The sequence below is a fragment of the Rhodophyticola sp. CCM32 genome, from assembly GCF_004751985.1.
Taxonomy (GTDB): domain Bacteria; phylum Pseudomonadota; class Alphaproteobacteria; order Rhodobacterales; family Rhodobacteraceae; genus Rhodophyticola.
In genome coordinates this window covers 3,186,488-3,241,171 of record NZ_CP038492.1, presented here as the reverse complement: position 1 = coordinate 3,241,171, position 54,684 = coordinate 3,186,488, and the positions used below count along the sequence as shown (strand labels likewise).

At 61.4% G+C, this 54,684-nt stretch carries 62 protein-coding genes and 2 pseudogenes (2 of these 64 only partly in view); 36 read left to right on the top strand and 28 right to left on the bottom strand.

The window, feature by feature from the left end:
• Positions 1-611, top strand: partial view of a helix-turn-helix domain-containing protein gene (locus E2K80_RS15830; protein WP_135375870.1) — the 3' portion only. Its footprint begins 301 nt before the window's first position; 611 of the gene's 912 nt are visible here — the last part of the coding sequence; its start codon lies off the left edge, out of view; the stop codon is at positions 609-611.
• Between the two features lie 294 nt (positions 612-905).
• On the opposite strand, the gene E2K80_RS15825 is transcribed toward E2K80_RS15830, so the two are convergent.
• The 3 genes from E2K80_RS15825 to E2K80_RS15815 all read right to left on the bottom strand — a co-directional run bounded on the left by E2K80_RS15825 (position 906) and on the right by E2K80_RS15815 (position 2,937).
• Positions 906-1,217 (bottom strand): P-II family nitrogen regulator, encoded by a 312-nt coding sequence (locus E2K80_RS15825; protein WP_135375869.1) that lies wholly within the window; start codon positions 1,215-1,217, stop codon positions 906-908.
• Positions 1,218-1,222: 5 nt separating this feature from the next.
• Entirely contained in the window at positions 1,223-2,206 is a 984-nt protein-coding gene (locus E2K80_RS15820) for a sodium-dependent bicarbonate transport family permease (protein WP_135375868.1), read from the bottom strand.
• An 80-nt stretch (positions 2,207-2,286) separates the two neighbouring features.
• The gene (locus E2K80_RS15815; protein ID WP_135375867.1) at positions 2,287-2,937 is read right to left on the bottom strand and encodes a carbonic anhydrase; all 651 of its coding nucleotides are present in this window, start codon (positions 2,935-2,937) and stop codon (positions 2,287-2,289) included.
• A gap of 140 nt (positions 2,938-3,077) precedes the next feature.
• Here E2K80_RS15815 and E2K80_RS15810 point away from each other — a divergent pair, with 140 nt between their 5' ends.
• The 3 genes and pseudogenes from E2K80_RS15810 (at position 3,078) to E2K80_RS15800 (ending at position 5,842) form a co-directional block, all read left to right on the top strand.
• Positions 3,078-3,461, top strand: a complete 384-nt coding sequence (locus E2K80_RS15810; protein WP_135375866.1) for a hypothetical protein — start codon at positions 3,078-3,080, stop codon at positions 3,459-3,461.
• A 160-nt stretch (positions 3,462-3,621) separates the two neighbouring features.
• Positions 3,622-5,006 (top strand): annotated as a pseudogene (locus tag E2K80_RS15805) (leucyl aminopeptidase family protein).
• Entirely contained in the window at positions 5,003-5,842 is an 840-nt protein-coding gene (locus tag E2K80_RS15800; RefSeq protein WP_135375865.1) for a C40 family peptidase, read from the top strand. Before E2K80_RS15805 ends, E2K80_RS15800 begins: the two are co-directional and overlap by 4 nt.
• 245 nt (positions 5,843-6,087) lie before the next feature.
• Here the strand turns inward: E2K80_RS15800 and E2K80_RS15795 are convergent, their stop codons facing one another.
• Complete coding sequence (locus tag E2K80_RS15795) at positions 6,088-6,429, bottom strand: DUF2794 domain-containing protein (protein WP_135375864.1); 342 nt, start codon at positions 6,427-6,429, stop codon at positions 6,088-6,090.
• A gap of 154 nt (positions 6,430-6,583) precedes the next feature.
• Here E2K80_RS15795 and E2K80_RS15790 point away from each other — a divergent pair, with 154 nt between their 5' ends.
• Together E2K80_RS15790 and E2K80_RS15785 are read left to right on the top strand one after the other, a co-directional pair.
• Complete coding sequence (locus E2K80_RS15790) at positions 6,584-6,868, top strand: hypothetical protein (RefSeq protein ID WP_135375863.1); 285 nt, start codon at positions 6,584-6,586, stop codon at positions 6,866-6,868.
• A gap of 97 nt (positions 6,869-6,965) precedes the next feature.
• Positions 6,966-7,331, top strand: a complete 366-nt coding sequence (locus E2K80_RS15785; protein WP_210405398.1) for a hypothetical protein — start codon at positions 6,966-6,968, stop codon at positions 7,329-7,331.
• Here the strand turns inward: E2K80_RS15785 and E2K80_RS15780 are convergent.
• Positions 7,328-8,197 carry a branched-chain amino acid aminotransferase gene (locus E2K80_RS15780; protein ID WP_135375862.1) on the bottom strand — a complete coding sequence of 290 codons (870 nt, stop codon included), beginning with the start codon at positions 8,195-8,197 and terminating at the stop codon, positions 7,328-7,330. The genes E2K80_RS15785 and E2K80_RS15780 overlap by 4 nt on opposite strands.
• A 190-nt stretch (positions 8,198-8,387) precedes the next feature.
• Between E2K80_RS15780 and E2K80_RS15775 the strand changes: the two genes are divergently transcribed.
• The 7 genes from E2K80_RS15775 (at position 8,388) to E2K80_RS15745 (ending at position 14,117) form a co-directional block, all read left to right on the top strand.
• A complete protein-coding gene (locus tag E2K80_RS15775) occupies positions 8,388-8,903 on the top strand; it encodes a MarR family winged helix-turn-helix transcriptional regulator (RefSeq protein WP_135375861.1) in 516 nt (171 codons plus the stop codon).
• Positions 8,900-9,613, top strand: coding sequence for a response regulator (locus E2K80_RS15770; protein ID WP_135375860.1), 714 nt, complete (start codon positions 8,900-8,902; stop codon positions 9,611-9,613). The genes E2K80_RS15775 and E2K80_RS15770 overlap by 4 nt, the downstream gene beginning before the upstream one ends.
• A complete protein-coding gene (locus tag E2K80_RS15765; protein WP_135375859.1) occupies positions 9,613-10,548 on the top strand; it encodes a histone deacetylase family protein in 936 nt (311 codons plus the stop codon). The genes E2K80_RS15770 and E2K80_RS15765 overlap by 1 nt, the downstream gene beginning before the upstream one ends.
• A complete protein-coding gene (locus E2K80_RS15760) occupies positions 10,545-10,790 on the top strand; it encodes an exodeoxyribonuclease VII small subunit (RefSeq protein ID WP_135375858.1) in 246 nt (81 codons plus the stop codon). The genes E2K80_RS15765 and E2K80_RS15760 overlap by 4 nt, the downstream gene beginning before the upstream one ends.
• A gap of 60 nt (positions 10,791-10,850) precedes the next feature.
• Positions 10,851-11,657, top strand: a complete 807-nt coding sequence (locus E2K80_RS15755) for a polyprenyl synthetase family protein (protein WP_135376652.1) — start codon at positions 10,851-10,853, stop codon at positions 11,655-11,657.
• 29 nt (positions 11,658-11,686) lie between these two features.
• The gene (gene dxs, locus E2K80_RS15750; protein WP_135375857.1) at positions 11,687-13,612 is read left to right on the top strand and encodes a 1-deoxy-D-xylulose-5-phosphate synthase; all 1,926 of its coding nucleotides are present in this window, start codon (positions 11,687-11,689) and stop codon (positions 13,610-13,612) included.
• Positions 13,613-13,718: 106 nt separating this feature from the next.
• A complete protein-coding gene (locus tag E2K80_RS15745) occupies positions 13,719-14,117 on the top strand; it encodes a VOC family protein (RefSeq protein WP_135375856.1) in 399 nt (132 codons plus the stop codon).
• A 24-nt stretch (positions 14,118-14,141) separates the two neighbouring features.
• On the opposite strand, the gene E2K80_RS15740 is transcribed toward E2K80_RS15745, so the two are convergent.
• The 7 genes from E2K80_RS15740 to hslO form a co-directional block, all read right to left on the bottom strand.
• Positions 14,142-14,930 (bottom strand): ion transporter, encoded by a 789-nt coding sequence (locus E2K80_RS15740; RefSeq protein WP_135375855.1) that lies wholly within the window; start codon positions 14,928-14,930, stop codon positions 14,142-14,144.
• Complete coding sequence (locus E2K80_RS15735) at positions 14,927-16,168, bottom strand: class I SAM-dependent RNA methyltransferase (RefSeq protein ID WP_135375854.1); 1,242 nt, start codon at positions 16,166-16,168, stop codon at positions 14,927-14,929. The genes E2K80_RS15740 and E2K80_RS15735 overlap by 4 nt, the downstream gene beginning before the upstream one ends.
• Positions 16,165-18,027, bottom strand: coding sequence for an ABC transporter ATP-binding protein (locus tag E2K80_RS15730; protein WP_135375853.1), 1,863 nt, complete (start codon positions 18,025-18,027; stop codon positions 16,165-16,167). Before E2K80_RS15730 ends, E2K80_RS15735 begins: the two co-directional genes overlap by 4 nt.
• 185 nt (positions 18,028-18,212) lie before the next feature.
• A complete protein-coding gene (locus E2K80_RS15725; protein ID WP_338014605.1) occupies positions 18,213-18,761 on the bottom strand; it encodes a LysE family translocator in 549 nt (182 codons plus the stop codon).
• Between the two features lie 47 nt (positions 18,762-18,808).
• Positions 18,809-19,966 carry a CCA tRNA nucleotidyltransferase gene (locus E2K80_RS15720; RefSeq protein ID WP_135375851.1) on the bottom strand — a complete coding sequence of 386 codons (1,158 nt, stop codon included), beginning with the start codon at positions 19,964-19,966 and terminating at the stop codon, positions 18,809-18,811.
• On the bottom strand, positions 19,963-20,565 hold the full coding sequence (locus E2K80_RS15715) for a CoA pyrophosphatase (RefSeq protein WP_135375850.1): 603 nt from the start codon (positions 20,563-20,565) through the stop codon (positions 19,963-19,965). The genes E2K80_RS15720 and E2K80_RS15715 overlap by 4 nt, the downstream gene beginning before the upstream one ends.
• Complete coding sequence (hslO, locus tag E2K80_RS15710) at positions 20,549-21,562, bottom strand: Hsp33 family molecular chaperone HslO (protein WP_135375849.1); 1,014 nt, start codon at positions 21,560-21,562, stop codon at positions 20,549-20,551. Before hslO ends, E2K80_RS15715 begins: the two co-directional genes overlap by 17 nt.
• Before the next feature lie 144 nt (positions 21,563-21,706).
• Between hslO and rfbC the strand changes: the two genes are divergently transcribed.
• The 5 genes from rfbC (at position 21,707) to E2K80_RS15685 (ending at position 26,365) form a co-directional block, all read left to right on the top strand.
• A complete protein-coding gene (rfbC, locus tag E2K80_RS15705; protein ID WP_135375848.1) occupies positions 21,707-22,279 on the top strand; it encodes a dTDP-4-dehydrorhamnose 3,5-epimerase in 573 nt (190 codons plus the stop codon).
• The gene (gene rfbB / locus E2K80_RS15700) at positions 22,276-23,316 is read left to right on the top strand and encodes a dTDP-glucose 4,6-dehydratase (protein WP_135375847.1); all 1,041 of its coding nucleotides are present in this window, start codon (positions 22,276-22,278) and stop codon (positions 23,314-23,316) included. Before rfbC ends, rfbB begins: the two co-directional genes overlap by 4 nt.
• Positions 23,313-24,161 carry a dTDP-4-dehydrorhamnose reductase gene (gene rfbD, locus E2K80_RS15695; protein ID WP_135375846.1) on the top strand — a complete coding sequence of 283 codons (849 nt, stop codon included), beginning with the start codon at positions 23,313-23,315 and terminating at the stop codon, positions 24,159-24,161. The genes rfbB and rfbD overlap by 4 nt, the downstream gene beginning before the upstream one ends.
• Before the next feature lie 2 nt (positions 24,162-24,163).
• On the top strand, positions 24,164-25,042 hold the full coding sequence (gene rfbA / locus E2K80_RS15690; protein WP_135375845.1) for a glucose-1-phosphate thymidylyltransferase RfbA: 879 nt from the start codon (positions 24,164-24,166) through the stop codon (positions 25,040-25,042).
• A gap of 72 nt (positions 25,043-25,114) precedes the next feature.
• Positions 25,115-26,365, top strand: coding sequence for a glycosyltransferase family 4 protein (locus E2K80_RS15685; protein WP_135375844.1), 1,251 nt, complete (start codon positions 25,115-25,117; stop codon positions 26,363-26,365).
• Positions 26,366-26,393: 28 nt separating this feature from the next.
• On the opposite strand, the gene E2K80_RS15680 is transcribed toward E2K80_RS15685, so the two are convergent.
• Positions 26,394-27,509 carry a polysaccharide biosynthesis/export family protein gene (locus E2K80_RS15680; protein WP_135375843.1) on the bottom strand — a complete coding sequence of 372 codons (1,116 nt, stop codon included), beginning with the start codon at positions 27,507-27,509 and terminating at the stop codon, positions 26,394-26,396.
• 102 nt (positions 27,510-27,611) lie between these two features.
• Here E2K80_RS15680 and E2K80_RS15675 point away from each other — a divergent pair, with 102 nt between their 5' ends.
• The 4 genes from E2K80_RS15675 (at position 27,612) to E2K80_RS15660 (ending at position 31,571) form a co-directional block, all read left to right on the top strand.
• Entirely contained in the window at positions 27,612-28,463 is an 852-nt protein-coding gene (locus E2K80_RS15675) for an NAD-dependent epimerase/dehydratase family protein (RefSeq protein ID WP_274379230.1), read from the top strand.
• The gene (locus tag E2K80_RS15670) at positions 28,460-29,068 is read left to right on the top strand and encodes a sugar transferase (RefSeq protein WP_238475561.1); all 609 of its coding nucleotides are present in this window, start codon (positions 28,460-28,462) and stop codon (positions 29,066-29,068) included. The genes E2K80_RS15675 and E2K80_RS15670 overlap by 4 nt, the downstream gene beginning before the upstream one ends.
• 42 nt (positions 29,069-29,110) lie before the next feature.
• Positions 29,111-30,157: a UDP-glucose 4-epimerase GalE gene (gene galE, locus E2K80_RS15665; protein ID WP_135375840.1), complete on the top strand. Its 1,047-nt coding sequence runs from the start codon at positions 29,111-29,113 to the stop codon at positions 30,155-30,157.
• Between the two features lie 385 nt (positions 30,158-30,542).
• Positions 30,543-31,571, top strand: a complete 1,029-nt coding sequence (locus tag E2K80_RS15660) for an NAD-dependent epimerase/dehydratase family protein (RefSeq protein ID WP_135375839.1) — start codon at positions 30,543-30,545, stop codon at positions 31,569-31,571.
• A gap of 119 nt (positions 31,572-31,690) precedes the next feature.
• Here E2K80_RS15660 and E2K80_RS15655 read toward each other — a convergent pair whose 3' ends face one another.
• The 4 genes and pseudogenes from E2K80_RS15655 to E2K80_RS15640 all read right to left on the bottom strand — a co-directional run bounded on the left by E2K80_RS15655 (position 31,691) and on the right by E2K80_RS15640 (position 33,987).
• Positions 31,691-32,203 (bottom strand): RES family NAD+ phosphorylase, encoded by a 513-nt coding sequence (locus tag E2K80_RS15655; RefSeq protein ID WP_168193221.1) that lies wholly within the window; start codon positions 32,201-32,203, stop codon positions 31,691-31,693.
• Positions 32,204-32,232: 29 nt separating this feature from the next.
• The gene (locus E2K80_RS15650) at positions 32,233-32,445 is read right to left on the bottom strand and encodes a hypothetical protein (protein ID WP_135375837.1); all 213 of its coding nucleotides are present in this window, start codon (positions 32,443-32,445) and stop codon (positions 32,233-32,235) included.
• Positions 32,442-32,858, bottom strand: a complete 417-nt coding sequence (locus tag E2K80_RS15645; RefSeq protein WP_135375836.1) for an antitoxin Xre-like helix-turn-helix domain-containing protein — start codon at positions 32,856-32,858, stop codon at positions 32,442-32,444. The genes E2K80_RS15650 and E2K80_RS15645 overlap by 4 nt, the downstream gene beginning before the upstream one ends.
• Before the next feature lie 152 nt (positions 32,859-33,010).
• Positions 33,011-33,987, bottom strand: a pseudogene (locus E2K80_RS15640) (KpsF/GutQ family sugar-phosphate isomerase).
• Between the two features lie 114 nt (positions 33,988-34,101).
• On the opposite strand from E2K80_RS15640, the gene E2K80_RS15635 reads away from it, so the two are divergent.
• Positions 34,102-34,554 carry an NUDIX hydrolase gene (locus E2K80_RS15635; protein WP_135375835.1) on the top strand — a complete coding sequence of 151 codons (453 nt, stop codon included), beginning with the start codon at positions 34,102-34,104 and terminating at the stop codon, positions 34,552-34,554.
• A gap of 24 nt (positions 34,555-34,578) precedes the next feature.
• Here the strand turns inward: E2K80_RS15635 and radC are convergent, their stop codons facing one another.
• From radC to sfsA, 3 genes are all read right to left on the bottom strand, one after another.
• Entirely contained in the window at positions 34,579-35,352 is a 774-nt protein-coding gene (gene radC / locus E2K80_RS15630; RefSeq protein WP_135375834.1) for a RadC family protein, read from the bottom strand.
• A gap of 36 nt (positions 35,353-35,388) precedes the next feature.
• A complete protein-coding gene (gene map, locus E2K80_RS15625) occupies positions 35,389-36,198 on the bottom strand; it encodes a type I methionyl aminopeptidase (RefSeq protein WP_135376651.1) in 810 nt (269 codons plus the stop codon).
• 69 nt (positions 36,199-36,267) lie between these two features.
• Positions 36,268-36,984, bottom strand: coding sequence for a DNA/RNA nuclease SfsA (gene sfsA, locus E2K80_RS15620; protein WP_135375833.1), 717 nt, complete (start codon positions 36,982-36,984; stop codon positions 36,268-36,270).
• Positions 36,985-37,032: 48 nt separating this feature from the next.
• Here sfsA and E2K80_RS15615 point away from each other — a divergent pair, with 48 nt between their 5' ends.
• Genes E2K80_RS15615 through E2K80_RS15600 form a run of 4 tightly spaced genes read left to right on the top strand, consistent with a single transcriptional unit; the run spans position 37,033 to position 40,062 of the window.
• Positions 37,033-37,761, top strand: a complete 729-nt coding sequence (locus tag E2K80_RS15615) for a competence/damage-inducible protein A (protein ID WP_135375832.1) — start codon at positions 37,033-37,035, stop codon at positions 37,759-37,761.
• Positions 37,758-38,504 carry a GNAT family N-acetyltransferase gene (locus tag E2K80_RS15610; protein WP_135375831.1) on the top strand — a complete coding sequence of 249 codons (747 nt, stop codon included), beginning with the start codon at positions 37,758-37,760 and terminating at the stop codon, positions 38,502-38,504. Before E2K80_RS15615 ends, E2K80_RS15610 begins: the two co-directional genes overlap by 4 nt.
• Positions 38,501-39,076 (top strand): peroxidase-related enzyme, encoded by a 576-nt coding sequence (locus E2K80_RS15605; RefSeq protein ID WP_135375830.1) that lies wholly within the window; start codon positions 38,501-38,503, stop codon positions 39,074-39,076. Before E2K80_RS15610 ends, E2K80_RS15605 begins: the two co-directional genes overlap by 4 nt.
• Complete coding sequence (locus E2K80_RS15600) at positions 39,073-40,062, top strand: OmpA family protein (protein ID WP_135375829.1); 990 nt, start codon at positions 39,073-39,075, stop codon at positions 40,060-40,062. Before E2K80_RS15605 ends, E2K80_RS15600 begins: the two co-directional genes overlap by 4 nt.
• Before the next feature lie 143 nt (positions 40,063-40,205).
• Here the strand turns inward: E2K80_RS15600 and E2K80_RS15595 are convergent, their stop codons facing one another.
• Positions 40,206-41,111, bottom strand: a complete 906-nt coding sequence (locus tag E2K80_RS15595) for a LysR family transcriptional regulator (protein WP_135375828.1) — start codon at positions 41,109-41,111, stop codon at positions 40,206-40,208.
• 228 nt (positions 41,112-41,339) lie between these two features.
• On the opposite strand from E2K80_RS15595, the gene E2K80_RS15590 reads away from it, so the two are divergent.
• Positions 41,340-42,065, top strand: a complete 726-nt coding sequence (locus E2K80_RS15590) for a class II aldolase and adducin N-terminal domain-containing protein (protein WP_135375827.1) — start codon at positions 41,340-41,342, stop codon at positions 42,063-42,065.
• Between the two features lie 99 nt (positions 42,066-42,164).
• On the opposite strand, the gene E2K80_RS15585 is transcribed toward E2K80_RS15590, so the two are convergent.
• The 7 genes from E2K80_RS15585 to paaZ form a co-directional block, all read right to left on the bottom strand.
• On the bottom strand, positions 42,165-43,214 hold the full coding sequence (locus tag E2K80_RS15585; RefSeq protein ID WP_135375826.1) for a 2Fe-2S iron-sulfur cluster-binding protein: 1,050 nt from the start codon (positions 43,212-43,214) through the stop codon (positions 42,165-42,167).
• Positions 43,215-43,224: 10 nt separating this feature from the next.
• Positions 43,225-43,713 (bottom strand): 1,2-phenylacetyl-CoA epoxidase subunit PaaD, encoded by a 489-nt coding sequence (gene paaD / locus E2K80_RS15580; RefSeq protein WP_135375825.1) that lies wholly within the window; start codon positions 43,711-43,713, stop codon positions 43,225-43,227.
• Positions 43,707-44,453 (bottom strand): 1,2-phenylacetyl-CoA epoxidase subunit PaaC, encoded by a 747-nt coding sequence (gene paaC / locus E2K80_RS15575; protein ID WP_135375824.1) that lies wholly within the window; start codon positions 44,451-44,453, stop codon positions 43,707-43,709. The genes paaD and paaC overlap by 7 nt, the downstream gene beginning before the upstream one ends.
• Positions 44,453-44,737 carry a 1,2-phenylacetyl-CoA epoxidase subunit PaaB gene (gene paaB / locus E2K80_RS15570; RefSeq protein ID WP_135375823.1) on the bottom strand — a complete coding sequence of 95 codons (285 nt, stop codon included), beginning with the start codon at positions 44,735-44,737 and terminating at the stop codon, positions 44,453-44,455. The genes paaC and paaB overlap by 1 nt, the downstream gene beginning before the upstream one ends.
• Positions 44,738-44,817: 80 nt before the next feature.
• Positions 44,818-45,801 carry a 1,2-phenylacetyl-CoA epoxidase subunit PaaA gene (gene paaA, locus E2K80_RS15565; RefSeq protein WP_135375822.1) on the bottom strand — a complete coding sequence of 328 codons (984 nt, stop codon included), beginning with the start codon at positions 45,799-45,801 and terminating at the stop codon, positions 44,818-44,820.
• A gap of 75 nt (positions 45,802-45,876) precedes the next feature.
• On the bottom strand, positions 45,877-46,683 hold the full coding sequence (locus tag E2K80_RS15560; RefSeq protein ID WP_135375821.1) for a PaaX family transcriptional regulator C-terminal domain-containing protein: 807 nt from the start codon (positions 46,681-46,683) through the stop codon (positions 45,877-45,879).
• A 9-nt stretch (positions 46,684-46,692) separates the two neighbouring features.
• A complete protein-coding gene (paaZ, locus tag E2K80_RS15555; RefSeq protein WP_443216561.1) occupies positions 46,693-48,720 on the bottom strand; it encodes a phenylacetic acid degradation bifunctional protein PaaZ in 2,028 nt (675 codons plus the stop codon).
• 78 nt (positions 48,721-48,798) lie between these two features.
• Here paaZ and paaI point away from each other — a divergent pair, with 78 nt between their 5' ends.
• The 8 genes from paaI to E2K80_RS15515 all read left to right on the top strand — a co-directional run.
• On the top strand, positions 48,799-49,230 hold the full coding sequence (gene paaI, locus E2K80_RS15550) for a hydroxyphenylacetyl-CoA thioesterase PaaI (RefSeq protein WP_135375819.1): 432 nt from the start codon (positions 48,799-48,801) through the stop codon (positions 49,228-49,230).
• Entirely contained in the window at positions 49,230-50,540 is a 1,311-nt protein-coding gene (paaK, locus tag E2K80_RS15545) for a phenylacetate--CoA ligase PaaK (protein ID WP_135375818.1), read from the top strand. Before paaI ends, paaK begins: the two co-directional genes overlap by 1 nt.
• A 5-nt stretch (positions 50,541-50,545) precedes the next feature.
• A complete protein-coding gene (locus E2K80_RS15540; RefSeq protein ID WP_135375817.1) occupies positions 50,546-51,121 on the top strand; it encodes a TetR/AcrR family transcriptional regulator in 576 nt (191 codons plus the stop codon).
• Between the two features lie 109 nt (positions 51,122-51,230).
• A complete protein-coding gene (gene mtgA, locus E2K80_RS15535) occupies positions 51,231-51,968 on the top strand; it encodes a monofunctional biosynthetic peptidoglycan transglycosylase (protein WP_135375816.1) in 738 nt (245 codons plus the stop codon).
• A 54-nt stretch (positions 51,969-52,022) separates the two neighbouring features.
• A complete protein-coding gene (fzlA, locus tag E2K80_RS15530; protein ID WP_135375815.1) occupies positions 52,023-52,688 on the top strand; it encodes an FtsZ-binding protein FzlA in 666 nt (221 codons plus the stop codon).
• Entirely contained in the window at positions 52,685-53,716 is a 1,032-nt protein-coding gene (gene queG, locus E2K80_RS15525) for a tRNA epoxyqueuosine(34) reductase QueG (RefSeq protein ID WP_135375814.1), read from the top strand. The genes fzlA and queG overlap by 4 nt, the downstream gene beginning before the upstream one ends.
• On the top strand, positions 53,713-54,573 hold the full coding sequence (locus tag E2K80_RS15520) for an SDR family oxidoreductase (RefSeq protein WP_443216536.1): 861 nt from the start codon (positions 53,713-53,715) through the stop codon (positions 54,571-54,573). Before queG ends, E2K80_RS15520 begins: the two co-directional genes overlap by 4 nt.
• Before the next feature lie 69 nt (positions 54,574-54,642).
• On the top strand, positions 54,643-54,684 hold the beginning of the coding sequence (locus tag E2K80_RS15515) for a L,D-transpeptidase family protein (protein ID WP_135375812.1). It continues 447 nt past the right edge of the window; only the first 42 of its 489 coding nucleotides appear in the window; it begins with the start codon at positions 54,643-54,645; its stop codon lies beyond the right edge, outside the window.

The following is a 54,684-nucleotide window of genomic DNA, read 5'->3' as shown; positions in this document are numbered from 1 at the left end:
TGATCCGGGTTGATCCGGACCGGATACAGTCTTTCGTGCGGGGGGATTTGCGCATTCTGGCCATCGGGTCGCATATCGATGATGGCGGGGTGCTGACGGATACGGAACTGCACAACTGGGCCCTGCAAATGAAGACCGCGCTGGCAGAGCCGGGTCTGGGTCAGCCGGTGCTGTTTGAGGCGCTGGCCCGGGTGTTTCTGGTCACCCTTGCGCGGCGCTATCTGATCACCGATGGCGCCCCGGTTGCCGAGACCGGTGGCCTGACATCGCAACAATATGCGCGTCTTCTTGAATATATCGACGGACGCATTCACCAGACGCTGCGCACGCCCGATATGGCCCAGCATCTTGGCATGTCAGATTCCGCCCTGGGCCGGGCCGTCAAGCAAAGCGCCGGTGTCACGCCCCAGGCCTTGGTCATGCAGCGCCGTCTGGAGGTGGCGAAAACGCAGCTGCGCCGCCCGGGCCTGTCCCTTGGGGCGATTGCCCTGGCCACGGGGTTTGCCGATCAGGCGCATCTGTCGCGCAGCTTCAAGGCGGCGGAAGGCATGACACCCTCGGCCTATCGCAAACAGGCGGTTTCGGGCCCAAAATTGAACGGGTATCCTTGATTCATGGTTTATTGAGCGTCATTGGCGCATCGCTCACAGGTGTGGACTCTGATTGACGCATACGGGAATTCCGTATATTCACTCTGTGATCAACCGCTTCGATCCGACCAAGGATTCCATCAATCTCAGAGACACAAGCTCTCTCATCGGGACTGTTGCATTAAACGGCTCTTTTGGTCATGTTTTGGCATTTAATCTGAATCGAAATTCACTGCCTCCGAGGCAGCAAGCTACTGATCTATAACCCCACCTTCGATGCGCGATGGTGCATCATAAAACGATGTTGCTATAGTCTCAGAACCGCTCGGCGCGCAGCACCTCGCAATCGACCACGCTGACAACACCGATATGGCGTTCAACCACGCTGAAGGCGGCTTCCAGCAGGTCATCAAGCTTTTCAGGCCGGATGATGCAGACAAAGCTGACCATCCCGCCCGCGCGGCTGACCTGACCCTCACGGCTCCACCGGCCCGACCGGCCCGAACCGCCATTGACCGGCAAAATCGTGAACCCGGTCACACCGGCCTCAATCAGCACGTCGGATAATCGGCTTTCCATCACCGATTCAATGGCGATTTCCACACGTTTGGCCTTGTGGGTCTGCATGATGGTCAACCTCCGGTCACAGCACGGGCAATCGCCAGATAGATCGGGATGCCGATGGTCAGGTTAAACGGAAACGTCACCCCAAGCGACAGGGTCAGATAAATCGATGGGTTCGCCTCGGGCAGGGCCACGCGCATGGCGGCCGGCACTGCGATGTAAGAGGCCGATGCCGACAATGTCATGAACAGCAGCACACCGCCCGTCGAAAGGCCGATCAGCAACCCGGCGGCCAGCCCGAACATGCTGCCGATCAGCGGCATCAGCATGCCGAACAGAAACAGCGGCAGGCGCAGAACCCCCTTGGCCTGCCGCAAGCCCCGGCCCGCGACCAGACCCATATCCAGCAGGAACAGGCACAATACCCCCTGAAACGGCGCAACGATGAAACTGGCGATCAGGTCCAGCCCCTCCTGCCCGGTGATCAGCCCGATCAGGAAAGACCCGATCAGCAGCACAATCGACCCGTTCAGCAGAATCTCGCGGATCAGCCCCGGCGTCATCCCCCCCTGGCCCGCCTTGCCAAACCGCGCAATCAGCCACAGGGCTGAAAGGATTGCGGGCGCCTCCATCATCGCGGCGACGGCAACCATATATCCCTCGCTGGTCAGCCCGATACTGGTGATCACCGAACTTGCAGCGACAAAGGTCACGATCGAGATGGACCCGTAATGCCCCGCAACCGCGGCCGCATCGGTCACGCCAAGCCCGGTCATCATGCGCAGCATCCCAAAGGCCAAAAATGGAATGACAAAAGACAATATCGCACCCGCAAACAGCGACAGGACCAGCGTTGCATCCAGCCCGTGGGTGGCCACACTGGCCCCGCCCTTGAACCCGATGGCAAACAACAGATAGAGCGACATGCCCTTGGCCACAGCCTCGGGCACCGACAGATCAGACCGGGCAAAGGCTGCGGCCATGCCCAATGCGAAGAACAGGATGATCGGGGAGATCAGATTGTCTGCGGCCAGTGTCAGTATTCCGCCCATAAACCCGCCTTTACCGCCAATTTTATCAAGGTTTACGCAGGCCTATAGCGTTTCGGCTTAATGTTGAAACAATTTTTGCCCTAGCTTTTCACGAACCGGCGGACGGTGCCGTCAAACACTTCCAGATCGCCCTCGGCCAGTTCGACCCACAGGCCATGCAGGCTCAATCTGTCCTCTTCGACGGCTTTGGCCACAAACGGATAGCTCAACAGGTTCTCCAGCGAGACCTGAACCCCTTCCTTTTCCAGCGCGGTCTGGCGCGCGGCAGGGTCGGTGATATCGCGGGTGCGGTCATAGCCGACGCGCAACACATCCAGCCAGCGACCGATGAAACTTTCCTGTTTCTCAAGCTCCGGCGCGGTGCCGGAACACATATCAATACAGCCCCTGACCCCGCCGCAATTGGAATGGCCAAGCACCAGAATATGTTGAACCTTCAGCACCTTCACCGCAAATTCCACTGCCGCCGCCGTCCCATGATGTTCACCATCCGGGGTAAAGGGCGGCACCAGATTGGCGATGTTGCGATGCACGAAAATCTCTCCGATCTGCTGACCGAAGACCGAGGTAACCGCCACCCGGCTGTCACAGCAGGCAATCGCCATCGCGCGCGGATGTTGCCCCTCTTCGGCCAGCCGCCGAAACCAGTCACGATTTTCGACAAATGTCGTGCCTTTCCAGCCTTTATAGCGGGTCATCAAATAGTCGGGCAGGGCTTTGACACGATGCATATCTGATCTTTCTGTTTTGGGGCTTCCCAACTAATGCGGATTCGGTGCAATTTCGAGATGTTTTTCAACCGCGCCTCAATGGTTTCTTCAGCAGCCCGGGCGAGGTTTCCAGCACCGTGGGGGCGGAAGTGGAGTGAGTAATGGAGCAATCCGTAACCGTTTTGCGGGTGGAGGAATCTGCGCGATTCAACCCCGACAGGTTGGAACAATTATGCGCCGAACTGGGGGAAGTGCAGGCCGAATCCGAGGTGGCCGAGGCCCTGGCCACCATCGGCATACTGCTTGAAGAAATCGAACCGCTGGACGGCACCTCGTCTGACCGTGCCCTGGCGCGACCCCTGTCACAATTGATTGCGGCCTCAGATAAAATCGGGATGGCCAGCCTGGCACGTGTGGCCCGCGATGCAGAGCTGAGCCGGGCAAAACAGGACCCGGTCGCGCTGGCCGCAACTCTCGCCCGGTTGCAGCGTGTGGGGGAACGATCCATTCTTGCGATCTGGGATCTGGAGGATTTGTCGGGCTGAGGGGGCTTGCAGCACAAATCGGGCACGCTATAGCTTTTCGGGTTTAACCTGAAACAGACGGTATCGAAAACGCGTTTAAGCCGAAGACGAAAGGCCGCGAAAGGCGTTTCAACATCACGTCGAAACGCTATAGGGTGACGCAACCCTAGGAAAGTGCTCTATGTCCGCCCGATTTGCTGAAGACGCCCCCGATACGATCCCGATCCGCCTGATTGACCCGGAGGATTTTGCAGAAGCCCTGTCAGACCTGACAGTGGCGCAACGGGCCTGGGCCGAACATCTGGGATTCACCCCGAAAGCCGGGCGCGCGGTCAGTCTTGCAGATGCCCATGGTGCGCCCGCCATCGTCCTGATCGGTCTTGGGTCAGCGCAGGAACGCGCCCGGAAAAGATTTGCCACGGGCGCCGCCATTGCCGGGCTGCCCGCTGGCACATATCACATTGAAAATATGCCCCAAGGCGCTCTGGGTCACGAGATTGCCCTTGGATATCTGCTCTCCCGCTACCGGTTTGATCGCTATCGCACGCAAGCAGACAGCAAGGCGCAACTGGTCGCTCCAGAAGGATGTGATGCCCCCGGCTGGAACGAATCGCGGCGGCAGAATATCTGACCCGTGATCTGATCAACACCCCGGCGGCAGATATGGGGCCGGACGCGCTGGCCACTGCCATGGCGGGGCTGGCCGAACGCTATGGCGCCAGTATGGAGACCACCGAAGGCGACGCCCTGATCGCGGCCAACCTGCCGATGATCCACGCGGTTGGCCGCGCCGCGACCCGCGCGCCCCGCCTGCTGGATATGAGTTGGGGAAGCCATGGCCCGATGCTGACGCTTGTGGGCAAGGGCGTGTGTTTCGATACTGGCGGGCTGAACCTGAAACCCGGCGCCTCCATGGGCCTGATGAAGAAGGATATGGGCGGGGCCGCAACCGTATTGGGCCTGGCACAGATGATCATGGCCAGTGATATGCCCCTGCGGCTTCGGGTTCTGGTCCCGGCGGTGGAAAACAATGTGGCGGGCAATGCCTTTCGCCCCGGCGATATCCTGACTGCGCGGAACGGGCTGACGGTTGAGATCAACAACACCGATGCAGAGGGGCGGCTGGTGCTGGCCGATGCGCTGGCCCTGGCCAGTGAAACGCCGCCCGATCTGATGATCTCGATGGCGACGCTGACCGGCGCGGCGCGGGTGGCGGTGGGGCCGGATCTTGCGCCCTTTTACACCGATGATGATGCCCTGGCCGCAACCCTGTCAAAAGCTGCGGCGCAGATCGCCGACCCGGTCTGGCGGATGCCCTTCCACACACCTTACGAGACGATGATCGAACCGGGTATCGCCGATCTGGACAATGCGCCCAAAGGCGGGTTTGCCGGGTCGATCACCGCCGCGCTGTTCCTGCGCCGCTTCGTCGCCGACACGCCGCGCTATGCCCATTTCGACATTTATGGGTGGCAACCGGCGGCGGCCCCCGCCCGCCCGAAAGGCGGCGCGGGTCAGGGTGCCCGCAGCCTGTTTGAAGCCTTAACCGAGGTATTGGGCCTATGAGTGACGACCCAAGGATGACCCCAGGCAACGGGCGTGTCGCCCATGTGTCCCTGCAAGGCAAGATCGAAGCGGAACGCTTCGTGCAGGGCCGCTGGACCATGGTGCAGCAACCGATGGCAAACATGACCGATACGCCGAAAGGCAACCGGATCAGCCAACTGGTTTTCGGAGAGCGGTTTCTGGTGCTTGAGGCGAAAGACGGACATGCCTTTGGTCAGTCGGAACGTGACAATTACGTGGGCTATATCACCACCGGCGCGCTGACCGAACCGGAAGAGGCCACCCACTGGGTTGTGGCCCCGGCCACGCATTTATACCCGCAGGCGGATTTCAAGGCGCCGCCGGAAGTGTCGGTCTTTTTCGGCTCCCGCGTGCGGGTACGGGCCGAGCGCGAGACATTCCTGCGCATCCATACGGGCCATTTCATCCCAAGCTCTCACCTGCAACCGATCAAGGCACGTTTCGGCGACCCGGTTGGGGTGGCCGATCTGTTCCTTGGCACGCCCTATCTTTGGGGCGGCACCAGCCGATGGGGCATCGACTGTTCCGGCCTGGTGCAGACCGCGTTTCTGGCCTGCGGCCTGCCCTGCCCCCGCGACAGCGATCAGCAGCAGATGGCCCTGGGCCGCGAATTGCAACATGGGGAACCCCTGCAACGGGGCGATCTGGTGTTCTGGAAAGGCCATGTGGGGATCATGGCGAATGAACGGATGCTGCTGCATGCAAATGCGCATCACATGGCCGTGGCCTATGAACCGCTGAAAGATGCCGCCGCGCGGATTGAACTGGCAGGTGATGGGCCGATCACAGGACGGCGACGGGTTGAGGTGACCTGAATTACGGCACCCCGCCTGTCGCCAATCTCCCGACAGCACCGCAGGCGTTGCAGCAAAGCCTGATCGTGGAATTCTCCAGAATTCCGTATGGAAAACTGGAGTTTTCCATCCCGCGCGGTTTTGCACCTGTCTCTAAAGCAGAAATCGTTCAGTCTGAATTAAAATTCACTGCCTCTCGACCAGCAAGCTTCTGGTCTCGAACGCGAATTTCGATAAGCGATAGTGCAGAATAAACGATTTCTGCCCTACTCAACCGCACGGATCAGTTTGCGTTCCAACACCCGCAGCACAGATTTCAGGTCATGCCCGCGTTTCAGAATACGGCCATCCATACCGATGACCGAATACTGCCCCTGCCGCAGCGCCAGCCTGGGCCGTTTCTCCACCCGGTAGATCGGATGTTCCGCACTGCGCCGGAAGATCGAGAAAATCGCCACATCACTCAGCAGGGAAATCCCGTAATCCCGCCACTCGCCTGCGGCCACCATTTGACCATAGAGGGTGAGGATCACCGCAAGCTCCTTGCGGTCAAACGCAACCTTTTCGGGAATACGCTCAGGGCTTTGGGGCTGTAGCTGCACGACCATTGGCCAAGCTTGGCGCGGCTTGCGGGGCAAAGCAAGCGTTGTGCAAAAGACCGTGTATGAAAGTCGAACAGAGCGGCCCCAATACTTGAGACAGATAGGGGATTCACACAGTGTTCACAATTTCCTATATATTGTTGGTAAGGGATTAAGAACGATGCATGACGGACACGAAATCTCTGAGGTAATCCGTAGAGTTGTTGCTGAACAGCTTGACCCTGCACGCATTGTTGATGTGACAGTCTCAGATGACGTGGATCACGATGATGAGCCAATTCTCAGGGTTGAGGTTATTTTCGAGGTTGAGGGTGATCGGCTTGACCCTAAAAAGGTTATGGGGCTGGTCCGTCATCTGCGTGAACCCTTGCAGGCATTGCATGAGAAACGTTTTCCGATGATCAGTTTCCTGACCCTGGACGAGTTTTCCGGTGCTGCCGCTTGATCTGATCAAGACAGCCCGTCGCATGGCGCGGTCCAGATCTTCGCGGCGGCCGAGGCAATCAGACCTCAAGCGTGCAGTCAGCACAGCATATTATGCCATGTTCCATGCCTTGTGCAGAAACTGCGCGGATTGCCTGATTGGCGGAACAAATTCTGCCCGCAGTGCTCCGGCTTGGCGGCAGGCCTACCGGGCCGTGGAGCACACATATGCAAAACGCCAATGCGCCAATCAGCAGGTCATTGCGAAATTCCCCAAAGAAATTGAGGATTTTTCAAGCCAGTTCAAGACGCTACAGGAAAAGCGCCATTCGGCTGATTATGACCCGCACGCGCGCTTCACAAAGACCGATGTCGACACCGCCATCGACACGGCAGAGCTCGCGATCAGAAGCTTCCAATCCACGCGCATAAAGGACCGGCGCGCATTTGCGGCCTGGACCACCATGAAGAATCGAACCGATTAGGCCCGCACCTTCACCTCATACCCTTCGGCGATATCCCGGGTCAGGGCTCCGACCTCGAAATTATAGTTGCCGATCTGCCCCACCGGTGTGACCTCGGCGGCGGTGCCGGTCAGCCAGCATTGTTCGAAGCTTTCCAGTTCCTCGGGCATGATATGGCGTTCATGCACCTTCACCTGGCGCTCTTTCAGCATGCCGATCACGGTCTGCCGGGTGATCCCGTTCAGAAAGCAATCGGGGTCGGGGGTATGCACCTCCCCATCCTTGACGAAGAAGATATTCGCCCCGGTCGCCTCGGCCACATAGCCGCGGTAATCGAACATCATCGCGTCGGAACACCCCTTCGCCTCGGCCGCGTGTTTCGACATGGTGCAGATCATGTAAAGCCCGGAAGCCTTGGCGTGACAGGGGATCGTTTCAGGGCTTGGGCGCTTCCATTTCGAGATGTCCAGCCTGGCGCCTTTCATTTTGGCATCGCCGTAATAAGCCCCCCATTCCCAGGCCGCGACCGCCAGGCGCACCGGGTTGCGTTGTGAGGCGACGCCCATATCCTCGCCCGACGCCCGCCAGGCCACCGCCCGCACATAGGCATCGGTCAGCCCGTTGGCTTTCATCACTTCATATTTTGCCGCTTCGATCTCATCAACGGTCCAGGGGATATCAACATCCAGCATCCGGCCCGAGGCCAGCAACCGCTCCGTATGTTTCCGGCTTTCGAAGATCCTGCCGTTATAGGCGCGCTCCCCCTCGAACACGGATGAGGCGTAATGCAGGGCATGGGTCAGAATATGCACATTGGCGTCACGCCAAGGCACCAGCTTGCCGTCCATCCAGATTGCACCATCACGGGTATCGTAACGTTCACCCATCTTTCCCATCCTTCATCGTCTTGTGGCTTTCAGATTGCCAACTTTTATATTTGTTGCGCAATATAGGGCCGCACCGGACATAATATTGCGCAAAACCGTGCAATCGCTATCAATTGATTCTTGGAAAGTCAATAAGGCTGACATAAACTGAGCCAAAGCCCTGTATAGGTGCGGCAGAAGGGATGTCACCATGGCCGATCGCGGAACAGCCAACGCCCTGATCAGCGGCGAAAGCCTGCTGTTTCTGACCGATGAACAGTTGCGCCGGGGGATCGAGGCGATGTTTTTCGCCTATCGCGGCTTTACTGCAGACCCGGATCGGATTTTGCAGAACTATGCCTATGGCCGTGCCCATCACCGGGCGATCCACTTCATCCATCGCAGCCCCGGCACAACGGTGAACAACCTTCTCGACATTCTCGGCGTCACCAAGCAGTCTTTGAACCGGGTGCTGCGCGCCCTTGTGGAGGATGGGTTGGTGGAAAGCCGGATCGGCACGCGGGACAAACGCGAACGGAATCTGTTCCTGACCGAGACGGGCACAGCACTGGAACGGGACCTGTCGGATGCGCAGCGCAACCGGATGCGCGCCGCCTATCGCGCGGCGGGGCCCGAGGCGGTGACCGGGTTCCGCATGGTGCTGGAACAGATGATGGACCCGGATTTGCGCCGCCATTACCAAACCACAACGGAGCATACGCCATGATCGAAGCCGATGCCCATCTGCTGATCGTGGATGATGATGAGCGGATTCGCGGATTGCTCCAGAAATTTCTGATCCGCCACGGATTTCTGACCAGTATCGCCCGCGACGCGGCCCATGCAAGGCGGCTGTTATCCGGGCTGGAATTTGATCTGATCGTGCTGGATGTGATGATGCCCGGCGAGGACGGGCTCAGCCTGACCAGGGTCATTCGTGAAACCCTCACCACACCGATCCTGCTGCTCACCGCCAAGGGCGAGGCCAGCGACCGGATCGAAGGGTTTGAGGCCGGGGCCGACGACTATCTTTCAAAACCGTTCGAGCCGAAAGAACTGCTGCTGCGGATCAATGCGATTCTGCGCCGGGTGCCTGTTGTCGCGGAACTGCGGGAGGCCCCGAAAGTCCTTAATCTGGGCTGTATCCGCTATGATCTGGACCGGGGCGAGATGTGGCAGGGGCAGGACAATGTGCGCCTGACCGCGACCGAGGCGGCGCTGATGCGGATTTTTTCGGCCTGCCCCCATGAACCTGTCAGCCGCGCGCAACTGGTCGAGGATCTGGGCCGCGACAAATCAGGCGGTGCCGTTCAGGCCCAGGAGCGCGCGGTCGATGTGCAGATCACGCGCCTGCGCCGCAAGATCGAGGCGGACCCGAAACAGCCACGTTACCTGCAAACCGTGCGCGGCGCGGGCTATATGCTGGTGCCCGATTGATGGCGACCCTTCTGGTCGAAAACCCTGCCGGGCTGACCCATGAAATGCCACCGGGCCACCCGGAACAGATTGCCCGCCTGGCCGCGATTTCAGAGGCGCTTGCCGCGCCGGAATTTGCCGCGCTGATCCGAGGTGAGGCCCCGATGGCGGCAGAGGCCGACCTGCGTCTGGCCCATCCGCCTGACCATATTGCCGCGATCCGGGGCGCGATCCCCAAGGCCGGGCTTGCTGCGCTGGATGCGGATACATCCCTCTCTCCCGGCTCGTGGGAGGCTGCGCTGAAAGGCGTTGGCGGCTGTCTTCATGCGGTTGATCAGGTTCTGTCAGGCGCAGTCCGAAACGCCTTTGTCGCCACCCGCCCGCCGGGGCATCACGCGGAAGGCAGCCGCCCGATGGGGTTCTGCCTGTTCGGCAATATCGCGATTGCCGCGAAACACGCGCTGGACCGTCATGGCCTCAAACGCGTGGCCGTGGTCGATTTCGACGTGCATCATGGCAATGGCACGCAAGACCTGCTGTGGGAGGAACCGCGGGCGCTGTTCATCTCCTCTCACCAGATGCCGCTTTACCCCGGCAGCGGCGCGCCTTCGGAACGGGGCGGGTCTGACAATGTTGTGAACCTGCCCCTTGGCCCGGGGACAGGCGGCCCCCAGATGCGGCAGATTGTGCAGGACCGGATGCTGCCGGCGCTGGCGCGCTTCGCCCCTGAACTTGTGCTGATATCCGCCGGGTTTGATGCCCACCGCGCCGACCCGCTGGCCAATCTGAACTGGGAGACAGAGGATTTCGCCTGGATCACCCGCGAAATCTGCGTCTTTGCGGCGGCGCATTGCGACGGGCGCGTGGTCTCGACTCTGGAAGGCGGCTATGATCTTCCTGCGCTCGCGGCCTCGGTCGCGACCCATGTGGCGGTGTTGATGGAGCAAAACGGATGAGCGAGCCAAAACCGATTGACGAGATGAGCTTTGAAGACGCCATTCGCGAGCTTGAAACCGTGGTGACCGCGCTGGACCGGGGCGATGTGGCGCTGGAGGCCTCCATTGCACTTTATGAACGCGGCGCCGCCCTGAAAGCCCGCTGCGAGGCCAAGCTGAAAGAGGCCGAAGAGAAAGTGGCCCAGATCACGCTGGATGCGGATGGGCAGGCCACGGGAACCACGCCTGCCGACGGGCTGTAAGTGTTTCAACAGGCGCTTGGCGAGGCCCGGACCGGGATCGGGCACTTTCTGACAGATCAGATGGCATCGCTTGGCGAGGGGCCGCTGGCTCAGGCCATGCGCTATGCCACCCATGGCGGCAAACGCCTGCGCGGGTTTCTGACGCTTGAGGCCGCAGCGCTGTTTGATGTGCCCGCCCCGCAGGCGCTTTATGCGGCGGGCGCGGTGGAATGCCTGCATGCCTATAGTCTGGTCCATGATGATCTGCCCTGCATGGATGACGATGATCTCAGGCGCGGCCAGCCGACGGTGCATGTGAAATGGGATGAGGCGATGGCGGTTCTGGCGGGCGATGCCCTGCACAGCTTTGCCTTTGATCTGCTGGCCGATCCGGCCGCGGGGGATGAGGGGCAAAGGCTTGCCCTGATGGCAACCCTGGCGCGGGCCGCCGGTGCCAATGGCATGGTGCTGGGCCAGACCCAGGATATCGCGGCGGAAACCGCAGACCAGCCGCTGACGCTTGAGGGCATCACCACCTTGCAGGGCAACAAGACCGGCGCGCTGATCACCTGGTCAGCCGGGGCCGGGGCCATTCTGGGCCGTGCCGACCCTGCCCCCCTGCGGCGTTACGCGCAGGCCATCGGCCTTGCTTTCCAGATCGCCGACGACATTTTGGATATCGAAGGCGATGCGGTGAAAGCGGGCAAACGGCTGCAAAAGGATGCCCGGGCCGGAAAGGCGACCTTTGTATCCCTGCTGGGTCTGGACGGCGCCAGAACCCGCGCCGCCGATCTGGTGGCAGAGGCCGAAACCGCGTTGCAGCCCTATGGCGGGAAAGCGCAGAGCTTGAAGGCGCTGGCCCGCTATATTATCGCCCGGGATATGTGAGTGTGCCCCTGAAGGGAGAAGGCCAGACTATGACCAGCCAGCCCCAGACCCCGCTACTGGACCGGGTGAACAGCCCCGCCGATCTGAAACCGATGTCGGATGCGGAATTGCGGCAACTGGCAGAGGAACTGCGCGCCGACACGATCGCCACGGTCAGCAAGACCGGCGGGCATCTGGGGGCCGGGCTGGGCGTGGTTGAACTGACCGTCGCAATCCACGCGGTGTTTGACACGCCCCGCGACCGGCTGATCTGGGATGTCAGCCATCAATGCTACCCCCACAAGATACTCACCGGTCGCCGCGACCGGATGTTGAGCCTGCGCCAGAAAGACGGGATCAGCGGGTTCACCAAACGCTCGGAAAGCGCTTATGACCCGTTTGGCGCGGCCCATAGCTCCACCTCGATCTCTGCCGCGCTCGGCTTTGCGGTGGCCCGTGATCTGGGCGGCACGCCGGAACATGGGCTGGGCGATGCAATCGCGGTGATCGGCGACGGCGCCCTGTCTGCGGGCATGGCCTATGAGGCGATGAACAATGCGGGCCATCTGGGCAAACGCCTGATCGTCATTCTGAACGACAATGAGATGAGCATCGCCCCCCCCACCGGCGCGATGTCTTCCTACCTGTCCCGTCTGTATGCCGGCGCCCCGTTTCAGGAGCTGAAAGCGGCGGCCAAGGGTGCGGTCTCGCTTTTGCCGGAACCGTTGCAGGAAGGTGCGCGCCGGGCCAAGGAATTGCTGAAATCCGCCACCGTGGGCGGCACCCTGTTTGAAGAGCTTGGGTTCTCTTATGTCGGGCCGATTGATGGCCATGATATGGAGCAGGTTCTGGCGGTTCTGCGCACGGTCAAGGCGCGGGCCGACGGGCCGATCCTGATCCATACGATCACCGAGAAGGGCAAAGGCTACCACCATGCCGAAGGCCGCGCCGACAAGGGCCATGCCACGGCGAAATTCGATGTGGTGACCGGGGAACAGACCAAAGCCCCGTCAAACGCGCCGTCCTATACAAAGGTCTTTGCCCAGACCCTGATTGCCGAGGCGGAGGACGACCCGCTGATCACCGCGGTGACCGCCGCAATGCCCGATGGCACCGGGCTGAACCTTTTTGCCGAACGGTTCCCGAACCGCTGTTTCGATGTGGGCATTGCCGAACAGCATGCGGTCACCTTCTCTGCCGGGATGGCGGCGGGCGGGTTGAAACCGTTCTGCGCGCTCTATTCCACCTTCCTGCAACGGGGCTATGACCAGGTTGTGCATGACGTGGCGCTGCAACGCCTGCCGGTGCGCTTTGCCATTGACCGCGCCGGTCTGGTGGGGGCCGATGGCGCGACCCATGCGGGCAGCTATGATGTCGCCTATCTGTCCAACCTGCCCGGGTTTATCGTGATGGCCGCCGCCGATGAGGCGGAGCTGATACATATGGTGGCCACCGCCCGCGCGATTGAAGATGCGCCCTCGGCCTTCCGCTTCCCCCGTGGGGAAGGCGTGGGGGTCGAGATGCCCGCCCGGGGCGACATGCTTGAAATCGGCAAGGGCCGGATGATTGCCGAGGGCAACCGGGTGGCCATTCTGTCTTTCGGAACGCGGCTGAAAGAGGTTCAGGACGCGGCCGAAGCGCTGGCAGCCCGGGGCATCACACCCACCATCGCCGATGCGCGGTTTGCCAAACCGCTGGATGAGACGCTGATCCTGCAACTGGCCCGCCATCACGAGGCGCTGATCACCATCGAGGAAGGCGCGATTGGCGGTTTCGGCTCCCATGTGGCGCAGCTTCTGGCCGAACAGGGCGTGTTTGATACCGGTTTCAAATACCGCTCGATGGTGCTGCCGGATATCTTCATTGATCAGGCCAGCCCGCATGACATGTATGCCGTGGCCGCGATGAATGCAGGCGATATCGAGGCGAAGGTGCTGCAAACCCTGGGTGTCGATGTGATCGGCAAACGCGCCTGAGGCAGCGAGACCACACATCCCGCAGCCACGCGACAGAGGCCCGGTCATTGACAGCCCGGGCCGCATCTGTACCGTCCCCCCAATCACTGTATTGGAGAGTTCTGACATGACTGACCCTGCCACTGTTTCGCGCCCGGACGGGGCTGCCGAGCTGGCGATCACCTTCATCTATTTCCGCGATCTGCCCCGCGCCATGGCGTTTTATGAAACCGTTCTGGGGCTGGAACTGGCGATTGATCAGGGCTGGTGCAAAATCTACCGGATTGCAGGGCAGGCTCATGTGGGGCTGGTCGATGAAAGCCGGGGCATGCAACGCGCATCAGATCAGAAACCGGTACAGATCTGCATCCGCGTGCCCGATGTTGACGCCTGGTTCGACTGGATCGAAAGCCATGGCGTGGACGGGTTGATCCCGACATGGAGCAATACCGATCTGGGCATTCGCGCCTTTGCCTTCAACGACCCCGAAGGCTATCAGATCGAAATTCAGTCGGTGCTGGATTGATAATACACTGATCCGAATGGGGCCTTACTCCGGCTGATCGGTCTCATCACGCCCTTGCAGCCGATCCTCAATCGCCTTCAGGCGGATCAGAACCTCGTCACGATAGGCATCTGTCGCGGCGTTGCTTTCTTCCGCATGGGCATCCTGCATCGAATTCACGATCAGACCGACCAGCAGGTTCACCACCGCAAAGGTGGTCACCATGATGAAGGGCACAAAGAACACCCAGGCATAGGGGTAAACCTCCAGCACCGGCCGCACGATCCCCATCGACCAGCTTTCCAGCGTCATGATCTGGAACAGCGAATACAGCGACTGGCCAAGCGTCCCGAACCATTGCGGAAAGCTGTCTCCGAACAGCTTTGTCGCCATCACGGCACCGATATAGAAAATGATCGCCATCAGCAGAAACACACTGCCCATGCCCGGCAGGGCGGTCACGAACCCCTCAACCACGCGGCGCAGGCGCGGCGCGACAGAGATCACCCGCAGCACCCGCAGAATGCGCAGCGCCCGCAGAACCGACAGGGTTTGCGCGCCCGGCACCAGCGCCACGCCGACAATGATAAAATCGAATATGTTCCAGCCGGATCGGAAAAAGCTCAGCCGGTGGGCAAAGAGTTTCAGCACAAGCTCGACAACAAAAATGCCCAGACAAACCCGGTCGAGCAGCATGATCACCGGGCCCGCCTGCGCCATCAGCGGGGTCGATGTCTCCATCCCCAGAAGGATCGCATTGAAGATGATCACCCCGATGATCCCGAACCGTATCCGGGGTGTATCAAGCCATTGTGCCAGTTTTTGCCGTGTCATCCCTGCCCTTTCGCCGGTTTCGTCCCGATATGGGGCAGGGTCAGGCTGGCGGCAAGCTCCACATGGGGGCTCCAGCGAAACTGGTCCACGACCTGCACCCAGTTCAGATGATACCCGGCATCGACAAGGGTTTTCGCATCGCGGGCAAAACTCACCGGATTGCAGGACACCATGGCGATGCGCGGCACCTGCGCTTTGGCAAGCTCTGCCATCTGCGCCTCGGCCCCGGCGCGGGGCGGGTCGATGACGACGGCATCAAAGCGGCGCAGCTCATCGGGCAAAAGCGGGCGGCGGAACAGGTCACGGGTTTCGCTGGTCACCGGTTTGATCCCGCTGGCATGGCGCCGCCCGTGATCAAGCGCGGCAATCATCCCCGCATCGCCTTCCACCGCATGAACAGCCCCGTTGCGGGCCAGGGGCAATGTGAAAGTGCCGCAGCCCGCGAACAGATCAAGGATGGCATCGGCCCCGCCAACCACCTCCTGCACCGCGGCAAGCAGCGCCGCCTCCCCCTCGGCGGTGGCCTGTAAAAACGCACCGGGCGGGGGTGTGACCTGAGCCGGGCCAAAACGCTGGACCGGGGGTGAGACGGTAAAGACCGTTTCATCGCCCCAGGTCAGCCGCGCGAAGTGATCCGCATAATGCGGCAGGGCCATGCGCAGACCCGCATCAAGCGGTTTGCCGCCCGTGACCATGCAATCAAGCCCGGCCTCGGACCGGGTCAGCGCAAAGCTGAGCACCGCACTGCGCGACCCGCCCAATCGCGTCATCTGCTGCAACGCAGGCAGCGCGGCCAACAGCTCCGGATGCAGCACCAGACAGTCACTTATCGGCACAATCATCTCTGATTTTCTTGCATGAAAACCAATCAGAGCGCCCTTTTTGGTGCGCGTCCCTGCCAGGCTTGCCCGACGGCGGGACCGGGACGGCGACACATGGATGGGACGAAACGGGGCCTCCAGCCCCTGACCGGCAAGGGCCATGCGCAGAACATCCTGCTTCCAGTCCTCAAGGAATGCATCAGTCGCATGTTGGAGAGAACAGCCACCGCAATTGCGGAAATGTCGGCAGGGCGCGCTGATACGGTCGGTCGATGGGGTCAGAATGCGGGCATCCTCGACCCGTCCGCCGATAATCTCCCCCTCAACCTCTTCGCCCGGCAGTGTCAGGGGCACGAAGATCGGGCCGGGGGCAATCCCGTCCCCCTGATGACCCAGCCGCGCGATCTTCAGGCTCACTCTGCCGCCTCACGGGTGCCGATGAACCCGCCTGATTGCCGGTTCCAGTAGCGCGCATAAAGCCCGTCCTGCGCCAGAAGCGCCTGATGTGTGCCCTCCTCGACGATCCGGCCCTCATCCATCACCACGATCCGGTCCATCCGGGCGATGGTTGACAGGCGATGGGCAATGGCGATCACGGTTTTCCCCTCCATCACATCGGCCAGCGTGGTCTGAATCGCCGCCTCGACCTCGCTGTCCAAAGCGCTGGTCGCCTCATCCAGCACCAGCACCGGCGCGTCTTTCAGAAAGGCACGGGCCAGGGCGATCCGCTGGCGTTGCCCGCCTGACAGGGTCACGCCACGTTCGCCCAGATGGGCATCATAACCTGTGCGGCCCGTGTGATCCTCCAGACCGGTGATGAAACTGTCGGCTTCGGCCCGGCGCGCAGCCGACAGCATATCCGCCTCACTGGCGCCGGGGCGACCATAGAGGATATTGTCGCGGGCCGAGCGGTTGAACATCGCTGTTTCCTGGGTGACCATCCCGATCTGACGGCGCAGACTGTCCTGCGTCAGATCCCGCACGTCGGAACCATCCAGCAAAATGCGACCCTGTTCCGCATCATAGAGCCTTAAAAGCAGCGCCACCAAGGTTGATTTCCCGGCACCCGACGCCCCCACAATCCCCAGTTTCTCACCGGGTTCCACCGCCAGGCTCAGCCCCGAAATCCCGCCCGCCTGACGCCCATAGGCAAAGCTGACAGTGTCGAAACTGATCTGGCCCTTTGCCCGTTCAAGCTCCAGCGCATTGTCATGGTCGGTCAGGCTATGCGGCGGGGTCAGCGTATGCATCCCGTTCTCGATCTCGCCGATATTGCTGTAAATGCCCATCAGCGTAAAACTGACCCATCCGGTCATCTGCGAGATGCGCATGGCAACCGCGCCGGTTGCCGCAATATCACCCGGGCTGGCAATGCCCTGACGCCACAGCAATACGGCGCCCAGGATCAACAACACCGGCAGCAGCCCCGCAACAGTCATCAGTGCCAGCCGGAACCCGGTGGAGAGATAGCCGAACTCCAGCGACCGGTCGCGCAATACCTCCATCGCCCGGATCGCGGCCGTATCTTCATGGCGGGTGTGCCCGAACAGCTTGACGGTCTTGATATTGGTGATCGTGTCCACAACCTGGCCCGTCACCATGGCCCGCGCCCCGGCCCGTGCCGCGGCCCGTTTGCGTATTCGCGGCAGAAACCAGGCGATCATCCAGAAATAAAGCCCCAGCCAGATCAGCAGGACCAGCGCGATGCGCCAGTCGATGAAGCTGAGCATCAGAACCGAACCCACAAGGGAGGCCAGCGCAAAGGCAATCGCATTGATCACCTCGGCCACCACCGTGGTCATGGCCCTCGCCGTCTGCATCTGTTTCTGGGCGATGCGCCCGGCGAAATCATTGTCGAAAAAGCTGATCGCATGGCCAAGCGACCAGCGATGCAACCGGCTTTGCACCAGCGGGTAGATATTCGGCGGAATGATGATGCCATTGAACGCCGCGCTGGCCCCGAAAATGACCGGCCTGAACAGCAGGAAAAACCCGACATAGCCCAGAATCAGCGCCCAGTTATCGCTGAAATAGGTCAGCAGCGCGCCGCTTTCCACGGTTCTGTCAATGATCATGCCCAGCAACAGCGCGCTGAACACCTCCATCGTGCCGGCCAGGGCCGAGGCCAGCGTCGCAAGCCCGATCACCGGCCAGGCGCCTTTCAGACACCAGCGGGTGAAGGCCCAGAGGGTCTGCGGCGGCGCGCTGTCGGCCGGAGCGAACCCGTCGATCCGCGCCCCAAGCCAGGCAAGAACCGGCTGAAGGCGCCCGATCATTGCGCCACCCCGGGCCTGCGCCCAAGGGCCATCTCCCCGCCACAGGCAGAGAGGCGAAGATATAAGGAACGGGCCTTCGAAGGAGGATGCATGGGAACCGATCAGGTTTTCAGGGCACCGGCATATGGCGTGATGCCGGTCAATGGGCGGAACAGCGGGGTAAGACGCGGGATATAATGCCGTGGCTAAAGAAAAACCATGAGCGCAGAGACAGCAAGCCCAATGGCCATGAAACGCGCAAAAATTCGCCATGCGCCGGGGCGCGACAACAGATAGGCCAGCGCCGCCCCGGCAGCGGTCCAGAACAGGCAGACAAACAGATTGAGACCGGAAAACGCCAGAGCCAGCCGCCGCGCCTCCTCCACGGGCCCCAGATCGGCGCCATGGATTGCTGCGGCCGCCAGTGCGATGGCCCAGATCTTGGGGTTGATCCATTGAAACAGCACCGCCTCCAGAAAGGTGAAGGGCCGCCCCCGATGAGACTGCGCATCCGGTGCCGCGCCTGAGCGCCAAAGCTGCCATGCCATCCGTAAAATCCAGGCCGAGGCCGCCAGTTTGAGGCCAAGTTCCAGACCCGGGCGGGATATCAGAAGCGTGCCGATACCCAGCCCGGTCAGGCCCGCCGTGATACCAACCCCGACCACCACACCCAGAATATGCGGCATTGTCGGGCGAAACCCGAAACGGGCGCCGGATGCAGTCAGCAAAATCACATTCGGCCCCGGCGTGAACAGCCCGAAAAAGACAAAGGTGTAAAGCGGGTCCAGTGATCGGCCTCCGGTCAGGACAGCAAGGCGGCGCGGTCAAGCGCGAAGCCCGACGCGATCCAGCGCTGTTCAAGCACCGCCAGACGGGCGCCAAGGGCGGCACCGGTCAGCCCCGGCATCAGATCGGCGGCGCTGACCGGAAATTCCGCCGCCGCCCCGCGCGCGGCACTCGCAAGATCGGCGGGGAGAAGCGGGTGTTCAAAACTGGCCGCCCTGAGCAGCAGGATATCACGGGCGGCAGCCGCACCATGACGATAGCCAAGCTCCCCCGGTCCGGCAGAGGCCGCAACACCGTCTCTCAGCAGGCTCAGCCGTTTTGCCTCGGCCTTGCCAAGCCGCAGGGCCGTGCCCGGCGCATCGCCGCCCAGTGCCGCCAGGCGGCGGATCGGGTCAGGCGGCAGGGGCAGGGGCAGTGTGGTTTCCATATCCACCAGTATCGGCAAACGCCGCGCATCCGCGCCGGGCAGGATGCGGGCCAGAACACCGGCCTGCACCATCGCGGCAACCGCCGGGGCCGGGTCAGGCGCAGACAGAAGTCTGGTGATCTCAGCGCTGATCCTTTCCTTTGATAGTGTCTCTAATCCGCCTGACAGAGCCGCACAGGCCGCCAAACCATCCGCATCCATCCCGCCATCCGGGTCCGCATACCAGGCATGGAACCGGAAGAAACGCAGGATGCGCAGATAGTCTTCGCGAATACGATCCTCTGGCACACCGATAAAGCGCAAACACCGGTCTGTCAGATCGGACAGACCGGTGCCCACCGGGTCCAGCACCTCCCCCTCCGGGGTGGCATACAGCGCGTTCATGGTGAAATCGCGCCGGGCGGCATCCTCGGCAATATCGGTGGAAAACGACACGGTCGCATGTCGGCCATCGGTTTCCATATCCTTGCGGAATGTGGTCACCTCATGGGGCCTGCCTTTGGCAATCACCGTCACCGTGCCATGATCAATGCCCGTGGGCACGGCGCGCAGCCCGGCGGTTTCCACCAATGCGGTCACCCTGTCAGGTGTCGCATCAGTGGCAATGTCGATATCTGCAACCTCGGCGCCGATCAACTCGTTGCGCACACAGCCGCCCACAAACAGCGCCTGATGGCCCGCATCCGTCAATGCCTGACACAAGGCCCGCGTTCCGGGATGGGCCATCCAGCCTGCCTGCAACCTCATCGGGCGACCCGGTCGGCCAGCGATTTCAGCATCCGCGCCGTGGCCCCCCAGATGTAATAGGGACCATAGGGCACCACATAGAACCGTCGCCAGACCCCGCGCCAGCGCCGCCCTTCCACCCGATAGGCGTTGGGGTCCATCAGAACGCCCAGCGGCGCGCGAAAGACTTCCGCCACCTCACCGGGTTCGGAAACAGGGTCAAACACGCCCTTCAAAACCGCCAGAACCGGTGTCACCTCATAGCCCGTCACCGTTTCATGGGGCGGCATCTGCCCGATCACCGATGCATGGCTGCGCGGCAGTCCGATTTCTTCCTCGGCCTCGCGCAGGGCTGCATCCACCGCATCTGCATCGCCCTCATCCACCTTGCCGCCGGGAAAGGCGATCTGCCCCGGATGGTGTTTGAGATGGGAGGCGCGCTTGGTCAGGATCACCTCGGCCCCCTGCGCACCCTCTGCAATCACCACCAGCACAGCGGCCGGGCGCAGTTTGCGGGTTTCGGGCAAGGCAAATTCAGGGTTGAGATCATAATCAGATGACGGGCGCGCGGGCCGGGTCAGCGCCGCGCGCAGATCGTCAAGATCAACCAACCGGCCCATCGCCACCATCCGCTGGTTTTTCCGCCTCGAACCCCAGTGTCAGCGGATCGAATTGGTAATGCGCCCCGCAGAACTGACAATCTGCGGTGACAATCCCGGCCTCGGTGGTCATATGGGCGATATCCCGGGCCGAATAGATCGACAGGCTTTGCCGCACTTTCGCAGGCGAACAGGTGCAGCCGAACTGCACCGGTTGCGCATCAAAAACCCGGGGGCTTTCCTCATGAAACAGCCGCACCAGCAGATCGGTGGGGGCGACATGCGGGCCGATCATCTCGATCTCTTCCACCGTGTCGAGCAGCAGATTGGCCCGGCTCCAGTTCTCTTCTTCATCCGCGTCCAGAATATCACCAGCCGAAAGCAGACCGCCCTCACCCGTGCCCCCTTCACCCGCCACATGGGGGGAGGCTTTGGGCATATGCTGCAACATCACGCCCCCGGCACGCCATTGCACCTGCCCGCCCGGTTCCTGCGCGCGGCCATAGCTGAGCGCGAAACGGGTCGGCAATTGCTCGGACTGGGCGAAATACGCCTCGGCGCAGGCGGTCAGCGCGCCGCCCGCAATCGGCGTGATCCCCTGATAGGGCGCATTCCCCGCCCCCTGGTCGATCAGAATGGCGAAATACCCTTTGCCGATCTGCGCGAACGGGTCGGCATTGCCGTCAAACGCCTCGGCATCATAGCTGGCATAGGCGCGGATCTGCGCCGGTGCGCCATCCTCGGCCGGGGCAAAGAAATCTGTCGCGATCAGGCGCAGGGGGCCATCCCCGCGCACCTGCAGCGACAATTTCCAGCGCAGCTTGATGGTCTGCCCGACCAGCGCGGTCAGCAGCGCCATTTCGGCCACCATCGCCTCCACCCCCGGCGGATAGGCATGTTGCGACAGGATCCGGTCAAGCGTGCCGTCCAGCCGGGCGACCCGGCCGCGAATATCGCTCCGGTCAAGCTGAAACGGCAGGACGGTATCGTCCCAGGCAATTTTGGTGGTCAGTGTCATAAAACCCTCACGGCCCGCCGGGTTGGCATATCGCGCCCATATAGGCGCGGCAACTGCAATCCCAAGGGGTTTCCGGGTGACTTGTTCCGTAACCCTTGCTATCGAACGCGCTGTATATACTCGAGTTGAAGGGCGTGCCCTGCCGTGAAAATCGACCAGACACCGATTGTCGGCCTGCTGATTCTGACGCCCCGGCGCTTTGCCGATGACCGGGGGTATTTCAGCGAAAGCTGGAACCGCAACACCCTTGCAAGCCATGGCATCCACATGGAATTCGTGCAGGACAATCATTCAATGTCCGAGGCTGTGGGCACGATCCGCGGGTTGCATGCGCAAACCCCGCCCCATGCCCAGGCCAAACTGGTGCGCTGCGGGCATGGCTGCATCTATGACGTGGCGGTGGATGCGCGGCGCGGCTCCCCCACATTCGGGCAGTGGTTCGGTGTGGAACTGAGCGCCGCGAACGGCAGGCAGTTGCTGATCCCGGCGGGGTTCCTGCATGGGTTTGTCACCCGCGCCCCGGAAAGTGAGCTGATCTATAAATGCAGCGATGTCTATGCCCCGGAATGCGAGGCAAGCGTGCGGTTTGACGACCCCAGGCTGGCGATTGACTGGGGATTGGCGGGCCGCACACCGGTTTTATCGGCCAAGGATGACGCGGCAGGGGCCTTCACGGCTTTCGATTCCGGCATCGCCTGGGAAGGGGCCGCGCCATGAAACTGATGGTCACCGGCGGCGCGGGGTTCATTGGGTCCGCCGTGGTGCGGCTGGCGATTGCGCGCGGGCATCAGGTGGTGAATGTGGATGCGCTGACCTATGCGGCCTGTCTTGACAATGTGGCCTCGGTCGCCGCCAGCCCGGGTTACGCCTTTGAACAGGCCGATATCCGCGACCGCGCGGCCATGGATCAGGTGCTGGACAGATATCAGCCCGATGCAATCATGCATCTGGCCGCCGAAAGCCATGTGGACCGGTCAATTGACGGCCCGCTTGATTTCATCGACACAAATCTGCGCGGCACTGCCACCCTGCTGGAGGCTGCCCGGGCCTATTGGGTGGGTCTGGGCAAACCCGAAGGTTTTCGTTTCCACCAGATTTCCACCGATGAGGTGTTCGGCAGTCTGGGGCCGGAGGGGCAGTTTTCCGAAAGCAGCCCCTATGCCCCCAACAGCCCCTATGCCGCCTCCAAGGCGGGGGCCGATCATCTGGCCCGCGCCTGGCATGAAACCTATGGCCTGCCGGTGGTTCTGAGCAATTGTTCCAACAATTACGGGCCGTTCCATTTTCCTGAGAAACTGATCCCTGTGGTGATCCTGAACGCCCTCGCCGGAAAGACCATTCCGGTCTATGGAACAGGGTCTAACGTGCGGGATTGGCTCTATGTTGAAGATCATGCAGAGGCACTTTTGACCGTCCTGCAAAAGGGACGGACCGGGCGCAGCTATGCCATTGGCGGCGAGGCCGAGGCGCGCAATATCGACCTGGTGCAAAACCTCTGCGCCATCCTTGATCGCACACGCCCGAAAGCCATCCCCTACGCCGATCAGATCCGGTTTGTCGCGGATCGGCCCGGCCATGATCAACGCTATGCGATTGATCCGTCCCGCATCCGGGAGGAGCTTGGCTGGCGGCCCAGCGTGACGCTGGAGGAAGGGCTGGACCGCACCGTGAACTGGTATCTGGAAAATGAAGACTGGTGGCGCAGGCTGCAAACCCGGGCCGGGGTGGGCGACCGCCTTGGCAAAGCGACATGACGGTTCTGGTGTTCGGGGCCACAGGGCAGGTGGGCAATGCCTTGGCCGATCTGCCCGATGTCATCGCGCTTGGCCGGGCCGAGGCTGATCTGTCTATGCCGGAAACCTGCCGCGCCGCCATCAAAACGGCAATGCCCGATCTGGTCATCAATGCCGCTGCCTTCACCGATGTCGACGGGGCCGAGGCAGAGGAGGAGCTGGCGCAGATCATCAATGCGGAGGCACCCGCCGCCATGGCGCAATCCTGTGCCGCGCTGAACATTCCGCTGGTCCATATCTCCACCGATTATGTCTTCGATGGCAGCGGGCAGGCGCCCCGGAAACCTGACGCGCCCACCGGTCCTCTCGGCGCCTACGGGCGCAGCAAACTGGCGGGGGAGGAGGCCCTGCGCGCCGCAGGCGGGCCCCATGCAATCCTGCGCACATCCTGGGTGTTTGACGGTTCGGGCAAGAATTTCGTGACCACGATGCTCCGCCTTGGCGCCGCTCGCGACCGGCTGAGTATTGTTGCCGATCAGATCGGCGGCCCCACCCCTGCCGATGCCCTGGCAAAGGCCTGCATGCAGATCGGCCAGCATCTGTGCGAGACGCCCGGTGACAGCGGCACCTATCATTTCGCGGGCCAGCCCGATGTCAGCTGGGCCGGTTTCGCCCGCACCATATTCCAGACCGCCGGCCTTGCCTGCGTGGTGGAGGACATTGCCACATCCGCCTACCCGACCCCGGCAAAACGGCCGCTGAACTCCCGCCTGGATTGCCGCCGCATGAATGCGGTTTTCGGCCTGTCCCGGCCTGATTGGCGGGCGCATCTGGCGGCATATCTCTCTTCTGTGAAAGGTCCGTGACCATGACAGCACGCAAAGGCATCATTCTGGCCGGCGGTTCCGGCACCCGGCTTTACCCGATCACCATGGGTGTCTCGAAACAGCTTCTGCCGGTCTATGACAAGCCGATGATCTACTACCCTCTCAGCGTTCTGATGCTGGCTGGGATACGCGAGATTGCCATCATCACCACGCCGCAGGATCAGGCGCAGTTTCAGGCGCTTCTGGGTGATGGCCATCACTGGGGCCTTGATCTCAGCTATATCGTGCAGCCCACGCCTGACGGTCTGGCGCAGGCCTATCTTCTGGCCGAGGATTTCCTGGCTGGCACAGCTTCCGCCATGATCCTTGGGGACAACCTGTTTTTCGGCCATGGCCTGCCTGACCTGATGGCAAATGCAACACCCCAGGGCGGCACCGTCTTCGGCTATCACGTGTCCGACCCTGAACGGTATGGTGTGGTCCGTTTCACAGCCGGGGGGCAGGCGCGGGAGATTGTGGAGAAACCGGCCGAACCCGCCTCGAACTATGCCGTGACCGGGCTCTATTTTCTGGATGGCACCGCGCCCGACCGGGTGCGCGGTCAACGCCCCTCTGCCCGGGGAGAGCTGGAAATCACCGATCTTCTGCAAGCCTATCTGCAGGAGGATGCCCTGAATGTGCAACTGATGGGGCGCGGTTATGCCTGGCTGGATACCGGCACCCATGGCAGCCTGATGGATGCGGGCAATTTCGTGCGCACGCTGGAAACCCGGCAGGGCCTGCAGGTCGGATGCCCCGAAGAGGTTGCGTTTGACATGGGCTGGATCAGCATTGACCAGCTTGCGGATCGCGCGGCCCTTCTGGGAAAAAACGACTATGGCCGCTATCTTGCCGATCTGGTTGCCGCCGCCGCCAAATGATGTCAGCGGGTTGCGACAGGGCCGATTTCAGCCGAAAGTAATCCCAAGCCCGTCCAGAAAGCTCCGGTTACGATGAAAATACTGTTTATCCACCAGAATTTCCCGGGCCAGTACCGGCAATTGATTGATTGGCTGATCAAACAGGGGGGGCACCAGATGGTGGCCCTGACCCAAAGCACAACACCGCCCAAAATTCCAGGCATGTCGGTCTTTGGCTATGCCCCCCATCATCGCCCGGCGGAAGATGCCTATGCCCTGTCGAAATACTGGGAAGAATGCTGTGGTTCGGGCTTTGGCGTGGTCCGCGCCTGTCAGAAGCTTGAGGCAGACGGCTTTGTGCCTGATCTGGTGCTGGGCCATGTCGGCTGGGGCGAGCTGACATTTCTGAAACAGGTCTGGCCACATGTCCCGGTGATCGGCTTTTTCGAATATTTCTATCTCGCCCGGGGCGGCTCGGTCGGGTTCGACCCTGAATTCCCCGCCTCCGAGCATGCGCCTTTCATCATGCATGCCCGCAATGCGGTGAATTTCGCCAATATCGAAACCGTCGATCTGGGTCATTCCCCCACAGCGTGGCAAATGAACACCTTTCCCGAAAGCTTCCATTCAAAAATCTATTGCTGTCATGACGGGATCCGCGCCGACCTGCTGAAACCAAACCCGGCGGCACAGATATCTCTGGGCCGATTGGGGCGCGATATCACCCGCGATGATGAGGTTTTCACCTATATGGCCCGCAATATGGAACCGACCCGCGGTTTCCACGTCTTCATGCGCGCCTTGCCTGACATTCTGGCCGCCCGGCCCAAAGCGCGGGTTCTGATCATCGGCGGCAGCGAGACCTCCTATGGCAAGAAAAGCCGCGCCGATGGCGGCTATCGCGCCGAGATGGAACGTGAGATCGGCAACCGGGTTGACTGGAACCGGGTGCATTTTCTGGGGAAAGTGCCTTATGCGGATTTTCAGAAAATCATCCAGATCAGCCGCTGCCATATCTATCTGACCGTGCCCTTCGTTCTGTCCTGGTCCCTGCTGGAATGCATGGCGATGGAGGCAACGATTGTCGCCTCAGACACCGCGCCGGTGCGTGAGGTCATGACCCATGGAAAAACCGGCCTGCTGGTGGATTTCTTCAAGCCCAGGGCGCTGGCCGATCAGGTGGTCGAGGTTCTGAAAGCCCCCGATGACTATGCCCATCTGGGCCCCGCCGCGCGGGCGCTTATGCTGGAGCGTTATGATTTCCTCAGCCAGACATTGCCGGTGCATCTGGACAAGATGAACAGCCTGGTGCCCAAGGCACAACAGATCACACCGCCGGGCTGAGACAACCGCGTTCAGAACCCCAAAGGCCCTAATCCGAAATATTATTGATCTGACTGCCCAGCCCCACAAGTGACCCGAGCAGGGCAAAAACCGTCTGTGCCGATGTGACCGGGCTTTCGGTCGCCAGAACCAGATCGCCAGAGGCAATACGAAAATTACCGGCGCTGAACACCCCGTCCGCGCTTGTCAGATCCAGCGCAAACACCACCCGTTGTTCCCCTGGGCCGTGATCCCCGTCGCTAAGCGCAGTGGTGGGGTATTCCCGCAGGATCAACACGCCCTGCGGGTCGGCACGCTGCGGGGACACCCCGCCAATGATCGCCATCGCATCCAGCGCGGTGACGATATCCTGCGGAAACGGGTGCTGCGCCTGTCGGCCCGTCGCCCCAAGCGACAGGAAATAGCGCCGGTCCTCCTCGACAATCACCTGATCGCCGCCTTGCAGGCGCGTATCAAGCCGCGGCTCGCTATACAGCCGGTTGATCGAGGTGCCATAGAGATGGCCGCCACGCATCAGGCGGATCTGCGGATTTTCCAGATCGGCCCGCACACCGCCCCCCTCCGCGATCAGGTTCAGAACCGTGAATGACCGGTCCGGCATCGGAAAGCTGCCCGGCGCCGTGACACCCCCCACCAGATAGACGGAATTGCCCCGGCCCTCGGTCAGGGTCAGTTGCACCTGCGCCGAAGGGACAATCACCTCCAATTCCTCCTGCAGGTATGCGCGCGCCGCTTCGGGTGACAGACCCGCCACATCTGCCGCGCCCACATAAGGCACAAAGATTGTGCCATTGGGGGCCACGCGCATGTTTTCGAACGGCACAACACGCTGTTCGGCAGAGGTCAGCAGCGAATTCTCGGCACTGTCCCAGATGACAAGGTTCAACATATCGCCGGGTGAAATCACCTGCCCGCGTGACCCTGAACTGGCGGTGATCCATCGCAGCCCCGATTCTCCGGTCAGGGGCCATTCGGCCAGGACGGGCAGAAAATCACGGGTCACCGGATATATGGCGAAACCGGCAGCCACATCATCGGCCTCACGCAGGATTTCGCGCTCCAGCGGCGCGCTGCGCGGCAGGGAACAGGCCGTCAGCGCCATAAAAACCGCCAGAACCAAGCAGATACCTGCACTGCACTTCATGTTACCCTGCCTCACTCTGTCGGCGACCATATATTAAACCTTTCACCATACGATACGCTCATCGCCGGGGGGTCAACGCCTTAGGATAAGAAAGGCACGCAATTGCGGGTTCTGGTTATTGGTGCAACAGGTCGTTTGGGGCGGATGCTTCAATGGGGCTGGCAAAACAGGGCGGATCTGGATGTGACCTGGCAAACCCGGCGCAGCCCCCCTGCCGCACCGGGCTGGATCACCTGCGATCCGCTGGCTGAGCCATGGGCCCTGCAGCAGGCGATTGCCGGAAAGGACGCGGTGGTGGTTCTGGCCGGTGTGGTCCCCCGCAGGTCAGGGCCGATGTCTGATAACACCCGGCTGGCCCTTGCCGCGCTGGACGCGGCAACAGATAGCGGGGCGCATCTGTTCCTGTGCTCTTCCGCCGCTGTGTATGGCCGCGCCTCAACCCCCTGCCATGAGGAGAAGACCCCGCACCCTGAAACGCTTTATGGTCAGTCAAAACTGAAGATGGAGCAGGCCGCCTATGCCAAGGGCGGCGCCTTCACCTGCCTGCGTATCGGCAATGTGGCCGGCGCGGATGCATTGCTTGGCCCGATGAATGCCGGGCCTGTTCCGGTCACGCTGGACCGGTTCGCCGATGGCCGCAGCCCCCGGCGCAGCTATTTCGGCCCGGCCAGCTTTGCCCATGCTCTGGCCGATCTGATCCTTTGCCTTGGCACCAGAACCCTGCCCCGGATCGTCAATTTCGCACCGCCCGACGCGGTTGAGATGGCCGATTTTCTGGTCCGCGCCCGGATACCATGGGCCTGGCGCCCGGCCCCCGATACCGCCGTGCCGCAACTGGAACTGGATACCTCGCGCCTGATGGGGCTGATCCCCCTGGCCCCTGAGACGGGCACAGCTGAACGCCTGCTTGCAGAATGGCGCAGCTATGTGACCACGGGCAGCGCATCTGCGTGACCTGGCAGAAACGCATCTTTGATCTGGGGTTCGCCATCTGTCTCACCGTCATTCTGGGCCCGGTTCTGATCGGCCTTCTGATCTGGCTCTGGCGGGTTCAGGGCGGCCCGCTCTTCTATATCTCGGAACGGATGCGCGCGCCGGGTCACCCCTTTGGCCTGCTGAAACTGCGCACCATGACCGTCGCGAAACATGATGCCGGTGTGTCAGGCGGGCATAAACGCGCCCGGATCACCCCTGCCGGTCGCTGGCTGCGCGCCCGGCGGCTGGATGAATTGCCACAGCTCTGGAACATTCTGAAAGGCGATCTGAGCTTTGTCGGGCCGCGCCCGCCCTTGCGTGAATATGTGGAAAAATGCCCCGCGCTTTATACGCAGGTTCTGAAAAACCGGCCCGGGGTCACGGGGCTTGCCTCCCTGGTCTATTGCAAGCATGAACACAGGCTGCTGGCGCGGTGCCGGACCGCCGGGGAAACCGACAGGGTCTATACAAATGCCTGTATTCCGCGCAAAGCCCGGCTCGATCTGATCTATCAGCGCCACAGCAATCTCTGCTTTGATGTCCTGCTGATTATCGCAACGATCCGTCAGGTGTTCTGGCGCTGACCCGGTTTGCAACGGGGGGCTGTTTGACCTTGCGCGGAAATCATGTCAGCACTCGCTCAAACGCGCGAAAGGGACGGGAATGGCTGGCAAAATCCTTCTCACAGGGGGGCAGGATATATCGGATCTCATACCTATCTGGCCCTGAAACAGGCCGGGTATGAGGTGGTGATCCTCGATAATTTCGGCAATGCCCAGGCCGATGTGCCCGATCGTCTGGCCCAGCTGACCAATGCGCCGGTCACCTGCATCACCGGCGATGTGCGCAATGGCGCGCTGCTGGATCAGGTCTTTGCCGACCACGACATTGTTGCGGTTGTGCATTTCGCAGCGCTGAAATCCGTTGGCGACAGCATGAAAATGCCCCTGACCTATCTGGAAAGCAATCTGGGCGGTCTGCTGACATTGCTGGCCGCGATGGAACGCGCGGGATGCCGACGGCTGGTCTTTTCCTCCTCGGCGACGGTTTACGGGCTTCCCGATCAGACACCGACCCCGGAAACCGCGCCACGACAGGCCATGAACCCTTATGGGAAAAGCAAAATCCTGGGCGAGGAAGTGCTGGAACATCTGGTTGCCACTGATCCGTCCTGGGCCTTCGGCATCCTGCGCTATTTCAACCCGGCTGGCGCCCATGGCTCTGGCCTTCTGGGTGAGAATCCAAAGGATACGCCAAGCAATCTGATGCCCTTCGTGGCCAAGGTCGCCTTGGGTGAACTGCCCCTGGTGCAGGTTTTTGGCAATGATTACCCCACACCCGACGGCACCGGCGTGCGCGATTACATCCATGTGGAAGATCTGGCCCATGGCCATGTTCTGTCGCTGTCCGCCCTGATCGCGGACGGCAAAAGCCATCTGGTCAATCTGGGCACCGGGCAGGGCCATTCGGTTCTGGAGATTATCGCGGCCTATTCCGATGCCTGCGGTCAGGATCTGCCCTTTGAAATCGCCCCCCGACGGCCCGGCGATGTGCCGGTCTATTGTGCCGAGACGGAGAAAGCGAAAGAGCTTCTTGGGTTTTCGACCCGGAAATCCCTGGCCGATATGTGCCAAAGCAGCTGGACCTGGGTACAAAACGCCGCAACGCGTTGAACAGGCCTTGATTTCAAAGGCTTGCAGGACCTATCTGATTTTCCACTGGCAGAACGTCTTTCCATAAAAGACAGGGAAAGCGCCATATCAATCACCTTCTCAAGGGTAGAGCATCGCCCGGCGGCGGCACCGCCGGGCAGCGCCCGACCGAACCCATGGGGCGGGCGCTTCTCGCCCACCCCTCGGTTCGGGCGATGCCCTCAGCGCTATGCATATGCGTTGCTGCTGAATTTCAGTCCAGTGTTGCAGACAAGGTAGCATTTTCACATAGCAGAGATGCCTTTCAGGGCAGGAATGCTGCATATGCAAAATACTGCCCGCCACGCGCTTGGCGGGGGGCTTCAGGTTGTTAAGGCTTGCGCACCAAAACTGACGAGGTCGCCCCATGCCATCGCCCAACACCCGCACTGCCCTGATCACCGGTTCTGCGGGGTTCATCGGATATCACCTGTGCCGCCGCCTGTTGGCCGAGGGCTGGCAGGTGATCGGCCTCGACGCGCTGACCGATTATTACGACGTCGCACTCAAAACCCGCCGTCAAAGCATATTGCTTCAGAATCAGGGCTTTACTGCGGTGACCGAACGGGTCGAAACCCCCGTTGTGCTGGATGGTCTGTTTGCCGATCACAGGCCCGATGCGGTGGTGCATCTGGCCGCCCAGGCCGGCGTGCGCTATTCGATCGACAACCCCGAAAGCTATGTCAACGCGAACCTGATCGGCACTTTCCGCCTGCTGGAGGCCGCCCGCGCGGTGCCGCCTCAGCATATGCTTCTGGCCTCGACCTCATCGGTCTATGGTGCCAACACCCGGATGCCCTATGCCGAGACCGCGAAATCGGACACCCAGATGTCCTTTTACGCCGCGACCAAAAAGGCCAATGAGGCGATGGCGCATTCCTATGCCCATCTGTTTGACCTGCCGACCACCATGTTCCGTTTCTTCACCGTATACGGGCCCTGGGGACGGCCCGATATGGCGCTGTTCAAATTTACCAAGGCGATTCTGGAAGGTCTGCCGATCGACATCTACAATCACGGCGATATGGCCCGCGATTTCACCTATGTGGAAGATCTGGTCGACGGGATCGTGCGGCTGATCGACGTGGCGCCGGAACGCCCCGAGACCCCCGAGGATATCGTTGAAGGTGACAGCCTGTCGCCGGTCGCGCCCTGGCGGGTGGTGAATATCGGCAATTCGCAACCGGTTCAGTTGATGGATTTCATTGCCGCCATCGAAACCGCCATCGGCAGGCCCGCGATCCGCAACATGATGGAGATGCAGCCCGGCGATGTGCCCGCCACCTGGGCCGATGCGGATCTGTTGCAACGGCTGACAGGGTATACCCCGAAGACGCAGGTGGCCGATGGCGTTGCCGAATTCGTCGCCTGGTATCGCGATTTCTATGAGGTCTGATACGGGGGCCGCAGCGGCGCAGCGGCGCAACGGGGATGGAGCCGCCTGTCATCTGTCCGTTGTGGTTAAAGCATTTTGCCGTTTCATTGGATCAGATGCCATCGCATCCCCCTTCGAAATCAGTGCTTTGCAGGTTGAGAGGCCGAGGCGTCCGCGTCAGGTTTGATGCAAAATGCTCTGGTAACCGAAGGGTTGGGATCTCCCGACCATTCAAAGATCCAGGTATCGCCTTGCTGTATGTTCTGAACCAGATGCGGGCGAAACGCTGCCAGGCATCTGCCACCGCATCTGCGAACCGACGGGTAAAGAATGCCATTTGCGTTCAACCCCATAAGCTGGGCGGCAAGTTTCTGGCCATCCACATACCCTTTTGAAATATCAGGGTTCAAAGCAGAATCCTCCGGCGTGCCACTCAAATCGTGAAAGCTGGTTGCAAAAGACGCGTTAAGCTCTCGATAGGATGTCACATTCTCGAAAATTCCGGTTGCTTCAAGCTCGCGCGAAAGATGCCACGAGACTTCCGCCTGCGCGGTCTTGACCCGGTCTTTCCCCCATGCCGCATACCACGCCCCTCTTTCCGGGCCGTTGAACCGATTGCCCGTATCACGGGTGTAGCAGAATGCGGCATTCACATAGCTCCAGCCATAGCCGTGATGCTTGTTCAGAAGCTCATCAGGGGAGACGCCGGGAGGGATAAATTCCGGCAGCCCCGCCGTGAGGATGTCAGCGCTTCGAACGCCTCCAGAAAGGAAAGCTCATCCGCCGTATCCGACAGCGGGTTGAGCGCCGGATCGTCAATATAGGCTGTCGAGATAAACCGCGTGGTATTTGCTTCGACGAATGCGCGGATGGGAAGCATTGATGCATCGGTCACAATCCACCCCGCAGCGCATCAATATGGCGCCTTACCAGCATCATTGCCGGTATCCCGCCCGAAATCATCTTCTCCACCGGTGTTTTGCCCGAAAACAGGCTGCCTGTATTCGGTTGCTTTGGCCATCCCGTCTCCAACGGGCCGTTAAACAGAAGTCTCAGACCCTTGAAGATGCCGATCAGAAAACTCGCGCGCATCATCTTGTCCTGATCCAGATTGCCCTTGAATGAACCGACTTTCATCCGGCTCCATGTGGCAGTCGGGACATCGAACAATGCCGAGGCTTCCGCATTGCTCAAAGACCATGCCTCCGCAATCCGCACGACCGCCTTGACGACCACCGCAATATTCCGGGGGTCGTTCAACGGCGTGATCGCCGCGGGTCTTGATATCTGCTGAAGGATTGCCACCATTGATCTATCCTTATGATATGCATATTCATATCATATGATAAGGCTTTGATCAATCGGTTTCAAGACACCCGCCCGGCAGCCGGTTTTGCTTTCCATGGCGGTTTGCATTTGATCAGACTCGAAAACCGCAACCTTTCCCCCGCAAGACGGGGTCAGGCGATCCCGGCGCGCAGGCAATCGTGCAGATGCAGAAGACCAACGGGGCGGCCCGCATCATCGACCACGAAAAGCGCGGTGATCTTGTTCTCTGACATCACCGCCATTGCCTCGGCGGCCAGCATATCGGGCCCGATGCAGCGCGGGTTTCGCGTGGCGACATCCCCCGCTGTCTGTGCCATCAGCCCCTCCATATTGCGCCGCAGATCCCCATCTGAGATCACGCCGACCAGTTTGTGATCCTCGACCACGCCGGCAATGCCAAAGCTCTTTTCGCTCATCTCGATCAGCGTGTCGCCCATGGTGCTGGAGCTGCGGACCAGGGGCAGTTCCGCCACCCCATGCATCAGCTGCGCCACCTTGCTGAGCTGTGCGCCCAGCTTGCCGCCGGGATGAAACGCGCGGAAATGTTCGGGCAGAAACCCGCGCCGTTCCATCACCGCCACGGCCAGCGCATCCCCAGCGCCAGTGTCAGCGTGGTGGAGGTGGTGGGCGCCATGCCGATAATGCAGGCCTCGGGCGCCTGCGGCAGGGTCAGGCACCAGTCTGCGGCGCGCATCAGGGTGCTGTCGGCCTTGCCCGAGATGCCGATCATCGGGATCGAGAAGCGTGCCACATGGGCAACGATATCCCCCAGTTCCGAAGTCTCGCCGGAATTCGAGATCAGAAGCACCAGATCCCCGGGCATCACCATGCCCAGATCCCCATGGCTTGCCTCGGCCGCATGCACAAAGGCCGAAGGTGTGCCGGTCGAGGCAAGGGTGGAGCTGATCTTGCGCGCGATATGGCCCGATTTGCCGATCCCTGACAGGATCACCCGGCCTTTGACATTCAGGATCGCCTCAACCGCCGCCGGGAAATCAGGCGGCAGGGCCTCGGCCATATCGGTCACCGCCTGCCCTTCGGTGCGCAGTACGCGGGCGGCGGTGTCACGGATCATCTGATCGGCTGTCTTGTCCATGGCGGTTTGCATAGCCCAAGGTTTTACCAAAGGACAGGGCTTGCCAAAGGACAGGGGCCGGGTTTCCAAAACCCCGCAGGGCTGGCATAGCGGTCAGACCCGCCGATTGCCCTGATGGAGGCCCACATGAACCGCCGTTTCGGCCCACGGCCCGATCCGAACCGCCAGTATACACCCCGCGCCGGGGTCTATGCGATCATCACCAGCGGGGAGGGCATTCTGGCCACGTTTCAGGAACAGCCGACCCCTGAGTTTCAACTGCCCGGCGGCGGCATCGACCCGGGCGAAAGCGTGCTGGCGGCCCTGCATCGTGAGGTCATGGAGGAAACCGGGTATCATCTTCGTTCCCCACGCCGGATGGGGATGTTTCACCGCTTCACCTATATGCCCGATTACGACCTTTGGGCGCAGAAGCAATGCCATATCTATCTGGCCAGCCTGGGCCGGCAGATCGCCGCCCCGACAGAGCCCGGACACTGGCCGGTCTTTCTGCCCTGGGAGGAGGCCGCGAATACTCTGGCAGTATCAGGAGACCGGTATTTCGTCGCCCGTGCCATGGCGGGCCTGAACACCGGGTAAACCCAGCCGCAGAAAGGCGTCAGGTCAAAGATATCCTTCTGCCCGAAAACTCAACTCCCGCGCCTTGCCGATGATCAGATGGTCATGGATCACAAGGCCCAACACCTCTGCCGCATCGCGAATCGCATTGGTCATATCCATATCCGCCTGCGATGGTGTGGGGTCGCCTGACGGGTGATTATGCACCAGAATCAGCGCCGAGGCATTCAGTTCAAGCGCCCGTTTCACCACCTCGCGGGGATAGACCGGCACATGATCGACCGTACCGGTCTGCTGTGCCTCATCGGCAATCAGAACATTCTTGCGGTCCAGAAACAGAACCCGGAACTGTTCCAGTTCCCGATGCGCCATCGCTGTCTGGCAATAATCCAGCAGCGCATCCCAGGAAGACAGGATCGGCTTTTTCATCACCCTTGCGCGCGCCATCCGGTGGCCCACCGCTTCCATCAGCTTCAGCTCGAATACCACACGGTCGCCCACGCCGGTCACATCTTTCAGCCGGGCGGGCGGGGCGGCCAGAACATGGTTCAGATCGCCGAACTGTTTCAGCAGCGCCTTGGCCAGCGGCTTGGTATCGCCGCGCGGCAGGGCCCGGTAGAGGATCATTTCCAGCAATTCATAATCCGGCACCGCATCAGACCCGCCCTCGGTGAAACGGGCGCGCAACCGGTCCCGATGGGCTTTGCGATGCGCCTCCACTCCGACGTTTTTGGAAGGCTTGCGGGGCAGACGCACCGGCCGGGTCACGTCAAATCCGGGCAGCGGCGCTTCGGCGACCTGATCGGGGTGTCTTCTCATACCGCCGAGCCTGCCGCAAAACCGGTTAACAGTGCGTTACGCCCAGGTCGGGTGGTATTTGCCGCCCGGCGACAGGGTGAAAATCTCGCAGCCATCCGCCGTCACCCCGATGGAATGTTCAAACTGGGCGCTCAGGCTTTTGTCGCGGGTCACCGCCGTCCAGTCATCGGCCAGAACCTTGGTTTCGGGCCGGCCCAGATTGACCATCGGTTCAATGGTGAAGAACATGCCTTCCTCCAGCACGGCGGCGGTGCCGGGGCGCCCGTAATGCAGCACATTGGGGGGGGCGTGAAACACCTGGCCCAGACCATGACCGCAGAAATCGCGGACAACAGACATCCGCTGTGCCTCCACATAGCTTTGGATCGCATGGCCGATATCGCCGAACGTGTTGCCCGGCTTCACCATCTCGATCCCCTTGAACAGCGCATCATGGGTGACCTGGATCAGCCGTTCGGCCCGCCGGTTCAGCTTGCCCGCCACATACATGCGGCTGGTATCGCCAAACCAGCCATCCACAATCACCGTCACGTCGATATTCAGGATATCCCCGTCTTTCAGAACCTTGGCGCCGGGGATCCCGTGACAGACCACATGGTTCACACTGATACAGCTGGCATGCTGATACCCGCGATAGCCGATCGTGGCCGAGGTCGCGCCCGCCGCCTCCACCAGCGCTGTGATCCGGTCATTCAGCGCACCGGTGGTCATCCCGGGCCGCACCATCGGCACCATCTCGTCAAGAATATGCGCCGCAAGCGCGCCTGCCGCATGCATGCCCGCAAAATCCTCGGGGCGATGAATACGGATGCCGTCTTTGGTCAAATAACCTTCGAAACTGTCCAAAAAATCCACTCCGGCTCGGGTTTCCCGAAACTTATGCGATGAAACCGGAATTTTCCAGATCGGGCGCAATCAAATCTGCGCGGCAATATCAACCGGTATTTTATCGCCGATCCTGATACCATCCGGGCTGATATCTGTGCCATAGCATATCATCTCAACCCCGGCGGCACGGGCCGCGTCAAAGGCGCGTGCATAGGCCGGGTCCAGATCACCGGCCATTTTCAACCGCGTGCAATCAGACCGCTGAAGGAGATACAGCATCACCGCGCGATGGCCCTGCGCCACCATCTCTGACAGTTCAACCAGATGTTTCGCGCCCCGTGTTGTCACGCTGTCGGGAAATTCGGCCCAATCCCCGGCACGGCGCAGGGTGACGTTTTTGACCTCCACATAGGTATCGGGCAGATCACCGCCGCTCAGCAGAAAATCCACCCGGCTGTTCTGCCCGTATGACACCTCTGGCGTGATCACCGGAAAGGCCGATAATTCCGGGATTGCGCGAGCGTCCAGTGCTTCGGCCACAATCCTGTTGGGCAAGCCCGTATCGATCCCGGCCCAATGCCCGCCCGGCAATTCAACCAGACGCCAGCCATAGCGCAGCTTCTTTTTCGGGTCGTCATTCGGCTCCACCCAGATCCGCAGGTCCGGGTCTTTCAGACCCATCATTGATCCGGGGTTCGGGCAATGCGCTCTGGTCACCTGCCCGTCCTCCAGACGGATATCCGCCAGAAAGCGATTGTACCGGCGGATCAGGACTGCCGGGACCAGGGGGGTTTGAAAGCGCATGGTCCAGCCCCTATACCGGTCGCCATGCACAGGCAAGGAGCCGCTGAAATGCCCAACCCCACCGCCGCCATGCTGGTGATCGGCGACGAAATCCTCTCGGGCCGGACCCGGGATGCAAACATGCATTACCTGGCCGGAGAACTGACAAAACACGGGATCACCCTGGCCGAGGTGCGCATCGTCGCCGATGATCACGAGGCGATTGTGGGCGCGGTTCAGGCCCTGAGCGCGGGCCATGGCACGGTCTTCACCTCGGGCGGGATCGGCCCGACCCATGATGATATCACCGCCGAGGCCGTGGCCGACGCTTTTGCCGTGCCCATTGGCATCCGCGATGATGCCCGCGCGCTTTTGCAGGCCCATTATGAGCGTCAGGGCACCGAAATAAACGACGCCCGGCTGCGCATGGCGCGCATTCCCGACGGGGCGACGCTGATCGACAATCCGGTCTCTGTCGCGCCGGGCTTTACCTTACATAATGTGCATGTGATGGCCGGTGTGCCCGCTGTGTTCCGGGCCATGGTCGCCTCGGTGCTGCCGGGCCTGACCGGGGGCGCGCCGCTGTTGTCGCAAAGCCTGCGCATTCCCCGTGGCGAGGGCGATATCGCCGGGCCGCTTGCCGCACTTGCCCAGGCCAATCCGCAGGTCGAGATCGGGTCTTACCCCTTTATCCAGGATGGGATCTTTGGCGCCAATATCGTGGTGCGCAGCTCTGACGGGGCGGCCGTGGATATGGTGATCGGTGAACTGGCGGCGCTTTTCCCCGAGGCGCAATGACCCCGCCCGCATCTCTGCCCGCCGCCCATGACCTGTATCCGGTGATCGACCGGACATGGCCCGCCGCCGACATCCGCATGCTGGCCCCCTGGGTCTTGCGCAACGGGCAGGGCGGCGGCAGCCGGGTTTCTGCCGCAACCCTGTGCGAGGGCCAGCCGACAACACAGGATGTTGCCCGGGCCGAGGCCGCGATGCAGGCAATGGGACAACCCCCGTTGTTCATGATCCGCAAGGGCGACACGACGCTGGATGCTCTGCTGGACACCCTGGATTACCATATCAAGGATCCGGTCACGCTTTATGCTGCACCGGTCGGCGCCATCGCTACCGACCGCCCGCCGCCCATAACCTGTTTCGAAATCTGGCCCCCGCTTGCCGCGCAGGAGGAGATCTGGACCGCAGGCGGTATCGGGCCCGCGCGGCTGGCCATCATGCACCGGGTGACAGGCCCGAAAACCGCGATTTTCGGGCGGATTGATGACCACCCGGCCGGCACGGGTTTCATCGCCATGGACGGGGAGATTGCCATGATACACGCGCTGGAAACCCTGTCTGACCATCGCCGCAAGGGGCTGGGCCGCTATATGATGCGCGCCATGGGTTTCTGGGCCAGAGATCAGGGCGCCACATATATCACCCTGCTGGTCACACAGGCCAACCTGCCGGCAAACGCGCTCTACACTTCCCTCGGGTTCCAGCCTGTGGGACATTATCATTATCGTATCAAATCAGAGGCATCATGACCAAACCGAACCCGAACACCACGGCACTGAACCTTCCGCCTCTCGACCCGCTGCCGGACGCAACACAGAAATATTTCGATATCTGTCAGGACAAACTGGGAATGATCCCCAATGTTCTGGCGGCCTATGCGTTCGACGAGGATAAGCTGAACGCCTTCACCGGGTTTTATAACGACGTGATGCTGGCCGAAAGCGGTCTCAGCAAACTGGAACGCGAGATGATCGCGGTGGTGGTTTCGGCCATAAACCACTGCTTTTACTGTCTGACCGCCCATGGCGCGGCTGTGCGCGCACTGTCCGGCAAACCCGAATTGGGCGAAGCGCTGATCATGAACTATCGCGTGGCAGATCTGGACCCGAGACAAAGGGCCATGCTGGATTTTGCCGTGCTGATGACCGAAGCCAGTTACAAGATCGAGGAACAGGATCGCCAGGCCTTGCGCGATGTGGGTTTCTCTGACCGCGATATCTGGGATATCGCCGCCACGGCTTCATTCTACAGCATGAGCAATCGCATGGCCTCGGCCATAGATATGCGGCCCAATGCGGATTATCACGGGCAGCATCGGTGACATTCCGTCTGCCTCATATCCTTCTGTCCCTTGGGCTGGCCGTGATTGGCCTGCCCGCACCCGCCGCGGCGCTGGACCTGCACATGCCTGCCGCTGCGCGGCTGGTGCTGGATCAGACCGAAGCGATGGATCGTTACCAGATGCCCACCGGCCCATGGAGCCCGACCGGCGGCATGATAAGCCAGGATAAAGAGGGGCAGATAAACCGCTATGTCTGGCAGGTCGTGCCCTTTGGCGGAACCTGTGCACAATTGCTGGCCCCGCTCAGGGCGCAGCTTGTGACAGATGGGTATGAGGTGTTGTATTCCTGCTCAGACCAGAATTGCGGCGGCTTCGATTTCCGCTTCGGGATGGATGTGGCCCCGGAACCCGACATGCATGTGGACCTGGATGATTTCATCTATCTCGCCGCCCGCAAGGAAACCGGGGATGCCACCTATGATGTGGCGCTTCTGGTCTCTCGCGGGGGGGGAAACGGCTATATCCATATGATTCAGATCAGCCCGCCCGGGGAACCCGTGCCAGAGGTCACCCAGTCAACCCGCGCGCCTGCGGATGAGGGCACGGTGCCACCGCCCGTCTCCGCCACTGCCGGTATCGCTGACAATGCCACCCTGATCTCGGCGCTGGAGACAACCGGCAGGGCCACATTGGAAGGCCTGCACTTCCAGACCGGGGCGTCCGCTCTCCCGGAACAGGAAAATACCTCGCTGACCGTGCTGGCCGATTACCTGATCCGTCACCCGGCCCGGCGCGTGGTGCTGGTGGGCCATACGGATGCCGAAGGCTCGCTGCAAAACAACATCGCGCTCAGCCGGGCACGGGCGGCTGCGGTGCGCAGCTATCTGGTGTCCGCCCTGAATGTTCCCGCCACACAGATCCGGGCCGAAGGTATTGGATATCTTTCCCCCCGCGCGCCCAATGATACCAATGAAGGCCGGGAACGGAATCGCAGGGTCGAAGTGGTGCTGACAAACACCGAATAATGCGTTTGCATTTGCATGGATGCAGAACCGGTGGCGAGACGCAGATTTTATCCGAAACGCTCTAAAAAATGGCCCGGCTGGCAGACACCAACCGGACCATGGATTTGCCCCGAAATATACGCTTGGGGCGACAGTATGAAATCTTACCAGTCTTCGGGGCCTTTGCCGCGAAACTGCTCTACAAGAAAATCAATGAATGCGCGGACTTTCGGCTGCGTATAGCGACCCGGCGGATACACCGCATAAATGCCTTGCGCTTCCATCGGCAGGTCAGGCATCGCATCAACCAGCAGACCCTGACGCAACGGCTCTGCATAAAGAAAGCTGGGCAGATAGGCGATACCAAGCCCGCCAATCGCCGCATTCAACAGCGATTGCCCATCATTCACCGTCAGCGAACCGGATGTGCGCACCTGACGTTTCTCACCGGAGGGCGCGGTGAGTTTCCAGACATTCCCGCTGGCCTGATTGGAGTAATGCAAAAGCTTGTGGTCGCTCAGATCGTCAATCTTTTCCGGCCTGCCGAACTGCTCGAAATAGCTGGGCGCGGCGATCATGCGTTTATGGCTCTCGGTCAGTTTGCGGGCCCGCAGACTGCTGTCTTCCAGCTCACCGACGCGGATCGCCAGGTCGAACCCTTCCGAGATCAGCTCCACATAGCGGTTGTTCAGAATCATATTGACGGTGATTTCGGGGTAAGACCGTAAAAACGACCCCAGAACCGGCGACAGATGATTGACGCCGAAATCCGTCGCCACAGAGACCCGCAACAGACCCGAGGGCGCAGATTGCATTGCCGTGACCAGCGCATCGGCCTCACCCGCATCATTCAGAACCCGGCGGGCCCGGTCATAATAGGCAAGGCCGATCTCGGTCGGGCTGACACGCCGGGTGGTGCGGTTCAGAAGCCGGGCCCCCAGACGGGTCTCAAGGCTCGACACATGCTTGGACACAGCGGATTTTGAAATCCCCATCTTCCGTGCCGCATCGGTAAAGCCGCCCTGATCCACAACCGTGGCGAACGCTTCCATTTCCGTCAAACGGTCCATTAATCACCCATCTGCTCACATTTTTCTTTGGAGCGACCATGACCCTGAAATACGGCGTGATTGCGGAGGAAGCCGGGTATTCCCGAGGATCGTTGATGGCACAGGTTGCGTCATTCCCCTGTATACTTGCCTGAAATGACAGATTTTGACCATAAGTATGTATGAAAACCTACCCGCCGCGATCCGCAGACCAGCCATAGGCTTCCCGCAGAACAGGAGCATCCCATAGTGACCCATCTCACCGCCCGCCAAGATCTTGCCGCCGCCTTTCGCTGGACCGCACGGGAAGATATGCATGAAGCCATCGCCAATCATTTCTCACTGGCGGTGAATGCGGATGGTACGGAATTCCTGATCAATCCCAAACGGCATTTCTCCCGCATCCGGGCCTCGGACCTCTGGGTGATCGACGCCAATGACCCGGACAGCTGCACCGGCCCCGACGCGCCGGACCAGACCGCCTGGGGCCTGCATGCCAGCCTGCACCGCCATGTGCCCCATGCCCGTTGCGCCATGCATGTGCATTCCACCTATGCCACCGTTCTGGCAAGCCTCGCCGACAGCCGCCTGCCCGCGGTCGATCAGAACTCGGCGATATTCCACAATCGGCAGGTGGTGGATGAGGAATATGGCGGCCTTGCGCTGGAAGACGAAGGCGCCCGCTGCGCGCGCCTGTTTCAGGACCCTTCGGTACGGACCCTGATCCTGGGCAATCACGGCGTGCTGATCATCGGTGAAACCGTGGCCGAGACCTTCACCCGCCTCTATTATTTCGAACGCGCCGCCCGGACCTATATCCTTGCCCTGCAAACCGGGCGTCCGCTCAGGGTGCTATCCGACGAGATCGCCTCGAAAGCCGCCGCGCAAATGGAAGGCTGCGCCGGGGATGAGGCGGCGTTCCTGACCGAGATCCGCGCCGTGCTTGACACGGAAGAGCCGGAGTATGCCCACTGACCCCACAGCACCCATAACCGCCCGGGGCCCCTTCTCTATCTCAAAAATACTTCCGCCGGAGGCATCCCACAATCTCACCACAGACCACGCCGCGAGCCTTCACGCCGCATCGAAATCCAGCACCAGTTTTTCGCTTGTGGGTCGCGTCTGGCAGGCCAGGGTGAAGCCCGCCTCCAGCTCCCAGGGTTCCAGAGAATAATTCACCGCCATCTCGGCGCTGCCCGCCGCCACCTTGCACCGGCAGGTGCAGCACATGCCGCCCCGGCAGGAATAGGGCAGGTCCAGCCCGGCCCGCTCTGCCGCTGCAATCACCGTCTCATCTTCCCCGGTATAGGTGAACTGCCGCCGCGCCCCATCCAGCACAATCTCAACCTCCACCCCGCCTTCCGCAGCCGCCTCTGCCGCGGCTGATTTCGGCATTCGGGGGGTTTCTCCGGCCATGAAGAACCGCTCGTGATGAATGCAGGCATGATCCACACCAAGCGCCAGCACCGCTGCCTCAACCGCGTCGATCATCTCTCCCGGGCCGCATAGAAACACCCCGTCGGCACCCGCCGGATCAACCGCACCGGCCTGCGCCAGACGGGTCACTTTCTCTCCATCCACACGCCCCGACAGCAACGCCACATCCTGAGGCTCCCGGCTCAATACATGCACCAGCGTGAACCGCCCCAGATACCGGTCTTTCAGCGCCTCCAGCGTTTCGCGGAACATGATCGTATCGGTGCGACGGTTGCCATAGATCAGCGCCACCTCCGCCCCCCGCGCCAGGGCCGCCCCCGCCAGCGACACCATCGGCGTGATGCCAGACCCGGCCGCAATCAGCACCATCCGGTCACAACCCGGGTCGGTAAACCGCCCCTCCGGCGGCATCACCCGCAGCACATCACCGGCGCTCAGACCCTGGGCAAATTCCGAAAACGCCCCGCCCTCAACCCGTTTGACCCCGACGGTCAAAGGCTCCCCCGGCAAGGATGCAATCGAATAGCTGCGCCGCAAATCCTGCCCCGCAACCTTGGCCCGCAGGGTCAGATACTGCCCCGGCGCATAGGCAAACACATCGCTCAGCGCCTCGGGCACGTCAAAACAGATCGCCACCGCCCCATCGGTTTCGGGTCGCAGCTCTGCCACAGTCAGGTCGTGAAACATCGCCACCCTCTCAAATGCATTTGAAATAATCGAACGGCTCGGCGCAGGTCAGACACCGATACTGGGCCTTGCAGGCGGTTGACCCGAATTCGCTGATCCGCTCGGTCGCCTCTGATCCGCAAAGCGGGCAGCTCACGGCCACCTCTCCGAACAGCGCCCGCACCGATCCCGCGGCCTCCACCGGCGGGGCGATCCCATAGGCACTCAGCTTCTTGCGACCCGCCTCGGTGATCCAGTCCGTTGTCCAGGGGGGCGTCAGAACCCGCTCGATCCGCGCCTCATAGCCCGCATCGCGCAAGGCCATCTCGATCGCCATCTCGATCGCCAGGGTGGCGGGACACCCGGAATAGGTGGGCGTCACCCGGGCCACCGCCACGCCCTCGACCAGATCGACGCTGCGCAGAATGCCAAGCTCCTCCACATTCACGCAAGGCACTTCCGGGTCGGGGACTGCGGCCGCCGCTACCCAGGCGCGTTTCTGGTCCAGAGCCGTTACCATTCCGCCCCCGGATAGGCGCGCTGCAGATACTGCATCTCAGCCAGAAGATGACCCAGCTGCTCACCATGAACCCCGGCACGGCCACCGGCCTGCGGATACGCCACCTCGGGCACCTCCAGCAGCGCCTCGCCAAACACCATCGCAATCACCCGATCCCATTCAGCCTGCATCCCGGCACGTACCGGCAAGACAGCCCCGGCCTCGCACACCGCCGCATCCTCACTGCTTTCAAACAGCTCCCCGGTGAAGCGATGCAAGTCCAGCACTGCGGCCTGCATCTTCGCCGCACTCTCCTGCGTTCCGTCGCCCAGGCGGATCACCCATTCCCCCGCATGGCGGATGTGATAGGCCATTTCCTTCACCGCCTTGCCCGCCACCCCGCGGATCACCTCATCAGTCGAGGTTAAAGCCGCAGTCCAGAACGGCTCCATGAAGGCTGCGAAATAAAGCTGCCGCAGCATGGTCTGTGCAAAATCCCCGTTCGGGCGTTCCACCAGCAGGCAGTTGCGATATTCCCGCTCCACCCGCAGCATCGCCAGATCATCCTCTGACCGGCCCCTGCCTTCCAGCGTCGCGGCATACTCATACAGCACCCGCGCCGTCCCGATCAGATCCAGCGCCATATTCGGCAGGGCCAGATCCTCCTCCAGCATCGGCGCATGGCCGCACCATTCGGAAATCCGGTGGCCGAGGATCAGATGATCATCGGCCAGTTCCAGAACCGCGCCCAGCAAGGCCATCACATATGCCCCACATCTTCGGGGATCTCGTAAAAGGTCGGATGGCGGTAAATCTTGTCCGCTGTCGGCTCGAAATTCTCCGCCGCCTGATCCGGGTCGCTTGCGGTGATCGCCACAGACGGCACCACCCAGATGCTCACCCCTTCGCCGCGCCTTGTATAGACATCGCGCGCCGCATTCAGCGCCAGAACCTCATCGGCGGCATGCAGCGATCCGCAATGCTTATGCGCCAGCCCGTTCCGGGGCCGGATGAACACTTCCCATAACGGCGTCGCATCCGCCATAGCCGCCCTCCGTCTTCTTGTTTCAAATACGCTGCGGGGAGCGCGAGGGGTGCAAAACCCCTCGCTCCCGCACTCTCATCTCACTCTGCCGCCTGCTTGCGCGCCGCCCGCTTCGCGGCATGGGCCAGGGCCGCCTCCCGCACCCAGGCGCCATCTTCCCAGGCCGCCTTGCGGTCCCTGATCCGGTCTACATTCATCACACCGCCGCCCTTGACGACCCGCCAGAATTCGGACCAGTCAATCTCCCCATGGTCGTACCCGCCCTTTTCCGCGTTCCATTTCAGATCCTTATCCGGCACGGAAAGACCCAGAAACTCGGCCTGCGGCACGGTTGCATCAATGAATTTCTGGCGCAGTTCATCATTTGAAAAACGCTTGATCTTCCAGGCCATCGACTGGTCCGAATGCTCACTTTCCGCGTCATGGGGCCCGAACATCATCAGCGATGGCCACCACCAGCGGTTCAGCGCATCCTGCGCCATCTCGCGCTGCGCCCCGGTGCCGCGTGCCAGGGTCATCACAATCTCATAGCCCTGCCGCTGGTGAAAACTCTCTTCCTTGCAGACCCGGATCATCGCCCGCGCATAGGGCCCGAAGGAACAGCGGCACAGCGGGATCTGGTTCATGATCGCCGCGCCATCCACCAGCCAGCCAATGGTGCCGATATCGGCCCAGGACAGGGTTGGATAGTTGAAAATGCTGGAATATTTGGCTTTGCCCGACAGCAGTTCCTCGGTCATCTCCTCGCGCGACACGCCCAGCGTTTCAGCCGCCGCATAAAGATAAAGACCATGGCCCCCCTCATCCTGCACCTTCGCCAGAAGCGCCGCCTTGCGTTTCAGCGAGGGCGCGCGGGTGATCCAGTTCCCCTCGGGTAGCATGCCCACAATCTCGGAATGGGCGTGTTGCCCGATCTGACGAACCAGGGTCCGGCGATAGCCTTCGGGCATCGCATCATTGGGTTCGATCTTCTCTTCCGCATCAATGCGCGCCTGAAACCGCGCCAGAAATTCGGGCGTCTCGTCAGAGCTGCTGTCAGCGCCAATCAATCCTTGAGAATACATCCGATCTCCTCCCGGGTCCCGTGTGTGACCTGAAAATAGGTTACAAAAAATCCTGAATCAATGATTTTTTGTAACCTATTTTTGATATCCGAACCTCTGCCAATAGGCCCGGCCCGGGATTTGCAGGGCGCGAAACCCGTCGCCCGGGGCCTGCAACCAATCCTCTGCCGACCCGGTCAGCGCCCAATAGGCAGCGCCCAGTTTCGCCCGCAATGTCAGCCCGGCCCATCCTTCGGGGGCAAGTTTTTCCGGTATTTCCGGGTGCCGCAGAACATAGCGCCGCCAGCGATGGATCAGAACCGTCCGCGCCGCCAGGGCATCAAGCTTTGTATCGGGGGAAAATGTTACCTCAAGATAGCGCAAAAGCGCTGTCAGAATGTCTGTTTCCTTTTGATGATCGGCGGTGACGACCTGCAAATCCCCGGGCAATGTGTCGATCCAGCCCGCCACGGAAAACCCTCGCACACGAGGCGCGAAATCCACCGGCCAAAGGCCTATCCCCGGGGCAATCGGCACCCCGCGCGGATCGTCAGAGACAGCCATCAGCCAATGCACCGGCTCCTCCTCTCTGGGTGCAGCATAGACAAGCCGCGAGGCCGGCACAAACGCCTCCCGCCCCTTGTCAGTAAAGCCGTAAAACGTGTTCCGGCCTTCCTTGCTGCGCTCGGCCCAGCCGTCTTTCACAAGCCGGGACAGGGCGGTTTTCTGCGCCGCCTGGCTGACACCCAGCCGATCCAGCAACAGGCCCAGCCGGGTGGTGGGGATGGTGGTCTGCCGGGTTTCAACCGTGTCCCCCAGAATGGTCACGATCAGCGACCAGACCCGCAAGCGGCCCTGATCATGCAGATAATCGTCAAGAAGCGGTTGCAGCAAATCGGTCATCACGCTGATTTAGCGGGAATAGCACACCATCGTCAAAAGCTCATATTCCGCGGTCTGTTCATCATCCTGATTGTAGAGCGTCACGTTCCATCGCAGCTCGCCATACTCCTCGGTACGGCGGGTCTTGCGTTTGGCGGTCAGACGCACCCAAAGCTGATCCCCGGGGCTGACCGGTTTCTGAAAGCTCAACGCATTCAGGCCGGTATTGGCCAGCACCGGGCCGGGATCGGGCTGCACGAACAGCCCGGCGGCAAAGCTGAGCAGCAGATAGCCATGGGCAACACGGCCCGGGAAAAACGGGTTCGCGGCAGCGGCGCTGTCATCCAAATGGGCATAGAATGTGTCACCGGTGAAATGGGCGAAATGTTCGATATCCTCCAGCGTCACCTCCCGCGCGGCGGTTTTGATCGTATGGCCGATCTCGATCTCGTCAAAGGTCAGCTGGAACGGATGGGTTTCGGGCGTGATCTCCTCCGCCCCCGGCACCCATTGGCCGGTGATTGCGGTCAGCATCCTTGGGCTGCCCTGCACCGCCACGCGCTGCATGTAATGCATCACCCCACGGATACCGCCCATCTCTTCCCCGCCGCCCGCGCGCCCCGGCCCGCCATGGATCATATGCGGCAGGGGGGAGCCATGGCCCGTCGCCTCGCCCATGCTGTCACGGTCATTGATATAAAGCCGCCCATGCCAGGCACCGGAATTGTGCAATACGGTCTGCGCCACCTTCGGGTCATGTGTGATCACAGAAGCGACCAGAGAGCCACCACCGCGATTGGCCAGCGTGGTTGCATGGGCCAGATCGCGATAGGGCATCAGGGTGGAAACCGGGCCAAACGCCTCTGTTTCGTGAATATGATGCGCGTCATCAGGCTCTGCACAGCATAACAGAGCCGGTTTCATGAACGCACCTGTCCTGGGATCGAGGCCATCAAGCTCGGTCACGTCCCCCTCCCCACACAGATATCGGGCTTCCGCCGCGATCTTCTGAAGATTTGTGATCACATCCCGTTTCTGCCCGGCCCCGGCCAGCGCGCCCATCCGCGTGGTTTCCAGCGCCGGGTCACCGATCCGGGTCTTTTGCAACCGGGCCGCCAGCGCCTCCCCCACCGGGTCCAGCAGGGCCTGCGGCACGATGATCCGCCGGATCGCGGTGCATTTCTGACCCGCTTTTGTGGTGATTTCACGGGCGGCCTCTTTCACGAACAGGTCGAATTCCGGGGCATCGGGCGTGACATCGGGGCCCAGGATCGAACAATTCAGACTGTCCTGTTCCGCGATGAACCGGGTGCCGCGTTTCAGCAGATGCGGGTTTGATCGCAACATCAGCGCCGTATCGGCAGAACCGGTGAAGCTGACCACATCCTGCGGCCCCAGACGATCCAGCAGATCGCCGGTGCCGCCGATGATCAGTTGCACCGCCCCCTCGGGCAACAGACCCGATGCCAGCATGATCCGCATACAGGCCTCGGTCAGATAGCAGGTGGCGGTGGCAGGTTTGACGATACAGGGCACCCCGGCCAGCAAAGCGGGCGCCAGTTTTTCCAGCATCCCCCAGACCGGAAAGTTGAACGCGTTGATATGGACCGCCACACCGCGCAGGGGCAGGGCCACATGCTGGCCCAGAAAGCTGCCACCGCGCGAAAGCTGTTCGACCCCGCCGTCGATATGGATATCGCCATCGGGCATTTCACGCCGCCCTTTGGAGGCGAATACAAACATCGTGCCGATGCCGCCATCAATGTCGATCCAGCCATCGGCGCGGGTGGCCCCGGACAGGGGGTTGAGCGCATAAAGCTCTTCCTTCCGGCTGTCGATATATTGCGCCAGCGCCTTCAGCATCCGGGCGCGCTGGTGAAAATTCATTGCCCGCAGGCCCGGGCCGCCAACCCCGGTGGCATGGTCGATCATCGCCTGCATGTCGAGCGTGGCGCCACCCCGGGCAATCACCTCGCCGGTGACGGCGCTGAACATCTGGCGCGCCCCGGCATCTGGCGCGACCCATTGACCGGCGGCGAAGCTTTGAAGCTCTAACATCATAGGATCCTCCCTTGCGGAACAGTCTTGACCGATTGGTCGGCTTTGCGTCAAGCTGCATCGACAGGGAGGACGGCCATGACACCTCAAGACCGCGCCCGGCGCAGCGCCGAGGCCATGTGGGCGGATGATGCCGCATCGAAATGGGTCGGCATGGTGCTTGAAGATATCGGGCCGGGTTATGCCCGGATGTCATGTATGATCAGGCCCGAGCATCTGAACGGCCATCAGATCTGCCATGGCGGCGTGATTTTCAGCCTTGCCGACAGCGCCTTTGCCTTTGCCTGCAACAGCCACAACCAGGTGACCGTCGCCCAGCATAACACGATCAGCTATCTGAGCCCGGGCCAGCCGGGCGAGACATTGACCGCAGAAGCAAGGGAAGTGTCGAAACAAGGCCGCAATGGCATCACCGATGTGGTTGTGACCGGCGCTGACGGGCGGCAGGTGGCCCTGTTCAGGGGCGCATCGCGCAGCATCAAAGGCACCCATTTCGAGGAGGAGACCTGATGCTGGACCTGACGCCCAGACGGGCCGATCTGGACCCGATCGAAATTGCCAGCCGGGATGAGATTGAGGCCCTGCAACTGACACGGATGCAATGGTCGCTGGCCCATGCCTATGCCAATGTACCCTTTTACAAGGCACAGTTTGACAAGGCGGGTGTGCATCCTGACGATCTGACATCGCTTTCGGATCTGGCGAAATTTCCCTTCACGGTGAAACAGGACCTGCGGGATAATTACCCGTTCGGCATGTTTGCCGTGCCAAGGGATCAGGTCGCGCGGGTTCATGCCTCATCAGGCACCACGGGGCAGCCGACGGTGGTGGGCTATACCGCGAAAGATATCGACACCTGGGCCAGTGTTGTGGCCCGTTCCATGCGCGCCAGCGGCACGCGGCCGGGCGATGTGGTGCATGTGTCTTATGGTTATGGCCTGTTCACCGGCGGGCTTGGCGCCCATTACGGGGCGGAAAAGCTGGGCTGTACGGTGGTGCCTGTGTCAGGCGGGATGACCACGCGGCAGGTGCGCCTGATCGAGGATTTCGGCGCCTCCACCATCATGGTCACACCGTCCTATGCCCTGTCTATCCTCGATGCCTATCGCGAGCAGGGGCTGGACCCGCGCAAATCGCCGCTGACTGTGGGTATTTTCGGCGCCGAACCCTGGACCAACGCCATGCGCGAAGAGATTGAGCAGTCTTTCGACATGCATGCGGTGGATATTTACGGCTTGTCCGAGGTGATGGGCCCCGGTGTCGCCAATGAATGCGTGGAAACCAAGGACGGGCTGCATATCTGGGAGGATCATTTTTTTCCCGAAGTGATCAACCCGGAAACCGGGCAGCCGGTGGCAGACGGCGAACAGGGTGAACTGGTCTTTACCTCGCTGACCAAAGAGGCGTTTCCGATCATCCGCTACCGCACCCGCGATCTGACCCGGTTGCTGCCCGGCACCGCGCGCAGCATGCGGCGGATGGAAAAGATCACCGGGCGCTCCGATGACATGATCATCCTGCGGGGGGTGAATATCTTCCCCACCCAGATTGAAGAACAGGTGATGGAAATCACCGGGCTGGCGCCGCATTTCCAGATTGAACTGGCGCGCAAAGGCCGGATGGACGAAATGACCGTACATGTAGAGGCCGCCCGGGGGCCAAAAGGTTCTGACCTGCTGGAAACCGCCGCCACCACCCTGAAACGGCGGATCAAGGAACGCGTCGGCGTGACGGTCACCATCACCACCCATGGCGCGGGCGGGTTGGCGCGCAGCCAGGGCAAGGCGGTGCGGATCATCGACAACCGGCCAAAGGGGTAGGGCATATGCCACGCGGGCTTGCCAGAGATCACGCCGAAAAACGCGCCGCCCTGCGCAAGGGCGCGGCGGTGCATTTCGCGGAACACGGGTATGACCGGGCCTCCATGGCCTCGGTCGCGGGGGCCTGCGGCGTCTCGAAAGCGCTGATCTATCACTATTACGGCAGCAAGGAGACGCTGCTGTTCGACATATTGGACGGGCATCTGGGCGCTTTGGTGCAGGCGGTGGAAAATGTGCCCGCAACCGGCGCGCCGGAAGATCAGCTGCGCGCCCTGGTGCAGGCGATTCTGGCCAATTACCGGGATGCGGATGCAGAACATAAATTGCAGATTGATGCGCTGGATACCTTGCCGGCAGAGATGAAAGCCCCGCTGATTGACCTGCAAAGACGGCTGGTCGCCCGGATGAGCGATGTGATGCAGGCCGTGGGTGTGACCGGAGAGCTGCGGGCCGTCACGATGACGGTGTTTGGCATGCTGAACTGGTTTTACATGTGGCACCGGCCCGACAAGGGGATCAGCCGCGAGGCTTATGGCGATCTGGTCACCGATATGGTGCTGGGCGGGGTGCGTGAATTGTAATATGTGGGGACGGTTTCGCCACACTTGATCTGCTTCGCGATCTTGGGGATTTGGTTTTGCCTCCGGCGGGAGTATTTGAGGCCAGCAGAAGACCCGAGTATAGGGCAGAATGGCAAAACGGGCGACATCCAGAAAAAAGACATCCGGGACCCGGCGTGACCCTTCGCGATTGCGGCGGGGTATAAGACATGTGGTACGCCGGGTCTGGCAGGCGCTGGCGGTGAGTCTTGGGCTGATCCTTGTCTGGGTCGCGCTTTATGCCATCGTGCCGGTGCCAGTGACCCCCTATATGATCTCGCAAAGCTGGCGCCATGGCGGGGTGGACCGTGACTGGGTGCCGATGGAACAGATATCTCCCGATCTGCAACGCGCGGTTGTTGCGGCCGAGGATGCGAATTTCTGTCTGCATTGGGGGTTTGACATGGGCGCGATCCGCGATGCGATTGCCGATGGCGGAACCCGCGGCGCCTCGACCATCAGCCAGCAAACGGTGAAAAACGCGTTTCTGTGGCAGGGCCGGTCCTGGGTCCGCAAGGCGCTGGAGGCTGCGATCACCCCGGTGGTGGAGCTGATCTGGTCGAAACGCCGGGTGCTGGAGGTGTATCTGAACTTGGCCGAATTTGATACCGGCGTGTTTGGCGCCGAGGCCGCCGCACAGCATTATTTCGGGGTCGCAGCGGCAGATCTGACCCCGGTTCAGGGCGCGCGTCTGGCCGCGATTCTGCCCAGCCCGCAAAGACGTTCCGCCTCGAACCCCGGTGATGCGACACGCCGCAGGGCCGGGCAAATCCTTGACGGGGCGGCGACCATTCATGCCGATGGCCGCGATGATTGCTTTGCGAATTGAAAAACACCGCCCGGCAAGGCAAACAGGACAGATAACAAACGTGACGAGCAGATTATGACGCGCCTCTATCATTTTGCCCTTTCCCCCTTTTGCCGCAAGGTCCGTCTGGTTCTGGCGGAAAAGAAGATTGATGTGGAACTGGTTGAAGAGAAATACTGGGAACCCTCCACCGAGTTTCTGCGCCGTAATCCGGCAGGAAAAGTGCCTGTCCTGAAAATTGACGGGCTGATGCTGAGCGATAGCCAGGCAATCTGCGAATATGTCGAGGACACCGTGCCCGAGCCGGAGCTGATGCCCAATGACCCCAAGGCGCGGGCCGAGGTGCGGCGGCTTTGCGGGTGGTTTGATGGCAAATTCCACAGCGAAGTGACCGCAAATCTGGTTTATGAGCGGGTGAACAAGAAGATCATGCGCGGCGGCTATCCCGACGGGAAAGCGGTGAAGACCGGGGCGCAGCAGATCAAGTTTCATCTGGATTACATGAACTGGCTGCTGGATCACCGGCGCTGGCTGGCAGGGGACCGGATGACGCTGGCAGATTTCACCGCCGCGGCACATCTCAGCTGTCTGGATTACATCAGCGACGTGGACTGGAACCGGTCAGAGATTGTGAAGGACTGGTATGCCAAGATCAAATCGCGGCCCGCGTTCCGGTCAATTCTGGCCGATCAGGTGCCGGGGTTCATCCAGCCGCCGCATTACGCAAATCTGGACTTTTGAGCGATCTGCGCAAGGCGTTGGAGGCTGAAGCCACCGCTGCGGGCTTTGCCAAACTCGGAGTGTGCCGGCCCGATGCGATCCCGCAGGCGGCCGGACGGCTGGCCGATTATGTGGCTAGGGGACGGCATGGGCAGATGGGCTGGCTGGAAGACCGGATGGCATGGCGCGGCGATCCGACAGCGCTTTGGCCCGATGCGCGGTCGGTGATCATGCTGGCCGAGATGTACACACCCGACAGCGACCCTTTGGCGGATCTGGAACACTCCGACCGCGCCACGATCAGCGTTTATGCCCGCAACAGAGACTATCATGATCTGGTCAAAAAGCGCCTGAAACGTGTTGGCCGCTGGCTGCTGGCAGAGCGCCCGGATGAGGCGATCAAGGTATTTGTCGATACCGCGCCGGTGATGGAAAAACCGCTGGCCCAGGCCGCCGGTCTGGGCTGGCAGGGGAAACATACCAATCTGCTTGGCCGGGATCTGGGAAGCTGGTTCTTTCTGGGGGCGATTTTCACGACCATCACGCTCCCTCCCGATGAGCCGGAAACCGAGGCGTGCGGATCCTGCACCGCCTGTCTGGATATCTGCCCGACCAAGGCCTTTCCGGCCCCGTTTCAACTGGATGCGCGGCGCTGCATTTCCTATCTGACGATTGAACATAAGGGCCCGGTGCCGCATGCGTTGCGGGCGCAGATGGGCAACCGGATTTATGGCTGCGATGATTGTCTGGCGGTCTGTCCCTGGAACAAATTTGCCCGGGACGCGACAGAGTTGCGCTATGCTGCGCGGACAGATTTGCAGGCACCCGCGCTGGAGGATCTGGCCCGCCTGGATGATGCCGGGTTCCGGGCGTTGTTTTCAGGCTCCCCGATCAAGCGGATCGGGCGGGACAGGTTTGTGCGCAATGTGCTTTATGCGATTGGCAATAGCGGTCTGAAACGGCTCGAACCTGCGGCGCAGAGCCTGTTGGGTGACCCGGATGCGGCGGTGGCGGATGCCGCGGCCTGGGCGGTGGAGAGATTGCGATGATCCTGCTCAGCTTTGGTCATGGCTATTCGGCGCGGGCGCTGGCGCGTCTTCTGCCCGGCGACGCAGAGGTGATTGCCACAACGCGCAGCCTCGACAAGGCAGAGACATTGCGGGCCAAAGGCGTCACGGCGCGGATATTTCCCGGCGATGATCTGCGCGACGATCTGGCGCGGGCCACGCATATTCTTGTCTCTGCCGGGCCGGGGGCCGGGGGCGACCCGGTATTGGCCGCCCTGCGAGAGGATATCGCAGCCATTGCCGGGCAGAAAACCTGGATCGGCTATCTGTCGACCACCGGGGTTTACGGCGATCATCAGGGCGGATGGGTCAGCGAGGAAACAGCGCTGGCGCCTTCAACCGACCGGGGCCGGGCGCGGGTTGCCGCCGAAACCGCCTGGCAGGATCTGGCCGCGGAAACCGGGGCGGCTTTGCATATCTTCCGGCTGGCCGGGATTTACGGGCCCGGGCGCGGGCCATTTGCCAAGGTGCGGCGCGGCACGGCCCGGCGGATCATCAAACAGGGTCAGGTGTTTTCCCGCATCCATGTGGAGGATATCGCGCAGGTTCTGCTGGCCTCGATCCAGCGCCCCAATCCGGGCGCGATCTATAATGTCTGCGATAATCTGCCCGCCCCTCCCGAAGATGTGATCGCCTATGCCGCCAGGCTTCTGGGCCGGCCCGTGCCGCCGGATCTGCCGATTGATCAGGCCGAAATGTCGCCCATGGCGCGCAGTTTTTATGCGGAAAGCAAGCGGGTTGCGAACAGGCGCATCCGCGAGGAGCTGGGCGTGACCCTGCGCTATCCCGACTATCACACAGGTCTGGAGGCGCTTCTGGCAGCCGAGACAGACGATTAACGATTTCTTGATGGGTAGTCTTGCTGTATCCCTGAAATCAATAATCGAGCAGGCAGACAGGGCAATGAGATGCGGTTTCTGAACTGGGTATTCCTTATTACGCTTCTGCTT

Excerpts from the sequence above, each read along its gene's own strand:
- paaB (WP_135375823.1), bottom strand. The coding sequence starts at position 44,737 with ATGGCGGATGCGACGCCGTTATGGGAAGTGTTCATCCGGCCCCGGAAC.
- E2K80_RS15615 (WP_135375832.1), top strand. The coding sequence starts at position 37,033 with ATGCCCAACCCCACCGCCGCCATGCTGGTGATCGGCGACGAAATCCTC.
- paaI (WP_135375819.1), top strand. The coding sequence starts at position 48,799 with ATGACACCTCAAGACCGCGCCCGGCGCAGCGCCGAGGCCATGTGGGCG.
- E2K80_RS15815 (WP_135375867.1), bottom strand. The coding sequence starts at position 2,937 with ATGCATCGTGTCAAAGCCCTGCCCGACTATTTGATGACCCGCTATAAA.
- E2K80_RS15760 (WP_135375858.1), top strand. The coding sequence starts at position 10,545 with ATGAGCGAGCCAAAACCGATTGACGAGATGAGCTTTGAAGACGCCATT.
- mtgA (WP_135375816.1), top strand. The coding sequence starts at position 51,231 with ATGGCAAAACGGGCGACATCCAGAAAAAAGACATCCGGGACCCGGCGT.
- E2K80_RS15720 (WP_135375851.1), bottom strand. The coding sequence starts at position 19,966 with ATGAGGTTGCAGGCAGGCTGGATGGCCCATCCCGGAACGCGGGCCTTG.
- E2K80_RS15540 (WP_135375817.1), top strand. The coding sequence starts at position 50,546 with ATGCCACGCGGGCTTGCCAGAGATCACGCCGAAAAACGCGCCGCCCTG.
- E2K80_RS15780 (WP_135375862.1), bottom strand. The coding sequence starts at position 8,197 with ATGGGTGAACGTTACGATACCCGTGATGGTGCAATCTGGATGGACGGC.
- E2K80_RS15680 (WP_135375843.1), bottom strand. The coding sequence starts at position 27,509 with ATGAAGTGCAGTGCAGGTATCTGCTTGGTTCTGGCGGTTTTTATGGCG.
- radC (WP_135375834.1), bottom strand. The coding sequence starts at position 35,352 with ATGAGAAGACACCCCGATCAGGTCGCCGAAGCGCCGCTGCCCGGATTT.
- paaC (WP_135375824.1), bottom strand. The coding sequence starts at position 44,453 with ATGGCCTTGCTGGGCGCGGTTCTGGAACTGGCCGATGATCATCTGATC.
- E2K80_RS15795 (WP_135375864.1), bottom strand. The coding sequence starts at position 6,429 with ATGGTCGTGCAGCTACAGCCCCAAAGCCCTGAGCGTATTCCCGAAAAG.
- E2K80_RS15785 (WP_210405398.1), top strand. The coding sequence starts at position 6,966 with ATGTTCCATGCCTTGTGCAGAAACTGCGCGGATTGCCTGATTGGCGGA.
- E2K80_RS15810 (WP_135375866.1), top strand. The coding sequence starts at position 3,078 with ATGGAGCAATCCGTAACCGTTTTGCGGGTGGAGGAATCTGCGCGATTC.
- paaK (WP_135375818.1), top strand. The coding sequence starts at position 49,230 with ATGCTGGACCTGACGCCCAGACGGGCCGATCTGGACCCGATCGAAATT.
- hslO (WP_135375849.1), bottom strand. The coding sequence starts at position 21,562 with ATGACACTGACCACCAAAATTGCCTGGGACGATACCGTCCTGCCGTTT.
- paaZ (WP_443216561.1), bottom strand. The coding sequence starts at position 48,720 with ATGTTAGAGCTTCAAAGCTTCGCCGCCGGTCAATGGGTCGCGCCAGAT.
- E2K80_RS15520 (WP_443216536.1), top strand. The coding sequence starts at position 53,713 with ATGATCCTGCTCAGCTTTGGTCATGGCTATTCGGCGCGGGCGCTGGCG.
- rfbB (WP_135375847.1), top strand. The coding sequence starts at position 22,276 with ATGAAACTGATGGTCACCGGCGGCGCGGGGTTCATTGGGTCCGCCGTG.
- E2K80_RS15745 (WP_135375856.1), top strand. The coding sequence starts at position 13,719 with ATGACTGACCCTGCCACTGTTTCGCGCCCGGACGGGGCTGCCGAGCTG.
- paaD (WP_135375825.1), bottom strand. The coding sequence starts at position 43,713 with ATGGTAACGGCTCTGGACCAGAAACGCGCCTGGGTAGCGGCGGCCGCA.
- paaA (WP_135375822.1), bottom strand. The coding sequence starts at position 45,801 with ATGTATTCTCAAGGATTGATTGGCGCTGACAGCAGCTCTGACGAGACG.
- fzlA (WP_135375815.1), top strand. The coding sequence starts at position 52,023 with ATGACGCGCCTCTATCATTTTGCCCTTTCCCCCTTTTGCCGCAAGGTC.
- E2K80_RS15790 (WP_135375863.1), top strand. The coding sequence starts at position 6,584 with ATGCATGACGGACACGAAATCTCTGAGGTAATCCGTAGAGTTGTTGCT.
- E2K80_RS15800 (WP_135375865.1), top strand. The coding sequence starts at position 5,003 with ATGAGTGACGACCCAAGGATGACCCCAGGCAACGGGCGTGTCGCCCAT.
- galE (WP_135375840.1), top strand. The coding sequence starts at position 29,111 with ATGTCAGCACTCGCTCAAACGCGCGAAAGGGACGGGAATGGCTGGCAA.
- rfbD (WP_135375846.1), top strand. The coding sequence starts at position 23,313 with ATGACGGTTCTGGTGTTCGGGGCCACAGGGCAGGTGGGCAATGCCTTG.
- E2K80_RS15645 (WP_135375836.1), bottom strand. The coding sequence starts at position 32,858 with ATGGTGGCAATCCTTCAGCAGATATCAAGACCCGCGGCGATCACGCCG.
- E2K80_RS15755 (WP_135376652.1), top strand. The coding sequence starts at position 10,851 with ATGGCATCGCTTGGCGAGGGGCCGCTGGCTCAGGCCATGCGCTATGCC.
- E2K80_RS15820 (WP_135375868.1), bottom strand. The coding sequence starts at position 2,206 with ATGGGCGGAATACTGACACTGGCCGCAGACAATCTGATCTCCCCGATC.
- E2K80_RS15715 (WP_135375850.1), bottom strand. The coding sequence starts at position 20,565 with ATGGGCCGGTTGGTTGATCTTGACGATCTGCGCGCGGCGCTGACCCGG.
- rfbA (WP_135375845.1), top strand. The coding sequence starts at position 24,164 with ATGACAGCACGCAAAGGCATCATTCTGGCCGGCGGTTCCGGCACCCGG.
- E2K80_RS15685 (WP_135375844.1), top strand. The coding sequence starts at position 25,115 with ATGAAAATACTGTTTATCCACCAGAATTTCCCGGGCCAGTACCGGCAA.
- E2K80_RS15610 (WP_135375831.1), top strand. The coding sequence starts at position 37,758 with ATGACCCCGCCCGCATCTCTGCCCGCCGCCCATGACCTGTATCCGGTG.
- E2K80_RS15635 (WP_135375835.1), top strand. The coding sequence starts at position 34,102 with ATGAACCGCCGTTTCGGCCCACGGCCCGATCCGAACCGCCAGTATACA.
- E2K80_RS15595 (WP_135375828.1), bottom strand. The coding sequence starts at position 41,111 with ATGGACCGTTTGACGGAAATGGAAGCGTTCGCCACGGTTGTGGATCAG.
- E2K80_RS15825 (WP_135375869.1), bottom strand. The coding sequence starts at position 1,217 with ATGCAGACCCACAAGGCCAAACGTGTGGAAATCGCCATTGAATCGGTG.
- E2K80_RS15775 (WP_135375861.1), top strand. The coding sequence starts at position 8,388 with ATGGCCGATCGCGGAACAGCCAACGCCCTGATCAGCGGCGAAAGCCTG.
- E2K80_RS15605 (WP_135375830.1), top strand. The coding sequence starts at position 38,501 with ATGACCAAACCGAACCCGAACACCACGGCACTGAACCTTCCGCCTCTC.
- E2K80_RS15660 (WP_135375839.1), top strand. The coding sequence starts at position 30,543 with ATGCCATCGCCCAACACCCGCACTGCCCTGATCACCGGTTCTGCGGGG.
- E2K80_RS15560 (WP_135375821.1), bottom strand. The coding sequence starts at position 46,683 with ATGACCGATTTGCTGCAACCGCTTCTTGACGATTATCTGCATGATCAG.
- E2K80_RS15765 (WP_135375859.1), top strand. The coding sequence starts at position 9,613 with ATGGCGACCCTTCTGGTCGAAAACCCTGCCGGGCTGACCCATGAAATG.
- E2K80_RS15585 (WP_135375826.1), bottom strand. The coding sequence starts at position 43,214 with ATGTTTCACGACCTGACTGTGGCAGAGCTGCGACCCGAAACCGATGGG.
- E2K80_RS15730 (WP_135375853.1), bottom strand. The coding sequence starts at position 18,027 with ATGATCGGGCGCCTTCAGCCGGTTCTTGCCTGGCTTGGGGCGCGGATC.
- dxs (WP_135375857.1), top strand. The coding sequence starts at position 11,687 with ATGACCAGCCAGCCCCAGACCCCGCTACTGGACCGGGTGAACAGCCCC.
- E2K80_RS15770 (WP_135375860.1), top strand. The coding sequence starts at position 8,900 with ATGATCGAAGCCGATGCCCATCTGCTGATCGTGGATGATGATGAGCGG.
- E2K80_RS15740 (WP_135375855.1), bottom strand. The coding sequence starts at position 14,930 with ATGACACGGCAAAAACTGGCACAATGGCTTGATACACCCCGGATACGG.
- sfsA (WP_135375833.1), bottom strand. The coding sequence starts at position 36,984 with ATGCGCTTTCAAACCCCCCTGGTCCCGGCAGTCCTGATCCGCCGGTAC.